General features: G+C 46.3%; 38 protein-coding genes and 1 pseudogene. 19 read left to right on the top strand and 20 right to left on the bottom strand.

Annotated elements, in window-relative coordinates:
* Window positions 1-623: hypothetical protein (locus tag ABHV44_RS15530; RefSeq protein ID WP_459075635.1), on the bottom strand; the 623-nt coding region annotated here is incomplete at its 3' end.
* 315 nt (window positions 624-938) lie between these two features.
* Between ABHV44_RS15530 and pheT the strand changes: the two genes are divergently transcribed.
* From pheT to ABHV44_RS15515, 3 genes are read left to right on the top strand one after another with little or no spacing between them, the layout of a single operon-like run.
* A complete protein-coding gene (gene pheT, locus ABHV44_RS15525) occupies window positions 939-3,392 on the top strand; it encodes a phenylalanine--tRNA ligase subunit beta (RefSeq protein WP_459075634.1) in 2,454 nt (817 codons plus the stop codon).
* A gap of 1 nt (window position 3,393) precedes the next feature.
* Complete coding sequence (locus ABHV44_RS15520; RefSeq protein WP_459075633.1) at window positions 3,394-4,725, top strand: 1-acyl-sn-glycerol-3-phosphate acyltransferase; 1,332 nt, start codon at window positions 3,394-3,396, stop codon at window positions 4,723-4,725.
* Between the two features lie 10 nt (window positions 4,726-4,735).
* Complete coding sequence (locus tag ABHV44_RS15515; RefSeq protein ID WP_459075632.1) at window positions 4,736-5,797, top strand: VOC family protein; 1,062 nt, start codon at window positions 4,736-4,738, stop codon at window positions 5,795-5,797.
* Between the two features lie 803 nt (window positions 5,798-6,600).
* On the opposite strand, the gene ABHV44_RS15510 is transcribed toward ABHV44_RS15515, so the two are convergent.
* Window positions 6,601-7,395: an SDR family oxidoreductase gene (locus ABHV44_RS15510; protein WP_459075631.1), complete on the bottom strand. Its 795-nt coding sequence runs from the start codon at window positions 7,393-7,395 to the stop codon at window positions 6,601-6,603.
* A gap of 165 nt (window positions 7,396-7,560) precedes the next feature.
* Here ABHV44_RS15510 and ABHV44_RS15505 point away from each other — a divergent pair, with 165 nt between their 5' ends.
* Both ABHV44_RS15505 and ABHV44_RS15500 read left to right on the top strand, forming a co-directional pair.
* Window positions 7,561-8,235 (top strand): response regulator transcription factor, encoded by a 675-nt coding sequence (locus ABHV44_RS15505; RefSeq protein WP_459075630.1) that lies wholly within the window; start codon window positions 7,561-7,563, stop codon window positions 8,233-8,235.
* On the top strand, window positions 8,235-9,287 hold the full coding sequence (locus ABHV44_RS15500) for a sensor histidine kinase (RefSeq protein ID WP_459075629.1): 1,053 nt from the start codon (window positions 8,235-8,237) through the stop codon (window positions 9,285-9,287). Before ABHV44_RS15505 ends, ABHV44_RS15500 begins: the two co-directional genes overlap by 1 nt.
* Here ABHV44_RS15500 and ABHV44_RS15495 read toward each other — a convergent pair.
* A complete protein-coding gene (locus ABHV44_RS15495) occupies window positions 9,284-9,925 on the bottom strand; it encodes an MBL fold metallo-hydrolase (protein ID WP_459075628.1) in 642 nt (213 codons plus the stop codon). The genes ABHV44_RS15500 and ABHV44_RS15495 overlap by 4 nt on opposite strands.
* Before the next feature lie 270 nt (window positions 9,926-10,195).
* On the opposite strand from ABHV44_RS15495, the gene ABHV44_RS15490 reads away from it, so the two are divergent.
* The 3 genes from ABHV44_RS15490 to ABHV44_RS15480 are packed head-to-tail and all read left to right on the top strand — an operon-like array spanning window position 10,196 to window position 15,169.
* Entirely contained in the window at window positions 10,196-13,528 is a 3,333-nt protein-coding gene (locus ABHV44_RS15490) for a hypothetical protein (RefSeq protein WP_459075627.1), read from the top strand.
* 47 nt (window positions 13,529-13,575) lie between these two features.
* Entirely contained in the window at window positions 13,576-13,998 is a 423-nt protein-coding gene (locus ABHV44_RS15485) for a sulfite exporter TauE/SafE family protein (RefSeq protein WP_459075626.1), read from the top strand.
* Window positions 13,988-15,169: a M20 metallopeptidase family protein gene (locus ABHV44_RS15480; RefSeq protein WP_459075625.1), complete on the top strand. Its 1,182-nt coding sequence runs from the start codon at window positions 13,988-13,990 to the stop codon at window positions 15,167-15,169. The genes ABHV44_RS15485 and ABHV44_RS15480 overlap by 11 nt, the downstream gene beginning before the upstream one ends.
* Window positions 15,170-15,235: 66 nt before the next feature.
* On the opposite strand, the gene recQ is transcribed toward ABHV44_RS15480, so the two are convergent.
* On the bottom strand, window positions 15,236-17,431 hold the full coding sequence (gene recQ / locus ABHV44_RS15475) for a DNA helicase RecQ (RefSeq protein WP_459075624.1): 2,196 nt from the start codon (window positions 17,429-17,431) through the stop codon (window positions 15,236-15,238).
* Window positions 17,432-17,525: 94 nt separating this feature from the next.
* Between recQ and ABHV44_RS15470 the strand changes: the two genes are divergently transcribed.
* The 4 genes from ABHV44_RS15470 (at window position 17,526) to lptB (ending at window position 22,661) form a co-directional block, all read left to right on the top strand.
* On the top strand, window positions 17,526-18,491 hold the full coding sequence (locus ABHV44_RS15470; RefSeq protein WP_459075623.1) for a KpsF/GutQ family sugar-phosphate isomerase: 966 nt from the start codon (window positions 17,526-17,528) through the stop codon (window positions 18,489-18,491).
* Between the two features lie 26 nt (window positions 18,492-18,517).
* Entirely contained in the window at window positions 18,518-19,339 is an 822-nt protein-coding gene (gene tatC, locus ABHV44_RS15465; RefSeq protein ID WP_459075622.1) for a twin-arginine translocase subunit TatC, read from the top strand.
* A 116-nt stretch (window positions 19,340-19,455) separates the two neighbouring features.
* Window positions 19,456-21,924: a DUF5686 and carboxypeptidase-like regulatory domain-containing protein gene (locus ABHV44_RS15460; protein ID WP_459075621.1), complete on the top strand. Its 2,469-nt coding sequence runs from the start codon at window positions 19,456-19,458 to the stop codon at window positions 21,922-21,924.
* A 5-nt stretch (window positions 21,925-21,929) separates the two neighbouring features.
* On the top strand, window positions 21,930-22,661 hold the full coding sequence (gene lptB / locus ABHV44_RS15455; RefSeq protein WP_459075620.1) for an LPS export ABC transporter ATP-binding protein: 732 nt from the start codon (window positions 21,930-21,932) through the stop codon (window positions 22,659-22,661).
* Here the strand turns inward: lptB and ABHV44_RS15450 are convergent.
* Window positions 22,658-23,269, bottom strand: a complete 612-nt coding sequence (locus tag ABHV44_RS15450; RefSeq protein WP_459075619.1) for a riboflavin synthase — start codon at window positions 23,267-23,269, stop codon at window positions 22,658-22,660. The genes lptB and ABHV44_RS15450 overlap by 4 nt on opposite strands.
* A 5-nt stretch (window positions 23,270-23,274) precedes the next feature.
* Window positions 23,275-25,935, bottom strand: a complete 2,661-nt coding sequence (locus ABHV44_RS15445) for a T9SS type B sorting domain-containing protein (RefSeq protein ID WP_459075618.1) — start codon at window positions 25,933-25,935, stop codon at window positions 23,275-23,277.
* Between the two features lie 412 nt (window positions 25,936-26,347).
* On the opposite strand from ABHV44_RS15445, the gene pdxA reads away from it, so the two are divergent.
* The 6 genes from pdxA (at window position 26,348) to accC (ending at window position 31,424) form a co-directional block, all read left to right on the top strand.
* The gene (gene pdxA, locus ABHV44_RS15440; protein ID WP_459075617.1) at window positions 26,348-27,421 is read left to right on the top strand and encodes a 4-hydroxythreonine-4-phosphate dehydrogenase PdxA; all 1,074 of its coding nucleotides are present in this window, start codon (window positions 26,348-26,350) and stop codon (window positions 27,419-27,421) included.
* 109 nt (window positions 27,422-27,530) lie between these two features.
* Window positions 27,531-28,034 carry a YceD family protein gene (locus ABHV44_RS15435; protein WP_459075616.1) on the top strand — a complete coding sequence of 168 codons (504 nt, stop codon included), beginning with the start codon at window positions 27,531-27,533 and terminating at the stop codon, window positions 28,032-28,034.
* Window positions 28,035-28,045: 11 nt separating this feature from the next.
* Window positions 28,046-28,240 (top strand): 50S ribosomal protein L32, encoded by a 195-nt coding sequence (rpmF, locus tag ABHV44_RS15430; protein ID WP_459075615.1) that lies wholly within the window; start codon window positions 28,046-28,048, stop codon window positions 28,238-28,240.
* Between the two features lie 170 nt (window positions 28,241-28,410).
* A complete protein-coding gene (locus tag ABHV44_RS15425) occupies window positions 28,411-29,412 on the top strand; it encodes a beta-ketoacyl-ACP synthase III (RefSeq protein WP_459075614.1) in 1,002 nt (333 codons plus the stop codon).
* A 62-nt stretch (window positions 29,413-29,474) separates the two neighbouring features.
* Entirely contained in the window at window positions 29,475-30,038 is a 564-nt protein-coding gene (gene accB / locus ABHV44_RS15420; RefSeq protein ID WP_459075613.1) for an acetyl-CoA carboxylase biotin carboxyl carrier protein, read from the top strand.
* Between the two features lie 39 nt (window positions 30,039-30,077).
* On the top strand, window positions 30,078-31,424 hold the full coding sequence (gene accC / locus ABHV44_RS15415; RefSeq protein ID WP_459075612.1) for an acetyl-CoA carboxylase biotin carboxylase subunit: 1,347 nt from the start codon (window positions 30,078-30,080) through the stop codon (window positions 31,422-31,424).
* A 36-nt stretch (window positions 31,425-31,460) separates the two neighbouring features.
* On the opposite strand, the gene rfaE2 is transcribed toward accC, so the two are convergent.
* From rfaE2 to ABHV44_RS15345, 14 genes and pseudogenes are all read right to left on the bottom strand, one after another.
* Window positions 31,461-31,973, bottom strand: a complete 513-nt coding sequence (gene rfaE2, locus ABHV44_RS15410; RefSeq protein ID WP_459075611.1) for a D-glycero-beta-D-manno-heptose 1-phosphate adenylyltransferase — start codon at window positions 31,971-31,973, stop codon at window positions 31,461-31,463.
* Window positions 31,970-33,028: a lysylphosphatidylglycerol synthase transmembrane domain-containing protein gene (locus ABHV44_RS15405; protein WP_459075610.1), complete on the bottom strand. Its 1,059-nt coding sequence runs from the start codon at window positions 33,026-33,028 to the stop codon at window positions 31,970-31,972. The genes rfaE2 and ABHV44_RS15405 overlap by 4 nt, the downstream gene beginning before the upstream one ends.
* A gap of 2 nt (window positions 33,029-33,030) precedes the next feature.
* Window positions 33,031-33,381, bottom strand: a complete 351-nt coding sequence (gene panD, locus ABHV44_RS15400; RefSeq protein WP_459075609.1) for an aspartate 1-decarboxylase — start codon at window positions 33,379-33,381, stop codon at window positions 33,031-33,033.
* A 70-nt stretch (window positions 33,382-33,451) separates the two neighbouring features.
* On the bottom strand, window positions 33,452-35,380 hold the full coding sequence (locus ABHV44_RS15395) for an OmpA family protein (protein ID WP_459075608.1): 1,929 nt from the start codon (window positions 35,378-35,380) through the stop codon (window positions 33,452-33,454).
* Window positions 35,380-36,303 carry a PorP/SprF family type IX secretion system membrane protein gene (locus ABHV44_RS15390; RefSeq protein ID WP_459075607.1) on the bottom strand — a complete coding sequence of 308 codons (924 nt, stop codon included), beginning with the start codon at window positions 36,301-36,303 and terminating at the stop codon, window positions 35,380-35,382. The genes ABHV44_RS15395 and ABHV44_RS15390 overlap by 1 nt, the downstream gene beginning before the upstream one ends.
* Entirely contained in the window at window positions 36,300-37,037 is a 738-nt protein-coding gene (locus tag ABHV44_RS15385) for a T9SS type B sorting domain-containing protein (protein ID WP_459075606.1), read from the bottom strand. Before ABHV44_RS15385 ends, ABHV44_RS15390 begins: the two co-directional genes overlap by 4 nt.
* Entirely contained in the window at window positions 37,034-38,146 is a 1,113-nt protein-coding gene (locus ABHV44_RS15380) for a hypothetical protein (protein ID WP_459075605.1), read from the bottom strand. Before ABHV44_RS15380 ends, ABHV44_RS15385 begins: the two co-directional genes overlap by 4 nt.
* A 718-nt stretch (window positions 38,147-38,864) precedes the next feature.
* A complete protein-coding gene (acs, locus tag ABHV44_RS15375; RefSeq protein ID WP_459075604.1) occupies window positions 38,865-40,778 on the bottom strand; it encodes an acetate--CoA ligase in 1,914 nt (637 codons plus the stop codon).
* A gap of 128 nt (window positions 40,779-40,906) precedes the next feature.
* Window positions 40,907-41,965 carry an AI-2E family transporter gene (locus tag ABHV44_RS15370; protein ID WP_459075603.1) on the bottom strand — a complete coding sequence of 353 codons (1,059 nt, stop codon included), beginning with the start codon at window positions 41,963-41,965 and terminating at the stop codon, window positions 40,907-40,909.
* Window positions 41,966-42,104: 139 nt separating this feature from the next.
* Entirely contained in the window at window positions 42,105-43,457 is a 1,353-nt protein-coding gene (locus ABHV44_RS15365) for an MBL fold metallo-hydrolase (protein WP_459075602.1), read from the bottom strand.
* A gap of 88 nt (window positions 43,458-43,545) precedes the next feature.
* Window positions 43,546-44,910, bottom strand: coding sequence for a hypothetical protein (locus ABHV44_RS15360; protein WP_459075601.1), 1,365 nt, complete (start codon window positions 44,908-44,910; stop codon window positions 43,546-43,548).
* A 98-nt stretch (window positions 44,911-45,008) separates the two neighbouring features.
* Window positions 45,009-46,220 carry an efflux RND transporter periplasmic adaptor subunit gene (locus ABHV44_RS15355; RefSeq protein ID WP_459075600.1) on the bottom strand — a complete coding sequence of 404 codons (1,212 nt, stop codon included), beginning with the start codon at window positions 46,218-46,220 and terminating at the stop codon, window positions 45,009-45,011.
* A 2-nt stretch (window positions 46,221-46,222) separates the two neighbouring features.
* Window positions 46,223-50,591, bottom strand: a pseudogene (locus ABHV44_RS15350) (CusA/CzcA family heavy metal efflux RND transporter).
* Between the two features lie 76 nt (window positions 50,592-50,667).
* Window positions 50,668-51,057 (bottom strand): hypothetical protein, encoded by a 390-nt coding sequence (locus ABHV44_RS15345; protein ID WP_459075599.1) that lies wholly within the window; start codon window positions 51,055-51,057, stop codon window positions 50,668-50,670.
* Between the two features lie 276 nt (window positions 51,058-51,333).
* Here ABHV44_RS15345 and ABHV44_RS15340 point away from each other — a divergent pair, with 276 nt between their 5' ends.
* Window positions 51,334-51,987 carry a hypothetical protein gene (locus tag ABHV44_RS15340; RefSeq protein ID WP_459075598.1) on the top strand — a complete coding sequence of 218 codons (654 nt, stop codon included), beginning with the start codon at window positions 51,334-51,336 and terminating at the stop codon, window positions 51,985-51,987.
* Window positions 51,988-52,188 lie beyond the last annotated feature (201 nt).

Here is a 52,188-nt window from a genome sequence, read left to right as displayed (position 1 = left end):
GACTCATACTCCCAATCAAGTTCACCATCAACATCTAATTTGAAAATATGATGATAGTTGGGTTCTTCACCCGACACGCCAATTTTAGCAATGGCAATCACCCCTCCGTCATCGGTGGGGATGTTTACCCGGCAGTAGTCGGGGTCCTGGTCTGTTACGTACTCGTATTCCCAAATGATTTCACCTGTTTGTGCTATTTTTCTGATAATGAAGTCTCCTTGAGTAATCGCTTGACTAAAATTTGCCAATAGAAACATATTACCACTAGAGGAGGGTGTCACTTTAAGCGTGGAGTAAAAGCTATATTCTGGATCAGGATTAGGTGAATAGTAGCGAAGCAAGTTTAATGTGTCACCCTCAAGATTAAATTTAGCAATATAGGCTTTTGTGGGATAGCCTAGTTCCCCAGATACTCCACTATGGATTAGTACAGTATCATTGTAGAAAAACAAATCTGGGTTTTGAGAAGAAAAGTATTCCGATCCACCGGATCCATGAACCTCTTGAAACAACAGATTTCCTTCGTAATCAAATTTGGCAAAAATCATTGGGCGATTATTGGAGATGGAGTCTCCCAGGAATCCGGTACTGACATAGCCATTCTCCACTTCGATCACGCTCATGAGAAGTGTATTTGGAAAACCACTGTCAAATCGGACGTTGAATCGCTCCTGTTGCTGCGCAGTGACAGAGAGAAAAAGAAAAAGGAAGCCCAGGATGAGAAAGAAATTGTTTTTGATATGGGTTTGATCAAGTAGCAAATCTTCGGTTCAAAATGATTGATGTTTAAGATTAGCTAAAGTTACACTGAAATTTAGTGATCTACAAAAGCGATTAATAGCACCATTCCCCCATTATTTCTACCTTTGCTGACCTAAAATTTTGAGGGTGGAAATGTCATCAGTTTTTAACCCTGAACGTTTGTCAACCAACAGCAAATGAAGATTTCATACAACTGGCTCAAGCAATACATTGATACCGATCTCTCGCCTGAGAAGATCGCTGAAATCCTTACCGCCACCGGACTGGAAGTAGAGGGAGTGGAGAAAATTGAATCCGTGAAGGGCGGTCTGCGCGGCCTCGTGATCGGTGAAGTGCTCGAAAAGTGGAGCCACCCAAATGCCGACCGACTGAACGTCACAAAAGTGAATGTTGGAGGCGGAGATCCACTACAGATTGTCTGTGGAGCGCCCAATGTAGATGCGGGACAAAAAGTAGTTGTAGCCACCATCGGTGCTGAAATCCACCCGACTGAAGGCGATCCGTTCAAAATCAAGAAGGGCAAAATTCGCGGTGAAGAATCGTGGGGAATGATCTGTGCTGAAGACGAAATCGGACTGGGAGAAAGTCACGATGGAATTATGGTGCTCGACCCGGAGGCCAAACCCGGAACTGCTGCCAGTGAATTTTTTCAGGTGGAAGACGATTATCAAATTGAAATAGGCCTCACGCCAAACCGCGCTGACGGATTTAGTCACATTGGTGTGGCGCGCGACCTGAAGGCTGCGCTCAAAAACATGCGCGGCATCGAAGGCAACCCCAACGCAGAAGTGAAATGGCCGGATGTGGACAGTTTCTCTATCGATGGCGATTTGCTGCCCATCAATGTTGAGGTTGAAAACAAAGAAGCTGCTCCTCGCTATGCCGGAGTCACCATCCGCGATGTGAAGGTCGAAGCTTCTCCCGACTGGTTGCAGAACAGATTGCGCTCCATCGGACTTTCACCGATAAACAACGTGGTTGACGTGACCAACTTTGTACTCCACGAGCTCGGTCAGCCGTTGCACGCGTTCGATTACGCTGCTATAAAAGGCGAAAAAGTGATCGTGAAAACGCTGGCTGATAAAACTAAATTCACAACACTGGACGAGGAAGAGAGAGAACTCTCCGACCAGGACCTGATGATTTGCAATGCCGAAGGCGGAATGTGTATTGCCGGAGTTTTTGGCGGAATCAATTCGGGAGTTACCGAAGACACAAAGAATATTTTCCTCGAAAGTGCGCTGTTCGATCCTGTTTACATCAGGAAAACAGCAAAACGCCACGGACTCAGCACCGATGCTTCTTTCCGATTCGAAAGAGGAGTGGATCCTGAAATCACCATTTACGCACTGAAGCGCGCTGCAAACCTGATCTGCGATATTGCCGGTGGTAAGGTCGCTTCCGACATCATCGACATTCAGTCGCAGCCGGCTGCAGCTTTCGAAGTGGTGGTGAACCCCGATCGCATACGCAAACTCATCGGGAAAGAAATTGAGGATGAAACCATGGAGCAGATTCTTGCTGATCTCGACATCGTGATCGAAGATCGTGCTCCCGACCAGTGGAAACTCGCAGTGCCGCCCTACCGCGTGGATGTGAAGCGCGAAGCCGATGTGGTGGAAGAGATTTTGAGAATCTACGGATTCAACAATGTGGAGATTCCGCAGTACATGAGAACCTCGCTGTCGTACGCTCCCAAGCCGGACCCCGAAAAAATCACCGATCGCGTTGCAGACTTTTTGACTTCGCGCGGATTTGTAGAGGCGATGTCGAATTCGCTCACAAAATCGTCTTATGCCGAAGAGCTCAATGCCGGAGGGATCACTCCCGAAAAGGCCGTGAAGATTCTAAATCCACTGAGCCAGGATCTCGGTGTGATGCGCCAGTCGATGGTTTTTCAACTTTTGGAAGCCGTGGAGCTCAACCAGAATTTCCGCAACGCGGATTTGAAGATGTACGAGTTTGGAAGAATTTACCAGAAGAAAGGTGATCGCAAGTATTCCGAATCTCAGCGTTTGGCTCTGGTGATGACGGGAAAAAAATATCCCGAAAGCTGGAACAATCCGGATGAGGACTTGCAGTTTGCCGATCTGAAAGGATCTGTCGACAGACTTTTCGATCGACTTGGTTTTTCCAAAGCACTTCAAACTTCGGGAGCCGATTTGCCATTTCTCGAAGATGGCTTGCAGTACTCGATTCACAAAAAACCACTTGCGCAGCTCGGCTGGGTAAATGGCGAATGGATGAAAAAATTCTCACTGAAAAACCCGGTTTTCTACGCAGAAATCGACTGGGATGTGGTGATCGAAAAATCGGTGATCAACAAAGTGAAAGCAAGTGTGCTGCCGCGCTACCAGGAAGTTCGAAGAGACCTGTCGCTCCTGCTCGACAAAGCGGTGAGCTTCCAAAACATCGTGGACATTGCCGGCAAGCAGGAGAAAAAGCTCCTTCGTGATGTCAACCTTTTCGATGTTTATGAAGGGAAGAATCTCGAAGAAGGAAAGAAATCTTACGCGGTGAGCTTCATTCTGCGAGACGATGAAAAAACGCTCAAAGACAAGCAGATCGACAAGGTGATGCAAAAAATCACCGATGCATTGCAAAAGCAATTGGGGGCCAGCCTGAGATAGGATGAAGAGATTTTCCATCGGATACGCGTTTCTGAAAGTGCTGGTGGGAGCCGGTGCCAGAGTTTTTTATAAAAACTACGTGATCGTTGGGCACAAAAATTTCCCGAAAGGAGAAACGCCCGTTGTGCTCGCTGCCAATCACCAGAATGCGCTGATGGATGCTATCGTTTGCTGTGTCACTGCTCCGAAGCAATTGAGCTTTCTCACCCGAGCCGACATTTTTCAAAATCCTACAGCTTATCGTCTCCTGACTCATTTGAACATGCTCCCAATCTACCGTCAAAAAGACAAGGTCGATCAGGTGGCGCTCAACGAGGTGATTTTTCAGGAATGCTTTAAGCGTTTGCGATCTGGAGGAGCCATTTCACTTTTCCCCGAGGGAAACCACAACAACAAAAAATTTTTGCGTCCGATGCGAAAAGGTCTCGCCCGCGTGGCTTTTGGAGCAGAAGAAAGCGGAAACTTCAACCTCGACCTGCAGGTGATTCCTGTGGGCATAGACTTCAGTGAGTACACCACGTTCAGAGCAGATTTGCTCGTCATTTATGGCAAACCCATTTCCATGAAGCCCTTTGTGGAACTCTACAAAAGTGAGCCAGCCCGCGCCTACACCGAACTGATGAAGGAGGTGAAGGAGAGAATTGGTGAGCAAATGGTGAACATCACCGACAAAGAAAACTACAGTCTGGTGAGAAAACTCGAACCACTGGCAATGTCGGGTGCTATTGGTGATGCCCGGCCCAGGGGATACTTCGAACGATGGAAGTTGCTAAAAAAGTTTACCGATGGTTGGAGTAAAAATGCTTCGGGACGAGGGGAGAAAGTGGCAGTGCTGAAAGAGGTTTTTTCGAAATATGAGTCTGCCCTGGGCAAAATGGGGCTCAGTGTAAAAGATGCCGAAACCAAGACTCCCGGAGCGGCTGCAGAAGCGGGTCTTTATTTGATTTTAGTGTTACTCTTTCCTTTGTTTGCATTAGGTGCACTGCTCAACGCGGTTCCGGCTTTGCTGGTCGACTGGGTAGTGAAAACTAAAATCCGCGATCCGCATTTTAAAAGTTCCATCATGCTCGCCCTCGGAGTGTTTGTTTTCCCCATCTGGTGGATAATACTTTCGGTAGTTTTACTGTTGATTACTTCATGGTGGTGGAGTGCTGGTGCGTTTTTGATATTCGCTGGTTTAAGTGGTATTTTTGCGGTGAACTGGATAGAAAGTTGGCGCTTTCTCCGCATCGCAAACCGCAAACGAAAACTGAGGAAATCAGCATCTGAAAACGAGCGTATTGCAAATTTGCGTACTGAACTAATTGACCAGGCAAAAGAGATAACCCGATAAGCTTCGACTGATGTACAAGAGAATAAATGGCATTCAACATGTTGGTGTGGCCGTGAAGGACATGGACGCTTCGCTAAAGTTTTACCGCAAGTTTTTTGGCCTCGACATTCCCTTTTTCGATGATGAAGCAGAAGCTCCGCTGATGCGTTATTACACCAAAAACGAAACGATTACCAAGCGCGCCTCGATGGTGATGAACCTGCAGGGCGGCTGTGCCATGGAGGTGATTCGAGCGACCTCTTTCGATCCAAGGCCGGCCGTTTTCGACACGCGACTAGGCGACCTCGGGATTTACATCACCCAGGTGAAATGCAGAGACCTCGATGCTACTTACAAATTCTGTAAGGAGGAAGATTGCAACCTGCTCACCGAAATTTCTGAACGCCCCAATGGCGATCGTACTTTTTATCTCACCGACCTCGAAGGCAATGTTTTTCAGTACCTCGAGCACGATGAGTGGTATTCCAAAAATGGCCACCATTCCGGTGGTGTGCTCGGATGCACCATTGGCGTGAGCGACATGGAAAAAGCCTTTTCGCTCTACAAAAACATCCTCGGCTTCGATCGCGTGATCTACGATGAGAGCAAAGTATTTGACGATTTCAAAGGAGGAGTTACCGGTGGTGAAAACAAAATGAGAAGAGTGCTGCTCACCCAGTCGAAGCAACCGGGAGGTGGATTTGCTCGGGTTACTGGTAGTACTTACATCGAATTAGTGCAGGTTCTCGACCGCGAGCCGCGCAAAATTTTTGATGATCGCATTTGGGCCGACCTCGGATTTGTTCACCTCGGATTTGACGTGAAAGGAATGGAGCGTCTGGGTGAAGAGCTCAAAAAAGAAGGCTTTGGTTTCACTTGCGACAGTGACGAAGCACTCGATATGGGAACCACCAAGGTTCACTGTACCTACATTGACGATCCGGATGAAACGTGGATTGAGCTGATTGAAGTCTACAAGGTGCCGATCATCGAAAAGTGGGGAATCTACCTAAACGTGGAAAAGCGCGATCCGCTGAAGCCACTTCCAAATTATATGCTCAAAGCTCTGCGTTTTAGCAGGATTAAAGATTGAGGTCGGGGTTGGTTTTTTGTGTCTGACAAAGTCATTGGCGCAGAACTTCTGTCGTACCTCCGGCACTCTTCTTACAACACCGCAATCGAATCCCCGGGTTGAAACCCGGGGCTATCAAAATGTCGTCCCGCTGGGACTCTTTCAACGATTGACAACTCTTGTTTTACCAAAATGTCGCTACTCCGGAGCTCGTGACCCAATGGGAGTTTCGTGTCTACTGAAATACCGTTCCTCTGGGACTTCTTAGGGAATTTAGAACCGCGAGTGCTGTAGGCACGGATCACACTGTAGCCAATGGTTTCAACCATTGGGCTTAAGATCACCCAATGAAAGAAAATGTCGTAGACATGGCCGACAAGAAATGTTGTTTGGTGCAGATTGTCTGTCGTACCTCCGGCACTTTGCCTTCATCTACGCATTCAATCCACGGGTTGAACCCCGGGGCTATCACAATTTCGTCCCTGCGGGACTTTTTTAAACATTGACAATTCTTGTTCTACCAAAATGTTGCTACTCTGGGGAGCTACGTTTGAGCGATAGCGTGAGCTGGGTGTTTACCGCAGCTCTAGGACGATGCCAGCGGCATCGAATATTTGTAGCTAAGCTAAGTGGATTAGTGCGATTTGTTATCGACCCCAGCGGGGTCGCACCTTTCCTTTTGACAGAGCTTTTTTAGAAGAAAACATTCGAGCCATTCCGGGGTCGGAATTGAACTTCACGATTATACCTCTACGAATATTGGAGCCCGGTGGGTTCTCCTTCATAGGGAATTTATCAATTCAGTTACTCAACATCTTTAGGGTTTATTTAGCACTCTTCTTCTTCAAAATCTTGTGGAACAGGCCGGGAGCGAAACGCTTCATGTAAGCGCCAAATGTTTCGCCTTTGCCAATCAACACTTCTTTTTTGTTTTTGCGGATTGCGCGAACGATCTCTTTAGCGGCTTTGTCAGGGCTCATTCCGCTGTCCTGGTTATCGTCCATCTCACCGGTTTTCTTTCCGCTAGAGTCCAGTGCATTTTTGGAAATATCGGTCCGGATAAACCCCGGGCAAAGGAGCAGCACCGAGATGCCATCGTCTTCCATCTCTAGTCGCAATGAGTCGTAAAAACCGTGAAGGGCGTGTTTTGAAGCAGCATAAGCAGAGCGCAAAAAGAAACCGAATTTTCCCATCAGACTGCTGGTTACCACGATTTTTCCCGATCCCTGTCTTTTCATGGTCGGTAGCACCGCTTTGGTGAGGGCAATGTTTCCGAAGAAATTCACTTCCATTACTTTTCGGTCAATTTCTACCGGTGTTTCTTCGGCTCGCGATCGCTGGCTGATTCCCCCGTTGTTTACCAGAATGTCGATTCTGCCCAGATCTGAAGTGATTTTTTCTACTGCTGTGGTAAAAGTTTCGGGTTTGCTGAGGTCGAGTGGAAGCACGGTGATATTCTGTGGGAAAGTGCATGCGTTTTTCACCTTCTCAAGAACCTCCGCTCTTCTCGCTGAAATCACAATTTTGGCAGAGGATTTTCCCAACTCATAAGTCAGGTGCTCGCCAATGCCACTGCTGGCTCCTGTGATCCAAATCACTTTATTTTGAAAAAAATCCATGGGCTCAGTTGATTGGGGCAAATGTATGGAAAAGGCATCGCCTGAACTTTCTGATTAATTATTACCTTTCTTTCCCGAACCAGAGCCTACTTCGGTTTTAGTTAAGGAATGGTTAACCTTGGGTTAATCTGATGAGGATAGATTTGCGGCAATAAAAATGAAGCCATGAGCAGTAACACAATTTTACTGGTAGATGATGAACCGGACATTCTCGATCTGATTAAATACAATCTCGAGAAAGAAGGATTTGAAGTACACGTAGCCAACAACGGCAAAGAGGCGATAAAAATCGCTGACAAAACTATTCCCGACCTGATTTTGCTTGATGTGATGATGCCCGAAATGGACGGTATGGAAACGTGCATCCAGATCAGGGAAAACAGCAAACTCGACAACTCACTGATTGCATTTTTGACCGCTCGTGGAGAGGACTACTCGCAGATTGCCGGATTTGATGCCGGAGCTGACGACTACATCACCAAGCCGATTAAGCCTCGTGTTTTGGTGAGTCGTGTGAAAGCCCTCCTGCGCAGAAAAGACAGTCTGCCTGCCGAGGAGAAGCAAAAAGTAGAAGGCATATCTATCGACAAAGATCGCTACGTGGTGGTGAGAGATGGCGAAGAGATGTCGTTGCCAAAGAAAGAGTTTGAACTGCTTTCACTGTTGCTTTCTCAGCCCGGCCGAGTGTTTACCAGAGAAAATATCCTCAGCACTGTATGGGGAAATGATGTGATCGTGGGAGACAGAACAATTGATGTTCACATTAGAAAATTGCGCGAGAAATTAGGAGAATCCAACTTCAAAACGGTTAAAGGAGTAGGCTACAAATTTGAAGGTTAATGTCTCTAGACACCCCTAAAAATGTCGCCTTAAGGGCGGCCATCATTACTGCTGCTATAGTTAGTGTTGTTTATCTGATAGCCGAGCTTTTGCTCGATGGGAGCTATCCGTGGCTTGCTGCTTTGGCGATTCTTGTACTCACCTTTGGTGTGGGCTATCTGGTGTTTTATCAGTCTGTAGAGCGCTTTATCTACCAAAAATTGCGAGTGGTTTACAAAACGATTCACAACCTGAAGCGAGGAAAAGGAATTCCCAAGCAGACTTTCGACATGAACGAAGATGTGCTGGAAAAAGTGAATCAGGATGTGCAGCACTGGGCTGACGACAAGATCAACGAAATTCGGGATCTCCGAAAAAAGGACACCTTTAGAAAGGAGTTTATAGGAAACCTGGCCCACGAGCTAAAGACACCTGTTTTCAATATTCAGGGCTACATCCTCACCTTGCTCGAAGGAGCTCTTGAAGATCCTGAAAACAACCGCAAGTTTTTGCTGAAAGCTGCCAAGGGCGTGGATCGAATTTCTGCACTGCTCGAAGATCTCGATTCGATTACCAAAATTGAGTCGGAGAATTTTAACCTGAACAAGCAAAAATTCGACATCGTGGAGCTGACAAAAGAGATGTTCGAATCTTTGGAACACACGGCAAAGAAGCGCGACATCCACATGAAGCTGAAGAATCCAAACGGAAAGCCAATCATGGTGAATGCCGACCGACAGAAAATTGGGCAGGTGCTCGTCAACTTACTGGTTAACTCAATTAACTACGGAAGGCAGGATGGTGAAACGCAAGTGCGCTTTTTCGACATGGACGAAAACATTCTGATCGAAGTTGCAGACAATGGGCTGGGAATTGAAAAAGATCACCTCCCGAGAATATTTGAGCGCTTCTACAGAGTGGATAAAAGCCGCTCACGCCATCAGGGAGGCTCGGGACTTGGGCTCGCCATTGTGAAACACATCGTAGAATCGCACGGTCAGGCGATCAACGTGAGAAGTAAAGAGGACGTTGGATCGACCTTTTCTTTTACCCTCGAAAAAGCAAAACCTTAACCGCGAACAAACGGGTTGTTGGCCTTTTCAAATCCGATAGTGGTTTCGGGGCCGTGGCCTGAGTGAACCGTGAAATCATCGGGCAGGCTGTACATTTTTTCGCTAATCGATTTCAAAAGCTGATCGTGGTTTCCTCCTGGCAAATCTGTTCGGCCAATGCTTCCTCTAAAGAGCACATCTCCGCCAATCACAGTTTTGCTGTCGTGGTGCACAAAAACTACGTGGCCCGGAGCGTGGCCTGGAGCAAAGCGAATTTCAAGTTTCTCGTCTCCAACTTCGAGCGTGTCGCCTTCTTTCAAATCGAAGGTCGGCTCCGGGGAGGGCGTGTAGTCGAGGCCGTACATTTTTGCAGCGATCTCCGCTTGTTGAAGTGTTTCTTTGTCGGCTTCGTGAGCTCTCAATGGAACATCGTATTTGTTGACGCAAAAGTCATTTCCAAACACGTGATCGATGTGGCAATGCGTGTTCACAATCTGCTCCACCTTCAGGTTTTTCGACTCTATGAAATCAACCAGTTGCTTTTGCTCGCGAGAATCGTAAACTCCCGGATCCACGATCGCAGCGGAGTTGTTGTCATCAAAAAGAACATACGTGTTTTCCTGAAATGGACTAAAAGTAAAAGACTGAATGTGCAACATGCTTTGGGTTTTGCCGGCAAAATTAAGGTTTCGGAAGGAGGTGTAGCAAGATGCAATAAATGAAATGGCGAGTTAGGGTATTTCTACGATTCGCTTGTTATCACTTTGTAGCTTCAAATTCCGTTACATTTAAAGAACAAATTTAGCCAGTGCAATATTTTATAGGATAGTTCTGAAGAACCGCGATTTTCCTGTGATTTTGAAGTCTTTCTTGCACAATACGAAACTTGCGAATTAGTTATATTTACCCCTCATTACTGCTGGGCCCAAATGAGAATACGTTTACACACATTTTTACTCCTGTCACTTTTCCTGATTTCCTTTGGTGCAGAAGCCCAATTCTACACAGGTTCTCAGCAGGAATTTGGTAAAAATCGTGTACAGTATCGTGACTTTAACTGGCTACACTACGACCACGATCAGTTTGAAGTCTATCACTACCGAGGAGGCGATGAACTCGCTCAGTACGTACTTCGCTCAGCCATCAAAAATCAGCGGGAGCTCGAGAGCTTCTTCGACTACACGCTCAACGACAAAATTCAAATCATTGTCTACAACAAGCAAAGTGAGTTTAGACAAAGCAACATCGGCCTCGGTCAGGAGAACGAAACCAACATCGGAGGATCAACCAGAATTGTTGGATCCAAAATGTTTGTCTACTATGAAGGCAGTCATGAAAAACTGAACGATCAAATCCGAAAAGGACTGGCGGAAGTGCTCTTCAGCCAAATGATGTACGGTGGCGACTGGAAAGACATGCTGAAAAACAGCACGCTTTTGACAATCCCAAATTGGTTTAAAGAAGGAATTATTTCTTACGCTACCGAAGAGTGGAGCGTAGAAGCCGGAAGTTACATCCGCGATGGAGTGCTCACCGGAAAGTTTGAAAAGTTCAATCGACTTGAAGACAAAGAAGCGCGCTACGCTGGTCACGCCTTGTGGAAATACATTGCCGATGTGTATGGCGAAAACGTGATTCCAAATATTCTCTACATGACGCGCATCAGTAGAAATGCCGAAAGCGGCTATCTCTACGTGCTCGGGCTTTCGCTCAGTTCACTCACCGAAGAGTTTTTGGAATACTACCGAAATCGTTTTAGAGAGGAGCAGCGCCAGCTTTCCATGCCGGAATACGACAGGCTCTACTCCGACAAAACAGAAGAAAAGCTCGAAGAATGGGAATCACTGCCCGAGAAGCGCCAGCAGAGAAAACTCGCCAGACTGGAGAGAAGAATGGACAAGCGGATGGGAGCCCTCCCCGTAAAATTCAAAGACAAGTACACCTACTCTGAATTTGCCATGAGTCCGGATGGTGAAAAGGTGGCATTCACGACCAATCAAATGGGTCAGTACAAAATTTGGATTTACGACATCGAGTCGGGCAAGCTCGACAAAATTTTGAAACGCGAATACAAGCTGCGCAGAATCATTGACGACTCCTACCCAATTATCACCTGGCATCCTCAAGCTCCGGTTCTGACTTACATTTTTGAGGATAAGGGGCGCGTTTTTCTCGGAAACTACAACCTGGAAGAAAAGGAAGAAACCATCAAAGAGCTCTTTCGAATTGACAAGGTCGTTTCGTTTGAGTATTCGCCTAGCGGTCGCCAAATGGTCTTTAGCGGAGTTCACGAAGGACAAACAGATATTTATCTCTATCAGGTGATCGGTAACAACCAGTCGAAACTGACTGACGATGTTTATGATGATCTTCAGCCCAGCTTTTTGCCCGAAGGCGATAAGGTGATTTTTGCCTCGAACCGCCCGGGAGTGCAGCCAGTTGAGGAAGATGTTGACGGTCTATTCCCTCTTGAAAAGGACATTTACGTGATGGAGATTTCATCTCGAGATCTGACTAGAATCACAGACACTCCGGAGGTGAACGAGTCGCAACCCTACGCCTACGATGACGAAAACTACACTTTCCTCAGCGATGCCAATGATTTTCAAAATCGCTACATCGCAAGAATCGACAGTGCGATAAGTAGAGTTGATACCACGATTCACTATCGCTATTTTACAGTAAAAAATCCGCTGAGCAAGTATTCCCGAAATATTTTGGAATACGACTTTCAGAGTGATGACGGTGATTACACAATGGTTTTTTACAAGGACGGAAAGCCCATGTTTGTGAAGAAAAACAAGGAGACCGATCGCATTTATTCCGGTGACTCTCCTGGCTCTGGAGACACGCAATCGCGAATTGAAAGTGAAAATGTCTTGATTTTTAAAGAAGACACCGCTCGCCAGGAATTGGAAATCGACATTCGTAATTACGAATTTCAGGACGACAAGCGCGATTACGAATTTGAGAAGGAGACGATAAGGCTGGAAGAAATCACGGAAGATGCCAAAGCGAAAAGTGACACCACAGATCAGGAGCCAGAACCCGAGCCGTGGGAGTTTGAGATGCCGCAGTCACAAAACTACAGGCTGAATTTTGCTACTGACTACGTGATCAGCCAGGTGGACAATACATTTGCAAACCAGTTTTATCAACCTTACACTTCGCCTACCACGGTCTTTCCAGGTATTAGCGGTTTGATCAAGCTGGGTATAAGCGATCTTTTTGAAGACTATAAAATTATCGGAGGATTCCGTCTTTCAGGAAATCTGGATAACAACGACTATGGGGTTTCTTTTCAGGACCTTTCCGGAAGGATTGACAAGCAATACACCTTCCAAAGACAAGGACAGCGTAGAGTTACGCAAGCATCTGTGCTACAGTATCACACACACATGTTTGAGTACGAATTGAGCTATCCATTCGATGAGCTCACCAGCTTGCGAGGAACAGCCATTTTGAGAAACGACAGAACTACGGCTCTCTCAGTAGACCCAGCGAGCCTGGCTCAACCAAATATGAATACTTACAATGTGGGAGTGCGACTGGCGTTCGTCTTCGACAACACTCTTTCGAAAGGATTGAACCTCTACAACGGTACGAGGTTTAAAGCTTTCGCTGAATACTACAGAGAGCCGACCGATCCCGACACCGACATGAAAGTTCTCGGTTTCGACTTCCGCCATTACGAACCGATCCACCGGGATTTGATTGCCGCTTTCCGCCTCGCGGGGAACACATCTTTCGGTACCAGAAGAATCGTTCACTATCTGGGAGGAGTCGACAACTGGCTTTTCCAGGAAGTGGAAGACGACACCGACATTGACGAAGATCAAAATTATTTTTTCCAAACGCTCGCTTCGCCAATGCGTGGTTTCCTGGTGAATGCCCGAAACGGAAATTCCTTTATGGTCGCCAATGCCGAAATTCGCTGGCCGGTTTTCAAATATTTCCTCAACAAGCCTATTAAATCCGACTTTGTAGAAAATTTCCAGATTGTGGCGTTTGGAGATGCAGGAACTGCCTGGACAGGTCCGGGGCCTTACTCCGATGAAAACACATTCAACAGAAAGGAATACGAAAGCAATCCGATTACTGTGATTGTCGACAACAACAGAGAGCCGGTGGTTTTCGGTTACGGGTTTGGGCTTCGCTCCAGAATCCTCGGCTACTTTGTGCGCGTTGACTGGGCCTGGGGAATTGATGACGGAGTGGTGTTGCCACGCGAGTTTTACCTGTCTCTCAACCTCGACTTCTAAGAGGTGAGCATTTCATCGACCAACTTTATTTACATTTGATCTTCAGAATGAAAGAGAAACCAACCATGGAGATCACAATCGGCACCGTCCTCATCCTTGTAGCGATAGGAATTTTTGCAGGAATGCTCAGCGGATTTATTGGTGTCGGTGGAGGAGTGGTTATCGTTCCGGGTCTGGTTTATTTTCTCGGTCTCACCCAATTTCAGGCGCAAGGCACGAGTCTCGCGCTCATGCTGCCGCCCATCGGAATCCTCGCGTTCTACAACTATTACAAGGCCGGAAATGTGAACTTGATTTACGCAGCCATCATTGCTGTGACCTTTATTATTGGCGGTTACTTCGGTTCAAAAATTTCTCTTCGGCTCAATCCAAACAAGGTCAAACTCGTTTTTGGAATTTTGATGCTTTACGTAGCCATTCGCATGGTTTGGAAATCGATTGCAGAACTCACGTCTTCCCATGGAACTTAAAGAGAAAATCAAAAATCTTTCAAAGTCATTCCTTTCGGAGATTACAGAATTCAGAAGGCATCTCCACGCCAATCCCGAGCTGTCTTTTCAGGAGTTTGAGACTTCAAAATTTGTGAAGGACAAGCTCGATGAGTGGAGCATTTCTTACAAAGATGGATTTGTAAAAACTGGAATTGTCGCAAAAATTGAAGGCAAGAATCCCGGGAAGAAGACGATTGCTCTGCGCGGAGATATGGACGCGCTGCCGATTACTGAGGAGAATGATCTCGACTACAAATCCGCCAAGGAAGGCGTGATGCACGCCTGCGGTCACGATGTGCACACCTCTTGTCTCCTGGGCGCTGCCAAAATTTTGAATGAAATAAGGGAGGAGCTCGAAGGAACTTATCTTTTGGTTTTTCAGCCTGGAGAAGAAAAACTTCCCGGTGGTGCTTCGCTGATGCTAAAGGAAGGCGCACTCGACAATCCAAGGCCGCAGAAGGTTTTTGGCCAGCACGTTTTTCCGGAACTCGAAGTCGGAAAAGTTGGTTTTCGATCTGGCTCTTACATGGCTTCTTGTGATGAGATTTTTCTCACGATAAGAGGAAAAGGTGGCCACGGAGCAATGCCTCACAAAACGGTCGATCCGGTTTTGATTACCGGTCATGTTTTGGTAGCTGTTCAGCAATTGGTCAGCCGAATGTCGAACCCGGAGATGCCCACTGTACTTTCCTTTGGAGATGTTCACGCCCATGGAGCAACGAACGTTATTCCCAACGAAGTGAAACTTCAGGGGACGTTCAGAACTTTTGATGAAAGCTGGCGCGAGGAAGCGCACCAAAAAATTGAAAAGCTCATCACCGGTTTAGTCGAAAGCATGGGCGGCACTTGTGATCTGACCATCGATCGCGGTTATCCATCACTTTTCAACGATGAGGCAACTACCGACAGCGCCAGGATGCACGCTGAAGAGTTTCTCGGAAAAGACAATGTAGTTGAGCTGCCCAGGAGAATGACGGCCGAAGATTTTTCTTACTACTCACAGCAGTTTCCAGCTACTTTCTACAGACTCGGAACAGCAAACACAGAGAAAGGTATCACTTCGCCTGTTCACACAAGCACTTTCAACATTGATGAGAGTGCACTGGAAACCGGGATGGGACTCCTGGCCTGGATTGCGGTGAGCTCTTAGCTCAGTAAATAAAAAACCTCCAGACTTTTCAGTGCTGGAGGCTCTCCTTGATTTTTAGACTTATTTCTAGTTCGCTACCTCGCTGAGGAATTTTATGCGAACCAGTCGAAGTTCCTCTTCCGTGAAGTCACCGTCAAATTCTTCGAAAGCTTCTTCGATGCTGTCATTTTCAGCTTCTTTGAAGTAATCGAAAATTTCTTCAAGTGAATCTTCATCGAGAATTTCATCGATGTAGTAGTCGATGTTGATTTTCGTTCCGCTTGTCACGATCGCTTCAATTTCATCGAGGATGTCGTCCATCTTTTTCCCCTTGGCACTTGCGATATCCTCCAGTGGAAGTTTGCGGTCGATGTTTTGGATGATATGAACCTTGAGACCAGATTTATTTACTACTGACTTCACGACCATGTCTTGCGGTCGTTCGATTTCATTTTCCTCAACGTATTCTTTGATGAGTTCAATGAATGGTTCCCCGAACTTTTTGGCTTTTCCTGCGCCCACACCGCTGATGTTGGTCATCTCCTCGATGTTAATCGGATACTGAGTGGCCATTTCTTCGAGGCTCGGCTCCTGGAAGAGAATCCACGGAGCGAGGTCCTTTTCATCGGCCTCACGCTTTCTCAAATCGATGAGAAGCTTGAAGAGCTCTGGATCAGCTGCGCCACCTCCATGTTTGTTGCTCACCACAGTGTCGGCATCGTCCACATCGGTGTAGTCCATTTCTTTTATGAGCTCAAAAGAGGTTGGCTTAGCCATAAACTCTTTTCCCTTTTCTGTGATTTTAAGTGTGCCGTAGGTTTCAATTTCCTTTCGGATGAGTCCGTTTACCAGGCACTGGCGAACCACAGCCTGCCAAAATTTGTCATCCTTGTCTTTTCCGGCACCAAAAAGATCACTCTGATCTCCTTTGTAAGTTTTTACCTCGCTGGTTTCGTTTCCAACAAGAACGTCACAAATGAATTTTGACTTGTGAGTTTGTTTGAAGGCTTTGATTGTTTTGAGCAGCAATTCGACAAATTCTTTCCCTTCAAATTTTTCTTTCGGGTTTCGTTGATTGTCGTCAAGCTCAGCCCCAGGTCCATTTACCTCGTCAAATTCTTCACCGAAGTAATGGAGCAAAAACTTTCTTCGCGACATCGAAGTCTCTGCGTAGGCCATCACTTCTTGCAAAAGCTGCATTCCCACTTCCTGTTCTGCAATCGGTTTTCCCTGGAGAAATTTCTCTAATTTTTCAATGTCCTTGTAGCTGTAGAAAGCCAGGCAGTGACCTACTCCGCCATCGCGGCCTGCTCTACCCGTTTCCTGGTAGTAGCTCTCAAGGCTCTTTGGCATGTCGTGGTGAATCACAAAACGAACGTCCGGCTTGTCGATTCCCATGCCGAAGGCAATCGTAGCCACGATCACATCGGTGTCTTGCTTGAGGAATTGATCCTGAACTTTAGATCGATGTGAACCGTCCATTCCCGCATGGTAGGCCATTGCTTTGAGGCCGTTTACTCGAAGCACTTCTGCCAACTCCTCAACTTTCTTTCGGCTCAGACAATAGATAATTCCCGATTTGCCTTCGCGCTTTTTAATGAATTCGATGATTTGGCGCACAACATTTTTCTTGGGGCGCACCTCGTAGAAAAGGTTGGGTCGGTTGAACGATGCTTTGAAAACATTGGCATCGGTCATTCCCAGGTTTTTCTGAATGTCTTGCTGCACTTTCGGAGTGGCAGTGGCCGTGAGTGCTATGATCGGAACATCGGCAATTTTTTTGATAATCGGTTTGAGCCTGCGATACTCCGGCCGGAAGTCATGCCCCCATTCTGAAATACAATGGGCTTCATCTATCGCAACAAACGAAATCTTCACGCTGTGTAGAAAGTCGATGTTTTCTTGCTTGGTCAGCGACTCGGGAGCTACATAGAGCAGTTTGGTTTCTCCACTGGTTACATCAGCTTTTACTCGCGTTATTTCGGTTTTGTTCAAAGATGAATTGAGAAAATGAGCAACGGAGTCGCTTTCGCAAAACCCCCGAATGGCATCTACCTGATTTTTCATCAGAGCAATGAGTGGGGAAACAACAATGGCTGTCCCTTCGCTCATAAGAGCCGGAAGTTGATAGCAGAGGGATTTTCCTCCACCGGTGGGCATGATCACAAATGTATCGCTGCCGTTTAATACGCTTTCGATGATTGGTTGCTGATCGCCTTTGAACTGATCAAATCCGAAGAATTTCTTTAGCGCCTCTTTTGGCGACATTTCTAAAGTGGTCATTCTAAATTTTTACTTTTGCACTGTTAAAGATAACCAAATATTCCAAGGGCGAAAGCGCTCGTGTTTCGCATCTTTCATTATCAAAATAGAACGTTTGGAAAATAAAATCAATATTACTGATTCTGCTACGAATACCCTACGTTTAGAAGCGGAAGCAGTTTCGAAATTGATCGAATATATTGACGGTGAATTCGAAAAAATTGTCCGCCTCATTCTAGCTTCAAAGGGCCGTGTTGTTTTTACCGGAATTGGCAAAAGTGCCAACATCGCAAACAAGCTTGTTGCCACCTTCAATTCAACCGGTACTCCGGCTCTTTTTATGCATGCCGCAGATGCTATTCATGGCGATTTGGGAAACGTCCAAAAGGACGATATAGTATTGTGTATTTCCAAAAGTGGAAACTCCCCGGAGATCAAGGTGTTGGTGCCGCTGGTGAAAAATCTGGGTAACAAAATTGTGGGCATGACAGGAAATCTCAATGGTTTTTTGGCTCGCCACTCTGACTTTGTGCTCAACACCACGGTAGAGAAAGAGGCCTGCCCAAATAATCTCGCGCCAACCACAAGCACAACGGCTCAGCTAGCTATGGGCGATGCGGTAGCGATTAGCCTGATGGAGTGCCGTGGTTTTTCGGAAAGAGATTTTGCACGTTATCATCCCGGAGGTGCTCTTGGAAAGAGGCTCTACCTGCAGATGGGAGACCTGCTGCAGGAAGAAAATAAGCCAGAAGTGGAAGAAAGCTCTACCGTGGAAGAGGTGATCGTGGAGATATCAACCAAAAGACTCGGAGCCACGGCAGTTACGGCCGGTGGCGCACTAACAGGTGTGATCACCGATGGTGACATCCGAAGAATGCTCCAAAACAAAACTCCATTAGAATCTACTTCAGCCAAAGACATTATGTCGAAAAACCCGAAATCAGTGGATGTGGAAACACTCGTGGTTGACGGATTTCGAATGATGGAATCGAACAATATCACTCAGTTGATAGTGACACGTGACGGTGCCTACGCAGGAATTGTACATTTGCACGATATTTTGAAAGAGGGCATTTATTAATGCCGATCTTAAATCACCTAGCGTAGATGGCCGAAGAGCACGAAAAGGAAATGACATTTCTCGATCACCTGGAAGAATTCCGGTTCCGACTGGTGCGTATTGTTATTGCCATTGCAGTGGGGGCTACCACTATTTTCATTTTTAGCCGCTGGGTCTTCGAAAACATAATCTTTGGTCCGTCCAAGCCAGGGTTTATTGCCTATGACATGTGGTGTAATCTTTCGCATCTCATAGGCCTTGGTGATAAACTCTGTGCACAAAAATTCGGTTTCATTCTGATCAACACCGAAGTGATGGGCCAGTTTACTGCCGACATCCTGGTGTCTATAGTTGGCGGTATCGTTGTGGCGTTTCCGTTTATTTTTTACCAGATTTGGGCTTTTGTGAAACCGGGACTTCGTAAGAGCGAGTTGAAATCGGTTCGTGGGATTAACTTCTTTGTAGGTCTGCTTTTTTTCGGTGGAGTACTTTTTGGTTACTATATTATCTCTCCTCTTTCTCTGCAGTTTCTTGGCAATTACCAGGTAGGTGTGGGCGAAGTGGACAACACGATTCGACTCAATTCATACATGAAGCTGATCGTAAGTATCGCACTTGCTTCCGGCCTCATCTTTCAATTACCTGTGGTCATTTACTTCCTTTCAAAGGTCGGACTGGTGACACCCGAAGGTTTGATCAAGTATCGCAGACATGCGCTGGTTGGAGTGCTCGTGCTCTCGGCCATCATCACACCTCCAGACTTAACAAGTCAGCTGCTGGTAGCCTTCCCTGTGTTTTTGCTCTACCAGGTCAGCATCGTGATTTCTCGAAGAGTGAACCGCAAGCGCGATGCTAATCTCGAGGATTAATAGAACAGGAATAAAAGACTTTCCAATTTTTTGCGTTGATTTTTAGTCATTAAAAACCGCGGAATATATCCTTATCTTCCGTTTATTCGTACTCTGATTCACACTCCTGGCGAGCAATGGAAAAACGCTACCCTATATACCTTTTGCTTGTGCTTTTCACGAGCCTTTTCTGCCTCGATGTGAGTGCTCAGAAAACGGTGGTCTCTGGTGTGGTCAAAGACAAAGAATCCGGAGCTCCTCTTCCTTTTGTGAATGTTCGTTTTCAGGGTACCAAAACTGGTACTACCACCGACCTGGATGGGAATTACCGAATGGAAACCTACTACGCAAGCGACTCTCTGATAGCGTCTTTTATCGGTTACAAGCCGCAGACTCTGCCTGTTGAAATGGACAAAGAGCAAGTGATCAACTTCGAGCTATCGAGCGGTAGTGTGAGCCTCCAGGAAGCGGTGGTAGATGGATCGGAAAAGGAAAACCCTGCCGACAGAATCGTCAGGCGAATAGTTGATAACCGCGATATTAACAACCGCGAGAAACTCGATGCCTACGAATACGAGCTCTACAATAAAGTGGAGTTTGATTTGAACAACATTACCGAAGAGTTTCAAAACCGCAAGATCTTCAAGCCCTTCGACTTTGTGTTCAACAACATCGACACGACCGAAGAAAAGGCCTACCTGCCTATTTTCATGACTGAGACCATCTCCAATTTCTACTACCGCAGAAGTCCAAAAACTGAAAAGGAGGTGATTCACGGGACTAAGGTTTCGGGAATTGAAAACAACAGCGTTTCGCAGTTTTTGGGCGACATGTACCAGAATGTCAATATTTACGAAAACAATATCATCGTTTTTGGCAAGAGTTTCGTGAGTCCCATTTCCAGCTATGCCTTTACCTTTTATGAATACACTTTGCAGGATTCCGCTTTTATCGATGACAAATGGTGCTATCTGATCGAGTTTGAGCCCAAGCGAATTCAGGAGCCAGTCTTCACCGGAGAGTTTTGGGTGAATGACACGACCTACGCAATAAAAGACGTGGAAGCGCAGATTGCGGAAAATGCCAACATCAACTTTATCAATGGTTTTAAAGTTCGTCAGCAGTACGAAGAAGTGGAAGACGAAGTGTGGATGTTGAAGAAGGATCACCTTCTGGTGGATTTCAACCTCGCTGAAAAGACAATGGGATTTTACGGTCGCAAGACCACAACCTACCGCGATTTCACGATTAACGAGCCCCGCGACCCCGAGTTTTATAAAGGACTCACGGACGTTGTAGTGGCGGATGATGCGAATGAAAAGGACGAAGAATTTTGGGAGGAAAAGCGGCACGAAAAGCTTTCTGAAAGTGAGAAGGAGGTCTACGCTATGGTAGACACCATGAAAACAGTTCCTCAGTTTAAAACTATTGCGGATCTCATCACGCTTTTTGTTACTGGTTACAAGGAAGTCGGGTTGTTCGAAATCGGGCCTTATTATACGTTGTACAGTTTTAACCCAATCGAAGGAAATCGATTTAGATTCGGAGGCCGTACCAGCAACAAGTTCAGTACCCGACTGATGATTAACGCCTACGGAGCTTACGGTCTGAAAGACGAAAGATTCAAGTACGGAGGAGGTTTCCTGTACATGCTTTCCAAAAAGCCTCGCCAGTTAGTTTCTGTTCAGGCACGGAAGGACGTGGAGCAGCTCGGGCAAGGTCAGAATGCTTTTCAGCAGGGCAACGTGTTGAGTTCTGTTTTTCGGAGAAATCCTGCTACAAAACTCACTAACCTTGAAGAGTATGAACTGTTCTACGAAAGAGAATGGTTTTACGGTCTCTCCAATAAAATAATCTTCCAGCACAGAATTATGAGACCGCTGGGAACTCTTCTTTATCGAAGGTACAATGCTGAAGGTGAGATTACCGATGTGCCCCAGTTGACAACTTCCGAAGTGTCGCTCTACACGCGCTTTGCTTACAAAGAGAAATTTGTTTCCGGTGAATTCGAGCGAGTGAGCCTGGGGACTAAATATCCTGTTTTAGAATTTCAGTATTCTTATGGAATGCCTGATGTGCTGGGCAGCGATTATGAATATCACAAGCTGAGAGGAACAGTTTCCGACAAAATTCGATTTGGTCCTTTGGGCTACTTAAAGCTTCAGCTGGAAGCTGGAAAAGTTTGGGGCAAACTGCCATTCCCGCTTTTGGTACTTCACCAGGGGAACGAGACTTTCTTCTACGATGAAAGCGCATTCAACACCATGAACTTCTTTGAGTTCGTGAGCGATCGCTACGCCAGTGCTTTTGCCACTTATCACCTCGAGGGGTTGTTCCTCAATAAAATTCCTCTTGTACGCAGATTAAAGTGGAGAGAGGTTGTTTCGGCCCGAGCTGTTATCGGAGATTTTGACGAAGAAAACCTCGAGGAAATGGTGCTACCGGCAAACACCTACACTCTGTCAAAGCCGTTTGTGGAAGCAGCTGTTGGAGTGGAGAATATTTTGAAAGTACTGCGGATAGACTTTCTTTACAGATTGAGTTATCTCGATCACGATGACATTGTAAGATTCGGAATCCGGGCTAAATTGCAAATTGATTTTTAAGAAACATGGAGCTGAGAGCCGAAAATATCGTTAAGAAATACAAGAAGCGAACAGTAGTTAAAGGCGTTTCGGTAAAGGTGGAGCAGGGTGAAATTGTCGGTTTGCTCGGGCCCAACGGAGCTGGTAAAACGACCTCCTTTTACATGATCGTTGGCCTGGTGAAACCCTACGAAGGTCGCGTTTTTCTGGACGATAAGGATATCACGGATATGGCCATGTACAAAAGGGCTCAGATGGGAATAGGCTACTTACCTCAAGAGGCTTCGGTTTTTAGAAAGCTCAGTGTAGAGGACAACATTAAAGCAGTCCTTGAGATGACCAGTCTTTCCAAAAAGGAACAGAAGGAAAAGCTCGAAACGCTGCTTGACGAATTCAGTCTTCACCACGTCCGCAAAAGCAATGGTAACCTTCTTTCGGGAGGGGAGAGAAGAAGAACAGAAATCGCCAGAGCTCTGGCCACAGACCCAAAGTTTATTTTGTTGGACGAGCCTTTCGCGGGTGTGGATCCCATTGCTGTGGAAGACATTCAGCGGATCGTTGCCCAACTCAAAGACAGAAACATCGGAATTCTGATTACCGACCACAACGTGCAGGAAACACTGTCGATTACCGACCGGGCCTACTTACTTTTCGAAGGAAATATTTTGCGCTCCGGAAGTGCAGAAGAACTGGCCGAAGATCCCGAAGTGAGAAGAGTCTACCTGGGTCAAAATTTTGAGCTTAGAAGGAAACGCTAACTAGCTTGCTCCTGCAAGTTGATTTGGGCCATTCGCGCCACGTACTTTCCAATCACATCAAACTCCAGATTCACAGTGTCACCTACTGATAGCTTGTGAAAATTGGTGTGATTATAAGTGTAGGGAATGATCGCCACACTGAACTCATCCGGTTTTGAATCGACCACTGTGAGGCTTGTCCCATTAATGGTGACCGAGCCTTTTTCTACAGTGACATTGCCAGCGTGTTGAGGTGAATACTTAATTGTAAATCGCCAGCTACCATCTTCCTCTTCGATAGACTTAACCGTTCCCGTTTGGTCAACGTGTCCTTGTACCATGTGCCCGTCAAGTCTGTCGCCAAGCTTCATACAGCGTTCAAGATTTACCAGATCGCCCGTGCTAACTTCCCCCAGATTTGATTTATTGAGCGTTTCGCGAATGGCTGTCACCGTGTAAGTTTGATCCGAATCGATTGAAACCACTGTGAGACAAACCCCGTTGTGAGCCACGCTCTGATCAATTTTTAATTCTTCGGTGAAAGGGCAAGACAACGTGATGTCCAGGTTGCCGCCATCTTTTTTGAGCTTCTCAACTTTCCCCAGAGCTTCTACAATTCCTGTAAACATTCTTTTTACTGATTGACATTTTTGTTGCTGTCGGAAGCGCCTTTGATCGTAACAGTTCCAGTGACATCCACCGTCACAATTCCTTCGAGACGAATTGTGTTCACCTTCACGACATAATAGTAAGTTCCGTCTGTGCACATTTCTCCAGTGTCCTGATTGACGCCATTCCAGTTGATATCGGGATTGGTCGTTTTGAAAACCGGATTTCCCCAACGGTTGTAAATGATGCAGTTCACGCTTTCAACGTAGCGATATGGGAATGGCACAAACAAGTCGTTAGCCCCATCGTTGTTGGGCGTGAAAATATTCGGGAGGAAGTAAGCCGGACAGTTATCAGCACAAACGATGTTGCTGAATTCACTTTCATTTTGCGTAAGCTCTCCATCTGGGCCGGGCATCAGCGAGTCGAGTGCTGTGACCGCAAAGCAACCGGCAATGGTGTTTTCCAGACTGAAGACAAAATCGGTTTGGTTGGCCGAATCGAATGTTTCCAGCAGCTGAAATTCGCTGTCCAAAAATGGCTTGTAGTACAACGCGTACTCCATCACGTCATCGGTTTCAGGACAAATCAAATTTGGATTGGTCCATGAGAGGTAAGTTGCCTCGGCATCGCAATCAGCATCTACCGTGATTTGAGGAGGGCAGGGTGGAGTGAGATCTATTGGAATGGCGCAGCGCTCTTGCGACCAGTTTTCAATCGGGTCAATCACAAAAGGAACACCGTAAGAGCCTATGGTTCTAACCACGTAGCAATACTCCTGATTGTTGTTGAGGTTTGTGTCGGTGTAGAACGGCTCATTGGTTTCAGCGATAAACTCAAACTCATCAGAATCATCGTTGTATCGATAAAACTCGTAAGAGCTGTTGATCCAGGGAGTGAGGTCCGAAACCTCTATCGTCAGTTGGTTGTCGTTGGGCACAAGATTGATAAACACCGAAGAAGCTTCGGAAGAAGATTCAACCAGTTCCCCTTCAGAATAAAGTTCCACTCGATAGACGTGAGCGGTACTCTGCGTATCAATTCCGCCATGCACAAAAGTCGTGTCACCGTTGAAGTAGACATCATTGGGTCCTGATGAGTAGATCAGTTCATCCGCACCTTCAAAGGTGGTTCCCCAGTAAAGTCGGTATTCATAAGGCGCTGCAAACGAAATAGTATCGATCTCTGTAGGAGGTGACCAGGCTACGTAAATCTCACCGTTTTCATTGTCGGTGTTGTTCACGCTCACGTTGGTCATCACCGGAATGTCCTTGATGATCTCAGCACAAAACTCTTCAGAAGCATAGCTCTCTGCCCCATCGGGAAAGCAGGTCACAACCATGTAGCAGTAGTTTCCTCCAAAGAAGACACCATCGTCAATAAAGCTCGTGTTGTCTGCTTCTTCCACAGTTCCGATTAGTTGGTAACCAGTGTATTCTGGAACTCCAAGTTCACAATGATCTGGCTCAAAACCGGAGCCATTCAATTTTCGATAAATTTTATAGGAGATGTCCTCTTGTTCATCAGAAGAGAAAGCATCGATACAAGGATTCGGATCCCACTCTAGAGCAATCGTATTTCCGTCTGCAGTGGCAATCGGATTTTCAACGGCAGGTGCTGCCACACGGATATTCATACTGGCAATTCCCGTAAGCGGAACCTGATTGCCGCTGTCTTCTGCTTTGAAAAGCATTTGATAGGGAGCATTTCTTATTTCCTCACAACCAGGGGTCCACGAAAAGAATCCATTGTTTGGATTGAAAGATCCGGTGTTTACCACTTCGGTTAGCGGAGCACCAATAGCCGAAAGCGTGATTGGGTCGTTGTCGGGGTCGCTCGCTGAAATCGTAAATGAGAGATTATCGCCAACATTAATGCAGGTGTCTGCCGGCACTTCCACAACTGGCGGTTCATTGTTGCAGACCGAAACGTTTAGCTGCATGTCGCGAACCACGGAGCCCATCAAAATGCCATCGCGATATTCTTCAATGAGAACCGCAATATTGTATTCACCGGCAATCTGTGGCGAGTCCCATGTGATATCGCCTGTTTCAGAATCTATGTTGAAAATGTCATTTGCCCCGGAGACCTCTTCAGGGAACTCATAACCCGGAATGGGATCGCCATTGAGACCCCTACATTCAACCAGACTGTACACGAGTTCGTCTCCATCGGGATCGTACGCTCCGTTGTTGTAGTACCAGGGTTGTTGGATGCAAGCTTCAGCCTTTGCAGGATTTAGCAGCTGTACAGAATTGTTAAACCCTGCCTGAGGGTGGATTACCAAAAGTGTTTGAATAAAGAAAGGCACGTTGACCGATCCGGGAATATTCAGCACACCTCCATTTCTATTTTGATCTTCGACTGTGAGCCAGTAATTGCCCGGACCAGGGTAAGTGTGTGTGGTTGTGTAAATATTTATTTGTGAGTCTATCTCTGGCAAGAAAATAATCGTATCTCTTCGAATGCTGTCGAGTTCTGCACCAGATGGCATGTCACCCCAGTTGATTTGAAGCCAGGGTCGATCTGCCAACACTGAACTTTTTGTGCAGGTCGTGATGGTGACTTCAAAAAGATTTCCTCCTATGTGTCTGTAGGTGATCTCACCCGCTCTGTTGTGGGTTGCAAACAAAGCGGAACTCATCATTAGAAAGAGGAAGAGGAGTATGTGGTACTTTTTTAGCATCTAATCTTTTATCGGGTCTTCTAAGTTAGGCAATCAGAAAAGCTTAACATCCTAAAACCAACAAATATTTGTCAAATATATTCTTTCCAGTAGCCTTTTAATCACTCCGTTTAGAGGAGTTGACGTCAAACTAAAACTGCGCGGGCTATCCAATTGTTTTTGCATTTAACTTGACTAAGTTGAACAGTAGCAAGTTGTCCAAAATAATACAAACTCCAATGGTAGAACCCTCGTCAGGTTTGGCAATCTTTACTTCTCTGAGGTTTTCGATCAGCATTAAAGTTTGCAACAATTTGGATCTCTGGTTACAGATTCACTGAGCATTCCTAAATTCGCAGTCAGTCGTGAAGTCTTCAAATTGCAACAGAGCTATTTACAAAAAGACCCTCGATCAGACTAAAAACTGAACGAAATGAGCAAGAAAGATAAATCTAAAATCAGAGTTGGAATCACGGTAGGCGAGATTAACGGAATCGGGCTGGAGGTGATCATGAAAACCTTTCAGGACAATCGGATGATGGAAGATATTGTGCCGATAGTCTACGGAAATTCCGAGGTGGCGAAGGTTCATCGCAAGGCTCTTGGGATTGAAGATTTTAGCTTTCACGGTGTCAAAGAAGCGGACGAGGCGCGATCCAAAAAGGCCAACATGATTAATGTGTGGGAAGAAGAGGTGAAAGTGGATTTGGGTAAACCTTCGAAGGAAACCGGGATCTTTTCATTTAAATCTCTCGATGCGGCAGTCACCGATTTGGCAGCGAACAAAATTGATGTGCTCATAACTGCGCCTATCGACAAAGACAACATTCAGAGCAAAGATTTTGAATTTCCGGGGCACACCGAGTTTTTAGCAAAAATGAGCAACGTGGAAGAGAGTCTCATGTTTTTGGTTGCTGAAGATCTGAGGGTCGGAGTGGCTACCGGACACATCCCGCTCAAAGATGTGGCTTCGGTTTTGGACAAGGACGGCATCGTGAAAAAATTGCGCCTGATGAACGAAAGCCTGATCAAAGACTTTGGCGTGCCTTCACCTAAGATAGCAGTGCTCGGCCTTAATCCACATGCCGGTGACAACGGCTTGCTGGGCACAGAAGAAAAAGAGATTATCACTCCGGCCATTCGCGAAGTCAAAGAAGAAGGAATCTATGCCTTCGGTCCTTATGGAGCTGATGGTTTCTTTGGAACAGCCAGCTACAAAAAATTTGATGGCGTGCTTGCCATGTACCACGATCAGGGATTGATTCCTTTCAAAACAATCGCCTTTGAAGACGGAGTGAATTTCACAGCAGGACTCCCAATTGTGAGGACATCGCCCGATCACGGAACGGCTTACGAAATTGCCGGCAAGAATCTGGCTTCTGAAGGTTCGATGAGACAGGCGATCTTTGTGGCATGCGATATTTACCGCAACAGACAGACGTATAAAGAAATTAGCGCAAACCCACTGGAGCCTCAGGAAAAACCACGGTCGAAATCGCGATCCTAAGCCGTAGTTTTTCAGTGGTGAATAAAAATGGCTCACCTTTTTGTTTTATTGTAAAATCATCTATCTTTGCGCTCCTTTTTAGGAAACTAAAAAATAACAGGAGGGACCTTTGACAGATTACAGGATTCCCTTTGAGGGTCTAAAACAAGGAAAGCACAGCTTTCAATTTAAATTGACCAAAGAGTTCTTTGAATCTTTTCCCTTTTCGCAACTCGAGGATGCGGAAATTGTGGCCGACATCGAACTGGACAAACAAACGTCCATGATGGTTTTTTACTTCGACCTCAGCGGAGAGCTAAACACTGTTTGCGATCGCTGTGGAGACGAAATGAAAATGCCAATCGATTCATCGCACCGACTTATCGTCAAATTTGGCGAAGAAACTGGTGAGTATGATGACGAGATTTTGATCATCGGGCACAAAGAGCACGAAGTCGACCTGTCGCAGTTTTTATATGAATTTGCCCACCTGGGCATTCCATTAAAAATCACTCACGAAAGTGAAGACGACTGCAACCAGGACGTGATGGATAAACTCGATGAGATGGAAGAGGAAGAAGAGGAAAAGACTGACCCCAGATGGGACAAATTAAAAGGAATAGGTAAAAATTAATTGATAATTCAATGGCACATCCCAAGAGAAAACAATCGAAGACGAGAACTAGAAAAAGAAGAACTCATTACAAGACTTCTGAGCCGACTTTGGGTACCTGCAATACTACCGGACAGCCGCACCTATTGCACCGCGCACACTGGTTTGAAGGTAAACTTTACTACAAAGGAAAAGTGGTGATGGAAAAAGAAGGCATGGACCTCTAATTCCGTCTGAATCATAAAGATATTTTAAGCTAGTTGAAGGGAGTGATGTCACAATCATTCCCTTTTTTATTTAGCTGTGGAAATCATTTTTCTCATCGAATAGCTATTCTAAGTATATGCTATATCTTAGCGGGCTGTGTCAACTAATTTAACCTAAGCTTAGAAGCAACATGAGCCAAATAAAAGCTGCAATCACCTCGGTTCAGGGCTACGTGCCCAATGATCTGCTCACCAATTTCGATCTCGAAAAAATGGTGGACACTACCGATGAGTGGATTCGCACTCGCACTGGAGTTGAAGAGCGCCACATTCTCAAAGAAAAGGGACTCGGAACCTCGGACATGGCCAAAGAGGCAGTTTTAAAACTTCTTGATAAAAGAGGAATTGACGCCACAGAAATAGACCTGATCATTTGCGCTACCGTCACTCCAGATCATCCTTTTCCGGCAACGGCCAATATTATTAGCGATAAAGTAGGAGCAACCAATGCATGGAGTTTTGATCTCGGTGCGGCTTGCTCCGGTTTTTTGTACGCGCTTTCTACAGGAGCTCAATTTATTGAGACTGGAAAGTACAAGAAGGTTATTGTTGTAGGGGCTGATAAAATGTCCTCAATAGTTGACTACACAGATCGCACCACGTGCGTAATTTTTGGAGACGGAGCCGGAGCGGTTTTGCTCGAACCCACAGAAGAAAATGTGGGAGTGATGGACTCCATCCTTCGCTCCGATGGTTCGGGAAGAGTTCACCTACACCAAAAGGCAGGTGGTTCGGTGAATCCGGCCTCGGAAGAAACAGTGAAGAATCGGCAGCATTTTGTTTATCAGGAAGGCCAGCCGGTGTTTAAGTCTGCAGTTGTAAAAATGGCCGAAGTGTCAGCGGAGATAATGGAAAAGAACAACCTCACTTCGGATGACGTTGCGTGGTTAGTTCCACATCAGGCCAACTTGCGAATTATCGATGCAACAGCTCGCAGAATGGGTCTCGATTCCAGTCGCGTAATGATCAATATCCAGCGCTACGGAAACACCACTTCTGCAACCATTCCACTTTGTCTCTGGGAATGGGAAGACAAGCTTCACAAAGGAGACAATATTGTTCTTTCTGCATTTGGCGGAGGTTTCACGTGGGGAGCAGTCTACGTGAAATGGGCCTACGACCCGAAGAAATGAACATTTCAGGAAAAAAGTAAATTAGCCAATAATTAGTTATAAACCCATAAAACTCTACGTTCATGAATCTATCAGAAATCCAAGATTTGATCAAGTTTGTTTCAAAATCTGGAGTGAACGAGGTAGAAATCGAACAAAAAGATTTCAAGATCACGATTAAGTCGGATGGTGCGACTACCAAGCGTGGTAAAGCTGCAAAGCAACAGCAAGAAGCTCAAGCTCAAATGATGCAGCAAATCCCAATGCCAATGCCGCAAATGCCACAGCAGCAGATGCCGATGCCACAGCAGCCCCAACAGGCGCCTCAGCAACAGCAACAAGCTCCTGCTCCGCAGCCAGCGGCTAATGAAGAAAAAGAAGACAAAGGCGGAGAGGATACTTCAAAGTACGTTGAAATTAAATCGCCAATGATCGGTACTTTCTACCGCTCTCCAAGTCCCGACAAACCAGAATTCGTTTCTGTAGGCGACACAGTGAAAGAAGGTGATGTTGTTTGCATTGTGGAAGCAATGAAACTATTCAACGAAATTGAATCTGAAGTGAGCGGTAAAATCGTGAAAGTCCTTGTTGACGACCACTCACCAATCGAATACGACCAACCACTTATGCTGGTTGATCCATCATAATTGCAGTATTTTCTGCACTAAAAAATCAAATCTGAACATATGTTTAAGAAGATTTTGATCGCCAATAGGGGAGAGATTGCCCTACGTGTGATTCGCACCTGCAAGGAGATGGGTATTGCTACAGTAGCTGTTTATTCAACTGCTGATGCCGACAGCCTTCACGTGCGTTTTGCCGATGAAGCCGTTTGTATTGGTCCTGCCAAAAGTGCGGATTCTTACCTCAAGATTCCCAACATCATTGCAGCAGCGGAGATCACCAATGCAGATGCCATTCACCCGGGTTACGGATTTCTCTCTGAGAACGCTCAGTTCTCTAAAGTTTGTGACGAAAACGGAATTAAATTCATCGGTGCCTCTCCGGAGATGATCGATGGAATGGGAGATAAGTCTGCCGCAAAAGCCACCATGGAAAAGGCGGGAGTGCCAACCATTCCCGGATCTAAAGGCTTGTTGAAAGACCTCGATGACGCCAAGAAGGTGGCTAAAGAAGTGAAGTATCCAGTGATGCTGAAAGCCACTGCCGGTGGTGGAGGTAAAGGGATGCAAGTTTGCAAAAACGAAGAAGAGCTCGAAGTGGGCTGGGAGAAAACCAGACGTGAAGCCGGTGCTGCCTTTGGAAACGATGGCATGTACATGGAGAAATTCATTGAGGAGCCGCGCCACATCGAAATTCAAATTGCCGGAGATGTAAACGGAAAAGCCTGTCACCTGTCTGAGCGCGATTGCTCAATTCAGAGAAGACACCAGAAGCTGGTAGAGGAAACTCCATCTCCGTTTATGACAGACGAGCTTCGTGAAAAAATGGGCCAGGCGGCCATTCGTGCAGCTGAAGCTGTGAAGTACGAAGGTGTTGGTACTATCGAGTTTTTGGTAGACAAGCACCGCAACTTCTACTTTATGGAGATGAATACCCGAATCCAGGTTGAGCACACGATTACCGAAGAAGTAATCAACTTCGACCTGATTAAGGAGCAGATTAAACTGGCAGCCGGATTGCCGATTTCAGGTAAAAACTACTACCCGAAAATGCATGCTATCCAGTGTCGAATCAATGCGGAAGATCCGTACAAGAACTTTGCTCCAAGTCCGGGAAAAATCATCAACTATCACGAACCGGGAGGTCACGGAATCCGCGTAGACACGCATGCTTACGCTGGTTACATGATTCCACCGTTCTACGATTCTATGATTTCAAAACTCATCACCGTTGCACAAACGCGTGAAGAAGCCATTACAAAAATGCAGCGCGCCTTGGATGAATACATTATCGAAGGTGTGAAAACAACCATTCCATTCCACATCAAGCTGATGAAGGACGAGAAGTTCAGAAGCGGAAACTTCACAACAAAGTTTCTCGATGACTGGACAATGGATGAAGAAAAATAACTGAAGTAGAAGATACTTCGAAAGAGAAAAGGCTGGTCACTGACCGGCCTTTTTTATTTTGTCTACTATGCTGGTTGTGGAGAAGCCTTTCACGAACTCAATGGCTTCAACTGTACCTCCTTTGGATTTGACTTCGGCTGCTCCCACAATGTAGCTTTTACTGTTCTTGTCAGTTTCCTGTGGGTTGTAATCTCCTCCTTTCACGAGCACATCGGGGAGTAATTCCTCGATCAAAGAAAGTGGTGTGTCCTCGTCAAAAATCAGCGTGGCGTCCACAGGTTTCAGAGATCCGATTAGAGCGGCCCTGGCAACTTCAGGTTGGAGTGGTCGCTCAGGACCCTTGCTCAATCGCTTCGTTGAAGCATCGCTGTTTACGGCCACGATTAGTCGATCTCCCAAAGCTTTTGCTTTGGTGAGGTAATCTACGTGGCCGAGGTGAAGAATGTCAAAAACACCGTTGGTGAAAACGACCTTCTCACCAGCCGATTTCCATTTTGCAACAATCGATTTGAGCTCATCGAGGTTTTTTATGACATCGGTAGCGCTCATGCCTCAGTTGTTTTGGCTTTATTCTTATTCCTAAAAGTGAGAATCAGAAAACCGGTAAAACCAGTGAGGACGATCATCAGCGTTTGGGTAGTCCAAAGTAGCGCAGCAAATTTAGCTCCGAGCATCTCAGCGGCTTTAAAGTCTGTGTAGCCAGGTCCGAGCATTCCGCCAAGTCCGAGGGCCACAAACGCAAGCGTGATGGCCGCGTGGTAAGAACCGGTTCCTCCCGGAGCGGGAACCACCATTCCCATTCCACCGGCAACGGTGATGAAAAGGCCGTCAGAGAGTGTCAGGTTGGAAGTTTCAGGAAAGCTGTAAAAAGCTACGTACGCCATCAGGAAGTACATCAACCAAATGAAGCAAGTGTGGAAAATGAACCAGCCTTTTTTCTTCATTTTACCGATAGACTGAAAGCCTTCCTTGATTCCGTTGAAAAATTCAATGAACTTAAGGTAAAGGCCAGAAGCGTAAATGCGCTTTCGCAAAATGATGAAAAGCGTCAGCAGCAGGACGAGCCCGGCAAGGGTGATGTAAACCCAAACAAAGCTTTTCTCTCCGGGAATTTCTGTTCCCGCTTCGTCTCTGGCAATCATGATCTGATCGATGAAACTGAGAAAGACATCCACGTTGAGCAGAAAGGCAAGTAGCGTGAATGACAACAAGAAAACTGAATCGATCACCCTTTCGAGGATCACCGTGCCCACGAGTTTGTCAACAGGAACGCCATCGCTTTGGTTGAGCGCAGTGCAGCGCACGACTTCTCCCGATCTGGGGATTCCCAAATTGGCGAAATAGCCAAAAGCCACTGCGTGCACGCTGTTTCCGGTTCTGGGCTTGTAGCCAAGTGGCTCCATCAAAGTGACCCAGCGAATACCACGGCTCACAATTGCCAGGTAGCCCATCACAAAAGAAACACCCAGATAAAAGAAGTTAGCTTCTTTGATGTCCGACCACATCTGTCCGAGGTCTACACCGCGGTAGGTGAGGTACAGTAGTAAGAAGCCAATGAAGAAAAAGGCCACGTACTTAATGACGTTTTTGACTTGTTTCTTCAAGATCAGGTGAGTCGGTTGGTTTCCGTATCGGGGAAAACGATGGTTGGTTTGAAAGTTTTTGCTTCCTCAAACTCGAGGTGGGCGTAGCTGATAATGATCACGATATCGCCAACTGCACACTTGCGAGCTGCAGGTCCGTTGAGGCAAACGTTTCCAGATCCGCGTTCACCCTTGATGATGTAGGTTTCTATTCGCTCGCCATTGTTGATGTTGACGATCTGAACCTTTTCACCTTCAATAAAATTGGCAGCGTCCATCAAGTCTTCATCGATTGTGATGCTGCCGATGTAATTCAAATCTGCTTCGGTGATGGTCACACGGTGCAGTTTTGATTTCATTACTTCAATTTGCATGGGGCAAAATTAGTATTTTTTCTGTGCTTCACTGTTGAATGAGGTCCGCTCAACGAGTTAACGCACAGACTTATTTTTCGGCTGCAAAGATACGGATTTCCGTCCTTCGGTTGATGGCGTGCTGGTCCTCATCACAATCACTTTCATCGTCACAATCGTTGAGCAATTCGCTTTCACCCATCCCTTTTGCGATAATTCGATTTTCGGGAACTCCTTTTTCAACAAGGTACTTTTTGGCTTCCTGAGCTCGCCTGTCTGAAAGTTTCATGTTGTATTCGTCAACTCCTCGCGAGTCCGTGTGGGAGGTCAGTTCAATTTTCACGTTCGGGTTCTTCTTCAAAATCGTCACCCATCTGTTGAGTTCTCGCATCGAGATAACATTGAGTCGATACTCATCTGTTGCGTAGTAGATATTGTCAACCACAAATTTCTCGTCATTTCTAATGTTGACCTTTTTGTTGGATTCGTCAACGATTTCTATTCCATCATTTTCCGAAGCTCGTTCGTAAACCGCTTCGTTTTTATCGTTCATCGGCACGGTGATTTCCTCATCGCCATCGTAAATCACCAGACTTAAAGAGCGATCGTCTTCGTTCATTTTCAGTTTATAAGTGGCGTTTGGTGAGATTTCCGAGAACTTGAAATTTCCAAAATCGGTGGTGTAGGCTAGCGCCATGAGCTCACCGTTGTCGTCCAAAATGTAGATCGGTTCTCCTTCTTCCACTTCCTCTCCCGATTCGTCAACGACTTTTCCTTCAAGGTCGATTTTCAGAATGCTCTCGTCCTCGTTTTCCTTCATCGCCATAGGCGGAATTTCGTCATTCGGCAGAATTTCAAAGATGAACAGCCCATCTTCATTCTGCACGATTCGCTGTTTTTTTCGACCATTTTCATCAGTGAGAAAAAGCACTGCACAGCGATCGATCTCGGGACTGCCACTGTCCAATTCAATGGAAAACTGTTCTTTTTCGCCAATTCCGGTCATCTTGAATCTACCTAACGAATCAGTTCGCGTTCTCAAAACCACCTCGTTTCGGGTATTTCTCAAAACGATGGCAGCGTTTCTTACCGGAGTGCCCTGGCATTCAAACAAACCGTGGCGAACTACTCCGTTTTGCTCAGCACTTGATTTTTCAAAAAAGTAGAGTGCGTCTTTCCCTGTTCGGTTTGAGGTGAGAAAGCCCTGATCTTCGTACTGATAAATCAGAAGGAAATCGTCCTTTTCAGAATTGAAAGGCTCATCGAGGTGACTAACTGACTTCCACTGATCGCTTCTGCTGGCGGAGTAGAGGTCGAGCTGGCCGATGCCTCCGGGCCGATTGCTGGAAAAGTAGAGTTGATCACCCCACCACGATGGGAAAATCTCATTGTGTTTACTATTCACTCCCGGCCCAAGATTAATGGGCTTAGTCCAGCCCGTGTCTGATTTCAAACTCACGTATATGTCCATTTCGCCTTCGCCTCCGGGCATGTTGGAACTGAAAAATAGTTGGTCGCCTGTTTCGCTCATCACCGGGTGAGCCAGGTGATAGTTGTCACTATTCCAGGGAAAGGAGTAGGGCTGTGACCACTTTCCGTTTTCGAAGTAAGAGTAGAAGATATTGAGTGTTTTGCTGCTTCCGGAAAAGTATCCGTTGGCACTGGAGAAAAAAATCACGGAGTCTTTTGGGGAATACGAGGCTGAGCCATCGTCATAAAATCCATCGAGCTTTCCTGAAAGTTTCTTAGGACTTTCCAGTTGACCAGCTTTTTCACCAAACTCAGCGAGGTGAAGCGAGTATGTTTTTTGAGCCTGACGATCGATCGTGTTGATCAGGTTTTCTTTTTCTGCAATTGAAAGGATTAACTGATTTTGAAAAATGCCTGTGGCCATCAGGTCCTGATCGACTTTGGGTACCTCAATTTTTTTGATACTCGTGCTTTCGGCCTGGCCCAAAGCCAAACTTGCAAGGCAGAGCAGCGAAATGAAAAATGCTATTTGACAAAGTCTTTTCTGCATTAAAAATATCTGATTGACGGTGCTGATTTTCGAAACTGAAAATTATAGCCCAGGAAAATTTCGTGGCTTCCGGTTTGACTGGCTTCGAGCGGATTAGTGAGTAAATCGAACGAGTAGCCTACGCGAAATCTCTTTGTGACATTCCACTCGGTGAAGAAAGACGGACCGAAATTTTGCCGGTAGCCAGCCCCAATCCAAAGAATGTCGTCATAGAGAACTGAGGCAAATCCTTCGGCCTGGGGTTTTACGTTTTCGGCCATTCGCAACATCGCAAAAGGCTTGAGTTTCCATTTTTCTGAAAGGGTAAAAACTCGACCTACAACTGCATTCAGGTGGTAGTAGCTCCGCGCATTGCTGCCATCGACAAAGACGAGATCTGCCGGGAAAATATGAGTTCCCTGCACTCCGATGTAAAATTTTGAGGTGTTGAAAAACAGCGCTGCATCAGTTGTAGGCGTAAGAGAGCTGAGATCCCCTCCGAGCAGGTAAATGTCGCTTTCATCTTTAGCTGTGAGTTCGCTTACTTTCATGGTTTGCTGCAGGGCTCCCGCTTGCAATCCGAACGATAGCATTCCCTTGGCAAACTTGATTTTGTAAGAAAAGCCAAGCTTCGCAGAAAACTGATTGCGTGCTCCGATACTTTCATTTCTCACCTGAAGTCCTACGCCAAACTTGTCGCGCTGAATGGGGCAGTGAAGAGAAATCTGCTGAGTGTTCGGAGCTCCATCGAGCCCGGTCCACTGATCGCGATAACGAATGGCCGTGGCCAGCCCGTTGTAGTTTCCGGCATAAGCCGCATTTACATCGTATAGGTTGAACGAGTGCTGTGTGAAAAGCCACTCCTGTTGCGCACCGGCCGAAGTAGAAATCACAATCCCAAGAGTGATGAAAACAAGTCGATATGTTTTTTTCGCCCAACTCATCTCAGCAGTTCGATGTATCCGTCAAAAGTTAATCCTCCAGCCTCTACCACATAGAAATAAGTTCCATCGGGAAGCTCGCTCCCGTTGTCGCCTACTCCTCGAAATACAGTCGTTTCATTGTCGTAGTTGTCGGCTTCCCAAACTGTTTGCCCCCATCGATTGATAATTTTCACCGTGTTTTGCTCGTATTCCGCCAAAGTGATGTTTTCGATAATCCAGGACTGGTTGTCGGTGGCTCCGTTGGGAAATAGCGTGTTGTAAAAGCTCAACTCGCAATCCTGGGAAATGTCCATCTCGCTGATTTGAATCACCGCTGAAAAGCTGCAGAATCCCGGGCCGGTAACTTCGAGCTTGTAGCTCCCAGGTGAAACACCACTGAGAATCAATTCTCCGGGTTGGCCATTCCAAAAAATCTCGTATTCGTCAGTCGCGCAGCCACTGATTGAGGTGATTTGAATGTTGCCATCAGAGCCGTTAGAGCACTGCGGGAAGGCAACCTGATAATCCACTTGCAGCGGATCAATTTGCTCGGGCTGCTGAAATCCCTGAGTTAGAATTGTGTTTTCCGAATCGCCCGTGGTGTACTCCGGCTGGCCCGCTGTGGAGTTGATTTTCACTCCTTCGCCTCCGGTAAGTGCAAAAGGCGAAATCACCTGCCTCGAGATCGTGACTTGTGCCGAAGCAAAAGAGACGATCAAAAAGAATGCGATGAAAATTCCTGTGTTCAATCTCATAAACCGGTTACTTTTCCTTCGATTACCCACCAGTTGCTGCCATCGCTCAGTAGAGTTGCGTTGTTTCGTTCAAAACCTGTCAGTAAAGGATTGGCAAACCCATCAACCGTTTCGCTTCCATTGGTTTCGATGATTAGGTCGTTAGAAACGGGATCGGTTGGTGGCAGCGCATAGCGTTTCAAAATGTAAATACGACCGGGACAGGAGGAGGCTGGAGGCAGTGAAACAGTGACATCACCACTGGTTACGTTTGCGAGAATCACGTGGTGAGTGTCATCGAGAACTACAGTCTGTGGCCCTGTAGCTGAAATGAAATTCACACCCATGGAGCCATTCAGCTCGAGTGTGCTCTGAGGATTATTGGTGCCAATCCCAATGTTGTCAGTAGTGTTGTGAACACCGGATGTGTTTTGAACCCAGTCGCCATCATCTACCAAAGATTCCAGAGGAACTACAAAACTGACCGACCCCTCGGTTACATTGAGGTTGGTGCCATCGAGTTCAATCACGGAAATGGCTTCGTTGGTTGTGTCGTTGTCGAGATCCTGAAAAGCAGGCAGAATATCTACCGTAAAAGTTTCTCCCGCCTCGGTGATCGTCAGGCTGCTATTGGTGAGCGTAAAATCGGTGATCAGCTCGTTGTTGGGGTTAGCATCCGCATCGTTTACATCGAGGGCCGTTTTTGCCAAATCGCTGTAAAAAGCAAAGGGCACTGTAAGGAACTGGCTGGTGCCGATTTCTTCGTAGCCCAGTCCCTGATCGATTTCCACTTTCAGAAAGAATGCTCCGTCTTGCCAGGAAATTTGAGCAATCGTTGCCACTTGTCCATTACCGGTGTTAGTTCCGTTGCCGATCATCAGGTCGAACAGTCCGAGCTCGGAAGTTGTGACAAGGTGCTCCTCTTCGTAAACGAGCTCCCCGTCAGCTTCTTCTGCAAGTATTCCCAGTCTTACGTTCAGGTTTGTAGTGATCAAGGGAGAGCCGTTGTTGTCGCGGGCAACAGCCTGGTAGCTGATTGCGTCCGGCACCGACTGCGCTATGATTAGATCGCTTTGCAGCAGAAAAAAGAGGCAGAAGATTGTCGCGAGAATTCGAAGCAATTTCGACATGATGGGTCAGTTTTTAGAACAGTATGAAATTAGGCTTTAACCCTGCCTGCACTTCGCACGCTAGTAGAAAATATCAACACCTCAGATTGGATAGACTGCAGGGGTGTATTTCCGCAAGTTTCCACAAAAGGAATTGCTACATCGAACTTGATCAATTCCTTCCCTTTTGTCTCGATTCCGCTCGACAACCGGCCTGCCCACGCACTAGCGGCTGGTGCGGTAGGAGGTTCTCGAGCGGAGTCGAGAGAGAGCGTGGCGATCAGAGTAAAGTGAGTGTCTGTATGTGATTACTTAATTACCATCAACTAAACAAGTATCGGAAAAAGAGCCATTATGTATTACATCATTTTGAGAAAAGCTGAGATGGAATAAAAAAATCCCCCAGCAAAATTTCACCGGGGGATTAGGTTTATGAGGGTTTTCATTGAGTAAAAGCGATTCTCGATTTTGTATGAACCTGAGTTTGACTCATATTTATAGTTTCAGATTTTCATAAAACGCAATAGGCAAGGCGCTTTTGAGAGGATCTAGCGAGCTAAATCGAACAAGAGCAACGTAGCATTATTGCGTTTTATGAAAAAATTCTTCGAATTCCGCTTTTAAACAGCAATTTCCGGCCTACAAGTCTGTTGAAATAGCTCGCTATTCCTTCCAAACTTGTAGTTGAAACTCACTGTTTAGAAGTGGTCTGAAGCCTAAACTATGAATCGAACTCAGGTTATGAATCTTTGCGTCCTTCAATGATTTCATCCACCACTTCAGGATCTTGCAGCGTGGAAGTGTCACCGAGATTTTCAAAGTTGTTTTCGGCAATTTTCCTCAAGATTCTGCGCATGATTTTTCCGGAACGTGTTTTAGGTAAACCGTTGGTGAACTGTATTTTGTCCAGTTTGGCGATCGGCCCAATGTGCTCCGTGATCACCTGATTGATTTCCTTCTTGAGATTTTCATGCTGACGACTTTCGCCCGTTTCTTTCAGAATGATAAATCCGTAAAGGGCATTTCCTTTCACATCGTGCGGGTAACCTACAATGGCCGACTCGGCAACAGCAGGGTGTTCGTTGATTGCATCTTCGATAGGAGCCGTGCCGAGGTTGTGACCGGAAACAATCACCACATCATCCACGCGACCGGTGATGCGGTAGTAGCCCACGGCATCTCTGAGTGCTCCATCTCCGGAAAAATATTTGTTGTCGAAAGCCGAGAAGTAAGTGTCTTTGTAGCGCTCGTGATTTCCCCAGATCGTGCGCGCCATTCCCGGCCAGGGGAACTTGATACAAAGCCTGCCGTCAACCATGTTTCCTTCAATTTCTTTTCCTTCTTCGTCCATCAGCGCTGGTTGCACACCGGGGAGCGGGAGAGTGGCGTAAGTAGGAATCGTTGGAGTAACATAGGGAATCGGAGCTATCATAATCCCACCGGTTTCTGTCTGCCACCAGGTGTCGGCAATCGGGCTACTCTTTTTACCCACATTGTCGTTGTACCAGTGCCAGGCTTCCTCGTTGATCGGCTCTCCAACGCTGGCCAGCACTTTTAGTGAAGACAGGTCGTGCTTTTCGATGTAGTCGAGGCTTTGTTTTGCCAGCGCTCTGATGGCTGTTGGAGCAGTGTAAAACTGATTCACTTTGTGTTTCTCCACCACTTGCCAAAAGCGGCTGTAATCCGGATAATTCGGTACACCTTCGAACATTACTGTGGTGGCTCCATTCGCCAAAGGTCCATAAACGATGTAGCTATGACCGGTGATCCATCCGATGTCGGCCGTGCACCAATACACATCATCATTCCTGTACTGAAATACATTTTTGAAAGTGTAGGCTGTATAAACCATGTAGCCAGCGCTGGTGTGCACCATTCCTTTTGGGGTTCCTGTGGAGCCCGAAGTGTAGAGCACAAACAGCGGATCCTCAGCATCCATAATCTCTGGTTCGCATTCGTCCGAAGCTTTGTCGAGCAGTGGTTGTAACCACTTATCGCGGCCGTCTTCCATGTGAATGTCGGAGTTGATTCTTTTGGCAACGAGTACATTCTTTACTCCCGGGCATTCTTTTAGAGCTTCATCAACGATTCCCTTCAGGTCAATCGTTTTGGCACCGCGATAAGAACCGTCTGAGGTAATCACCATTTTGCAATCGCTGTCCTTAATTCTTGTGGCGAGAGCCGTGGCCGAGAACCCGGCAAAAACCACGGAGTGCACCGCGCCAATTCGGGCACAGGCCAAAAGTGAAACAGCGAGTTCCGGAATCATTGGCAGGTAGATGCAAACACGATCGCCTTTTTCGATGCCATTTTCTTTCAGCACGTTGGCGAACTTGTTCACTCGCTCGTGAAGCTGATTGTAGGTGATATGCTGAGCTTTTTCTTCAGGGTCATTGGGTTCGAAAAGGATGGCTGTTTTGTCACCTTTTGTTCTCAGGTGACGATCGATACAGTTTTCCGAAACATTGAGTTTTGCACCTTCAAACCACTTTATTTCCGGTTTGCGAAAATCCCAGCTCAATACGTTGTCCCAGTGTTTTCTCCAGAGGAAATGTTCTTCGGCAATTTCGCTCCAAAAAACTTCCGGCTCGCGCACCGATTTTCGGTAAACTTTAAAATATTCTTCTAAATGCTTGACGTGGTAATTACTCATAGGTTATTATGAAAAGGTTTTTAAATAATTCTTTGGAAGAAGGATGAGAAAAGTAAGGTAGAGCGAAATTTACAGAATTATTTCTACAATTTCAGAAGGCCGCTTTTGGCTGACGGAGATTGGGGATTTTAATTCTCTGCAGGGTCGTCTCCGAGTAAAAAACCATAAGGTCGGGAAGAGGGGTTGTTGTCTAAAATCACCTTGAGACCACCGAGCAGCGGAATGAAGAGAATCATTCCCGATACACCCCAAATAATTCCTCCCAGAACGATAGCAACCAGAACAGCAAGAGGATTCAGTTGAACATGGCGCCCCACGATAAGTGGTGTGATGATGTTGTTTTCCAGGATCTGAATTCCCCAGAGACATGCCAGTGTGATGATGGGGTAAAATAGGCCGTCCTTGGTAATCATGACGTAGAGAATCGAAACAAGCGATGCGATGAAAACACCCACAAAAGGAATGAGGTTGAAAACAGCCAGGAAAATCGCAAAGAAGATGGCGTGCTTCACTCCAAGGATAGTGAACAAGAGATACACCAAAACAGCAACTACAGATGTGACTACAACCATTCCGGTAAGGTATTGCTGAACCACATTGGTGGATTTCCAGACCGTGTGCAAAACGGCATCGCGGTGTTCGTTTTGGTAGAGCAATTGGAAAAACTGCTTGATCCGATTTCTGTAGAGCAAGATGAAGAACGTATAAACCGGAAGCATCCCGAGGAATACGATGGTCTTTACAGTGTTCGAAAGGGCAATGCCAATAGAAGAAACACTGTCTTGCAAGAAACCACTGATGCGATTGAAAAACTCTGAAGGCTGTTCCTTGTAGGGGATTCCTAGATGACTGTCGATGAATTGTCTGAGATCTTCGAGGTGGTTGTTGAGCTTGCGCATGAGAACCGGCATATCGTTCAGCAGGTTCCCGATTTGGGAAGAAAGTAAAAAGATCACTCCACCGATAATGATCGTGAGAATGATCACGCTGCCGAAAGTTGCCAGAACTCTGTATCGGAGCCACCTCTCAAGTTTCTTCTGAATCGGCAGAATCAAAAGCGAGAAAAGCACGGCCCAGCTCAGTGGGAGTAGCAAGGTTCGCGCATAAGTCATCGCGACTATCACCAGAGTAACACCGATGGCGATGAAGGCAAATTTGGCGTAAGTCGGAAAATTTTGAGTTGACACTTTTGGTTGAGAAAATGATTAACTGAAGCTAAAATAGCTCAACTGAAACCTTTATCCAATGACTGAGATCATGCAAGGGCAAAATAAAAAGAGCGGCTCCCTGGCCGCTCTTTCCAATGATTGATTTTAGTTCGCGCTTTTACGCGGAAACCTTCTGGTTGAATTCTTTGATAGCTACGCTCAAATCGTAAACATCGGTGTTGAGTTTATCTTCCAGAATGCTCGCTCCGGCAGCAGACCTAAATCCACCTGCACAATGAACCACAACGGGCTTGTCTCCTGGCAACTCATTGGCTCTCTCGCGCAACTCGTGTAGCGGAATGGCGATGGCATTTTCAAAAATTTTGCCTTCCTTCACTTCCGAAGCGTTGCGGATGTCGACAATGGTGAAGTCGGATTGGTTGGACTTAAACTTGTCGAGATCGAGAATTGGCGTTTTCTCTTTCAGGTTTCCTGTGGCCACTGCTGCGCCTCTGATTTGCTTCTCGTAGCCGATTTTTGCAGATCGCTTAATGGCTCCTTCGAGTTGCTTTTTATCCGAAGCTACAAGATAAAATTCCTCTCCGGGGTTCACTGTAGATCCGAGCCAGGTTTCAAACTTGTCCCCTTCGGTAAGCATGATGTTGATCGATCCTTCAAGATGGCCTTTTTTGAATTCCTCTTGCTGGCGCACATCGATAATGAGCGAGCCACCGGGAATTTCGTCAGTCCCACTGAGTCGTTTTACATCGGCAGTACTTTTCTCAAAAGATTCTGCACCTTCTTTATTGATGTCAACATCGTAACCAAAATACTTTGGAACAAACGGCTGGTCTTCGAGCAGAGACTTCACAAAACTCTCTTTGCTCATTTCCTGAAGCGCCCAGTTGGTCTCTTTCTCCTTGCTCATAACACTCGAGTTTTCACTGCTCATGTTTTTTCCGCAAAGCGATCCCGCACCGTGAGCCGGGTAAACCAAAGTTTCGTCTGAAAGCTTAAGCAGCTTGTTGTGGATGGTGTCGTACATGTCTTCCGCCAACTGCTCTCTTTTGGCTTTTATTTTGCCGGCACTTTCGCGCAAATCGGGTCGACCAACGTCTCCTACAAAAAGGGTGTCTCCGGTGAAAGCCGCCTGTTCTCCGCTATCCCGATCGGTAGCAACAATCGTGATGCTGTCTGGCGAGTGCCCCGGAGTGTCGATGGCTTTGAAAGTAATTTTGCCAATTGACAGTTCTTTGCCTCCGTCAAAAGCCTCGTGCGGGTAGTCGGCACCTACTTTTCCGCTAACGTAAATGATAGCGTTTTTCTCTTTGTGGATTTGCAGGTGACTGCTCACGAAATCTGCGTGAGGGTGTGTTTCAAAAACGGCAACGATTTCAGCGTTTTGCTCTTTGGCGAAATCGTAATAAGGCTTTGGATCGCGCGCTGGATCAACAACTGCCATCTTTCCTTCGCTCACCACTGCATAAGATGCGTGAGCGAGTGCGTCATCATAAAATTGCTTGATATTCATTTCTTGTCTTTCTTTTTTCAGTTATTAATTTAACAATTTGACTTTCAAATTGTGCTCAGTTTTTATCTGAGACTTTTGCTCCGATCGGTCAGAAGTTGACGTTTGCGATCAGATTGAAATGGTGAAAGTTCGTTCTGTAAGCCATGTCCTCATCGGTCATCTCGTCTGGGTCTTCGCTAAGCCTTCCAACGTAGAGAAAGCTCACCTCGAGTCCCTTCAGCAGGTGGCCAAATTGATGAGTGATCGTTGAGGTCACTTGATTGTAAACCGGCAAATTGTATTTATTGAACGCTACGTTGTTCCTTCCGGTGGACTCAACACGGTTTAGGAATATGGATAAATCCAGAAGTTTCTGCTTCGCCTTTCTCAATTCGTAAACCGCTCCCAGCTGAAAGATGTCCAGATTTCCCAGGCCGTCTACCCAGCTTCGTGGCTGCGAAACGTAAAAGTTTTCTCTTCCCATTTCTCTCGGGTAAAGAAACCGACCGTTGTCAAAGGCGTGGAGGTAAGCTCCGCTGAATCTGAAACATCCTTTTTTGAATCCCGCCTGACCGGAAATTACATCCGCTCGCTCATCTGGCTGCACATACCGCTCTGCGTAGTCCAGCTCCGATTGCTTTGGTAAAGGGTGCTGATGAACGTACTGCACTCCGGCAAAGAATTCATCGTTTTCCCAGTCGGACTGAAACCAGTAGGTGCTTGAAATTCTATCGAAAACGTAAGCCCAAATCTGATTGGTCCAGGATTCTGAAGAGTGATACTTGTAACCAACAACCGCCAATCCGCGAGAAGAGGCAGTTTCGTGATATTCAGCAGGGGTTCCATTTGGTTCAAAACCATTTCCAGACTGACCAATGGCTTCGTTGAGGTCGTACCACTCGGTCATACCACGGGGCGAAACTCCATTGATGAATCCAATTCGAGCTGCGTGATTTTTTGTTTCAATCCCACTCCAAAAGCCGCGGTAAACAAATGGTTTCATTCGTCCATCACGCATCAAGAGGAGTGGCCCTTCGTTGATGTTTTGCTTTCCGTAGGTGATCCAAAATTGTTTCGACCGATAGCGCAAATAGAGCTCCTCGAGTCTGTCCAGGTCATTGCCGACTTGCGGTCGGTGAACATCATAGAGCTCAATCTCCCACTTTGCCGAAGCACCAGGGTCTTCCTCATTGTACAAATTTGAAGAAGCTGTGCGATAGGTAAAAATTCCTTTTACGCCAGCTTCGAACCCTTTCCAGTTGGCTGTGCTGTAGTGAAGAGCACCTCCTGTAGCGTTGGTCCAAAAGTCGCGGTCATCGCCTCGGTTGTTGGTGGCCATGAAATAGTTTCGGAAGTGGCCATGGAAGTGACCTTCCGAAAATACTTCTCTTATGTTGTGTACAGCCAGCGAATCTTGATGTTGCTGGCCCCAGCAAACAGAGAGGCCAGCTGCTGACACAACTGAGAAGGCCATTGCGATTATTTTTTTCTTCAAATTCACGGGTGCAAAATTCTTTGATTGCTCGTGAAACTGAAGTAACCAATGTTACGCGATTGTGCTAAAGCCCTGCATCAGTGGCTGTGCTCTGCTCCTTCTTTGTCCTTTTCGGCCTGCAGGTAGTAAGCATTGTTTAGTGCGAAATTGGCCTCCTCCGGGATCTTCTCACTAAATTCTACAGCCGTCCATCCTTTGTACGACTTTTTTGGAGTGAGCTCCACAGCTGTAAATTCCCATTCTTCAGGGTCCTCGGGCGTTCCCTGCTGCGCCATAAAAGCCATGAAATGACTGCCCTCGCTCACGATGGCTTGCTCGGGAAGGGCTGCGAAATTCTGGCTGTCAACATGAATTTCACCCTGGATGTACATTCCCGGAATCAGGTTTCCGGTTTTGTTGTTGATCTCTGCATGAATGTGAATGGCTTTTGGATCTTGCTCGAATTTTTTACCCACGGCATAAATTACTGCAGAAAGCTCCTGGCCGGGAAGAGACTCTACTGTGAACGTGATTTCCTGTCCCTTCTCTACCTTGGCTACGTCTTTTTCAAACACCATGAGGTCGGCATGAATATGCTCCACATTTACGATCTCAAAGAGTGGTGTATCTGGTGACACGTACTGACCTGTTTTGACTTCAACCATCGTGATGCTTCCGTTGATGGGACTTTTTATTGGTAGCTTTTGATAGAATTCCCCCTCCCTGATCCGATCGGGGTTGAGGCCAAGTTGGCGCAGTTGTGCTTCGTGACTTTTCACAGTAGACTGAGCGGTGAGATATTCTGATTCCGCCTGTTGAAATTCTTTTCCCGAGCCGACTTCGCTTTCGTAGAGCTTTTTCTTTCTCTCAAAGTCTTTCTTCAAAAACTGAAGGTTGTTATACGCTTTCAGGTAAGTGCTTTGCAACTCAGTGAGACTCGGGTGCGATAGGTATGCCAGCGTTTGACCTTTTGAAACATCGTCTCCTTCGATTACTTGAATGTCGTAAACATTTCCGCCCAAAATGGCGGTGACTGTCGCTTCGTTTTGAGGGGGGACTTCCAGACGGCCGTTGGCCATAACCGAGCTTTTCAAATCGCGCATTTCCATTTTGCCAACTTTCATTCCGAGGTCCTGAAACTGGGCGGCAGTGAGGTGCACTACATTTTCGCTGTGATGTTCTTGAGCTGCATTGTCAGCTTCATGGTTGTGATCGTCATGGTTGTGCTGATTGTCGCTGCAGGCGGAAAATAGTACCGCGGCAGTAAAAAGTGAAAAAAGAGTTGATCTATTTATGATTGATGTTCTCATGATTATTCGTTGTTAGAGCTTAAAAAATATTCGAGTTGAAAACGAGCGTTGAGAAAATTCTGAAGCGCTTCTTGAGCCTGCACTTCCACCTGCACGGCTTCGCGCATATTTTGAATAAAAACGGTGTAGTCGATAGCGCCCTCGTCAAAGGCCAGAACCGTTCCCTTCCGTTGTTCTTCGGCAAGAGGTAGCGCTTCCTCGCGATAGAAGTTCAGGGAACTTTGCCATTTCAGAAACTCCTGTACTGCGGATTGATAGCGCGCTTCCAGTTCCATTTCTTTTTGGAGCAGCTGTTCGCTGGCAATTTCTGTTTGGATTTTAGCTGCCTGCGATTGCCCCCGGGTTTGCATAAAAAACAGCGGAATGGAAATGCCCAGCTGGTACTGATAAAAACCGGTCTCACCGAGGATTTCCTGAGGTCCATACTGCGCATTGAACTTCGGGAAGTACTGCGCATTCACTGCTTTTTTATTGGCCTCGGCAAGGTTTTTCTTCTCACTTGCCAATTTCAGTTCCGGGTGAGTTGTAATTTTTGACTCAGGCATCAAGGGTGTCGACCATTCTTCTGGCATTTCTGCACTAGGAGCAAAAGAAGAATCTGTAACCAGCCACAAGTTCAGCTTACTTAGGGCCGCAGCGTAGTCGTAGTCGGCCTGCTCCTTTTGCAGCTTCATCTTTTTGGCCTGGTTGGCAGCCGACAGGTATGCTAGTTTCGAGGTTTCTTCCACTTCAAACCTCAGCTGAGCGCCTTTTTCAAACTCGGTGTAAATCGAATCGATTCGCTCGAAAAGCAAGAGCTTTTGACGAGCTACCAGCGCATCACCGTAGGCTGATTTTACCTCTCTCTTCAACTGCTCAATGCTGAGGTTGAGTGCAGCTTCAGACAATACAACCTGTTGCTTTTGAGCTTTCATTTTTGGAGCAACGCCCAGCAAGTCGATGTTTTGTTGTTGAACACCGATGAAAGTGTATACCCCTTCGCCATTTTTTACTTCTTCGCCAGCGGTAAAAACCTGCGTTTGACCGAGGTCCCAGGCGGTTTTCTTCAGTGCTTCGCTGCTTTCAATTTGCAGTCGCGCGGCTTTGAGCTGTGGATAGTTTTCCAGTGCTCTCTCGAGAAATTCTTCTATCGAAAGCTCCGGAAGATCATCTTGCGATTGGGCCGGGCAGAAGCTGACGCTCAGAAGCGAAAACAACACGATGAAAAGTGAAACGGGCTTTCCGTTCTTTTTGAATTTATTGTTGTGCAACATCTGTCTGCGTTTTTTCAGTTGATTTTTCTGTCCACCTGTAGAGCACAGGCAGGATAAAAAGCGTAAGGAGAGTAGCAGTAAAGAGTCCGCCAATCACTACGGTAGCCAATGGACGCTGAACTTCTGCTCCCGATGAGGTGGAAAGTGCCATGGGCAAAAAGCCCAAAATGTCGGTCAGTGCTGTGAGCAAAATAGGGCGGATTCTTCTTCTCGCTCCCATCCTAATTCTTTCACCCAGATCGGTGACACCTTCTTCTTTGAGCTCGTTCCATCCGCTGATGAGCACCAGACCATTGAGCACCGCCACTCCAAAGAGCACGATGAATCCAATTCCTGCGGAAATACTAAATGGCATGTCGCGCAGCCAAAGAGAAAACACTCCACCAATTGCTGCGAGGGGAATGGCCACGTAAATCATTCCCGTCTGCTTCACCGATTTTAGTGCAAAGAAGATCAGAATGAAAATTAGCAGCAAAGCCACGGGTACCACGAACTTCAGTCTCTTTGTGGCTCTTTCCAGGTTTTCGAATGCACCACCGTAGCGGATGTAGTAGCCTGGCGGAAGGTCGAGCTCGGCATCCAGCTTTTGCTGAATTTCTTCAACCAGAGATTGAATGTCTCGACCGCGTACGTTCACCCCCACATAGGTTCTGCGGTTGGTGTTGTCGCGACTGATCTGCATCGGCCCCGGCTCGTAGCTCACCTCAGCCAGTTCTTTGAGTGGAATCTGACTGCCATTAACCGTGGTAACGAAAAGTGATTGAAGGTCACTGATGTCGTTTCGGGAGGCTGAGTCCAGTCTCACCACCAGGTCAAACCGTCTTTCTCCTTCGAAAATGGTTCCGGCTTTGCCACCTGCAAAAGCCGTTTCGATCAGCTTGTTAACTTCGCTCACGTTAACCCCGTACTGCGCCAACTTTGCGCGGTTGTAGTCCACCGTCATCTGGGGTAACCCCGAAGTCGCTTCCACTTTCATGTCACCAACGCCCTTTACTGTACTGATGATGTCGCCCATTTCTTGTGCTTTTTCAGCCAAAACATCGAGGTCTTCACCGTAAAGTTTTACGGCAATGTCTTCGCGGACTCCGGTGAGCAGCTCGTTAAATCGCATCTCAATGGGCTGGGTGAATTCGTAGTTCACTCCGGGAATCACACTGATACGTTCCTTGATCTTTTCAATCAGCTCTTCTTTTGTTTCTGCCGAAGTCCATTCGTCTTTGGGTTTCAACGTGACGATGCAATCACCAACGTCCATCGGCATGGGATCGGTAGGAACTTCAGCAACACCAAAACGAGTCATGGCGTGATTCACTTCCGGGAAATTGTCGAGAAGGATTTTTTCGATCCTGGTGGATGTTTCGATACTCTCGCTGAGTGAACTTCCGGGCTTGAGGATGATGTGAAAAGCCAAATCGCCCTCATCGAGTTGTGGTATGAATTCGCCTCCCATTCTGGTGAAAGTGAAAATCGCCAGCGCCAGCAGCACCACAGCAGAACCGATCACCAGGAATGCTTTGCGAAGTACGCGAGCCAGTGTTTTCTCGTAGATTTCTTCTAGCTTTTCTACGATTCGGTCGCCCCACGACTTTCGCTCTTTGCCAGAAACGCGAATGAAGAGCGCAGAAATCATCGGAACGTAGGTGAGGCACAAAATCATGGCGCCCATCATGGCAAACATGAAAGTGAGTGCCATTGGCTTAAACATTTTTCCTTCTACTCCTTCGAGAAAAAGGATGGGCAAGAAGACAATCAGGATAATGAGTTGGCCGAAGAACGCAGAGTTCATCATTTTCGAAGAAGCCGAGTAGGTGGCATCATCGCGCTCCTGCTGGTTCATTGTTTTTCCTTTTCGCACTTTCTGATAAATGAAAAATACTGTGCCTTCCACGATGATGACGGCTCCGTCCACAATGATTCCGAAGTCGATGGCACCCAGACTCATGAGGTTGGCCCACACGCCAAACACGTTCATGAGGATGAAAGCAAAAAGCAGCGCCAGTGGAATTGTGGAAGCCACAATGAGACCGCCACGCCAGTTTCCGAGAAGGAAAACAAGAACGAAAATCACGATGAGCGCACCTTCGAGCAGGTTGTTGCCAACGGTTGACGTGGTTTCTCCGATCAGCTCGCTTCGGTCCATAAACGGAACGATTTCCACGCCTTCGGGCAGCGACTTTTGGATTTGCGACATGCGCTCTTTCACCGATTCGATGACATTGTTGGAGTTGGCACCTTTCAGCATCAGAATCATTCCGCCAACGCCTTCTTCACCGTCTTTGGTGAAAGCACCGTAGCGAATTGCACTGCCCATTTTTACATCGGCCACATCGCCAATGGTAACTGGAATTCTGCCGCCAGGCTTCACCACGATATGTTCGATATCGGCCACATCGCGCGCCAGTCCTTCACCGCGAATGAAGTTGGCAAGGTGGTTTTTTTCGATGTAGGCACCACCTGTGTTTTGATTGTTCTTTTCAAGTGCCGCAAAAACATCGTTGATGCTGAGGTCGATGGCTCGAAGCTCATCAGGGTCAACAGCCACTTCGTACTGCTTTAGTTTTCCGCCAAAGGCATTAACTTCTACCACGCCCGGAACCATGGCCATTTGACGCCTCACGATCCAATCCTGAATCGACCGCAGCTCGGTGATGGAATACTCATCTTTATGAGCCGGGTCTACTTCCAGCGTGTACTGAAAAATTTCGCCAAGACCAGTAGAGATGGGCCCCATAAACGGGTCGCCAAAGCCCTGAGGGATTTCGTCTCGCACCCGGTTGAGCTTCTCGCTCACGAGCTGGCGTGGGAGATAAGTGCCCATGTCGTCTTCAAAAACGACTGTCACCACCGACAGTCCAAATCGCGAAACAGATCGGATTTCGACTACTCCGGGGAGGTTCGACATCGAGACTTCCACCGGATAGGTGACAAACTGCTCAATGTCTTCGGTACCCAGGTTTGGTGCCTGCGTGATCACCTGAATTTGATTGTTGGTGATATCTGGAACCGCGTCAATCGGAACGCGTGTCATGCTCCAGATTCCTGTGCCGATGAGGGCCAGGGTAAATAATCCTATCAGGAGTTTGTTCCTGATGGAAAAGGCAATGATGTTATTGATCATTGGAAAAATGACTTTAATTCAACTTCGTGAAAATTGGAAGCGGTGCACAAACCGCCATAAATCAGAAAGAGTTGAATTAAGCCTGGGGTGGTTGAAAAGGAGCCTCTGAAAAATCGATGCTTGGCGAGGCCTTGTAGAACGAGCTCAGTGATGCATTGAGTTCACTATCCACTGGAAGATCGAATTGCACTTGTGCTATCTGGAAAGTGGTAGCGTGGCAGTTGTGCCCATCGCCCTGAAACGGCAGGTCATCGTGCTTGTCGTTGTGGTTTTCTTCGTGCGAACTCATGTCGAAGTAGTGTTCAGCGAGAAAACCCCAAAATGAATTATCGCACTCCACCTTGTGCTCTTCGAAATGCTCGAAAAGAGAAGGGAGTTTTTGGATCTCGCAGCCCATATCCGCAAAAGGGAAGAGCCCTTTGGCGAGGAAAAGAAAGATGAACGCTATGGCTGCTAGTGATCTCATTGACTTTTGCGAAGGTAATAATTTAGTTTTTGACTGTAAATCTGAGTTCTCGCATTTACAAAGCCACTTTTTAAAAAGTTGGGAAAACTGTACATTGGTCAGTGAAAGACCTGGGCAAGTAGAGTGCATTGAAGATTTGCAAAAGTCAGTTGGCGAAAATGATGGCGTATAGGGTTTAACTTCTTGATAAACAGTTAAATAAAATAATCAGCACATAGTTGGATAAAGAGACATGTCACTTTAGCAACAGTTGTGCGCAATTTAAAATCGACAAAATTGAAATCACTAATCATCTCATTTTTCATTCTTCTAAGTCAAAATTTAACAGCTTTTGTAATCACCGTACGTGACTACATTGTCTTTGAAGGAGATACAATGATCATGTTGAATAGTCCTTTAGAACCTTATTTCGACTTGTTTCCTGATAAATATCCTGAAACTGACGAATATTTATATGGCGCGACAAAACAATATTTTGCTACGTTCGAATTCAAAGACTCTGTTTTATACTTGACATCTGTAATCACGAGAAGGTATGATCAAGACAGCTCTTTAATACAAATGAATGTGATTTCTGAAATTTTTGATGGTCGACAAAAAGTGGAAATGAACTGGCTCTCATCTTACCTCGTATTTGGGACCGACATATTAGGACATGAAAGGGTTGTTGGAAACCAGAAAAATGAAGACTTTTTCATAGTTCATATTGAAAATGGAAAGTTGATATCAAGGAAAAAAACCTCCCCAAAACAGATAAAAAGATTTAGACGCAAATTATTCAAAGAATTTGTCGACACTAGAGAATATGAGTATTTATCAGAAAAATACTTTAATATGAAACAAAAGAGAATCGAATCTATATTAGGATATAGAATATTCGATCTTACATCGAGAATTGAAAAAGAAAAAACTGCGCACAACACAAAATAAACGCAATGCGGCTTTATCCGTTCTTCGTTTCATGTTCACGGTCGACAAAAACGTGTTCCGTAATTTTAACTAACGTTGGACGAAGCCGCACTGACGTTTATTAAATACGTTGTGGTTAATTGCCCGCTGGCCGAAAAAAGAAAAAAAGAAAGGCGCACGCTCAAGGCTGGCGCCCAAGGCTAACCCAACACACCACACAGG

The organism is Halocola ammonii (assembly GCF_049334165.1).
GTDB lineage: Bacteria > Bacteroidota > Bacteroidia > Flavobacteriales_D > Sanyastnellaceae > JBEGHD01.
Note: the sequence above shows the minus strand (reverse complement) of the source record. Positions and strands in the feature narration are given on the sequence as shown.

Bases quoted from the DNA above. Each gene is read 5' to 3' on its own strand.
- pheT (WP_459075634.1), top strand. From the start codon at position 939: ATGAAGATTTCATACAACTGGCTCAAGCAATACATTGATACCGATCTC.
- ABHV44_RS15520 (WP_459075633.1), top strand. From the start codon at position 3,394: ATGAAGAGATTTTCCATCGGATACGCGTTTCTGAAAGTGCTGGTGGGA.
- ABHV44_RS15515 (WP_459075632.1), top strand. From the start codon at position 4,736: ATGTACAAGAGAATAAATGGCATTCAACATGTTGGTGTGGCCGTGAAG.
- ABHV44_RS15510 (WP_459075631.1), bottom strand. From the start codon at position 7,395: ATGGATTTTTTTCAAAATAAAGTGATTTGGATCACAGGAGCCAGCAGT.
- ABHV44_RS15505 (WP_459075630.1), top strand. From the start codon at position 7,561: ATGAGCAGTAACACAATTTTACTGGTAGATGATGAACCGGACATTCTC.
- ABHV44_RS15500 (WP_459075629.1), top strand. From the start codon at position 8,235: ATGTCTCTAGACACCCCTAAAAATGTCGCCTTAAGGGCGGCCATCATT.
- ABHV44_RS15495 (WP_459075628.1), bottom strand. From the start codon at position 9,925: ATGTTGCACATTCAGTCTTTTACTTTTAGTCCATTTCAGGAAAACACG.
- ABHV44_RS15490 (WP_459075627.1), top strand. From the start codon at position 10,196: ATGAGAATACGTTTACACACATTTTTACTCCTGTCACTTTTCCTGATT.
- ABHV44_RS15485 (WP_459075626.1), top strand. From the start codon at position 13,576: ATGAAAGAGAAACCAACCATGGAGATCACAATCGGCACCGTCCTCATC.
- ABHV44_RS15480 (WP_459075625.1), top strand. From the start codon at position 13,988: ATGGAACTTAAAGAGAAAATCAAAAATCTTTCAAAGTCATTCCTTTCG.
- recQ (WP_459075624.1), bottom strand. From the start codon at position 17,431: ATGACCACTTTAGAAATGTCGCCAAAAGAGGCGCTAAAGAAATTCTTC.
- tatC (WP_459075622.1), top strand. From the start codon at position 18,518: ATGGCCGAAGAGCACGAAAAGGAAATGACATTTCTCGATCACCTGGAA.
- ABHV44_RS15460 (WP_459075621.1), top strand. From the start codon at position 19,456: ATGGAAAAACGCTACCCTATATACCTTTTGCTTGTGCTTTTCACGAGC.
- lptB (WP_459075620.1), top strand. From the start codon at position 21,930: ATGGAGCTGAGAGCCGAAAATATCGTTAAGAAATACAAGAAGCGAACA.
- ABHV44_RS15450 (WP_459075619.1), bottom strand. From the start codon at position 23,269: ATGTTTACAGGAATTGTAGAAGCTCTGGGGAAAGTTGAGAAGCTCAAA.
- ABHV44_RS15445 (WP_459075618.1), bottom strand. From the start codon at position 25,935: ATGCTAAAAAAGTACCACATACTCCTCTTCCTCTTTCTAATGATGAGT.
- pdxA (WP_459075617.1), top strand. From the start codon at position 26,348: ATGAGCAAGAAAGATAAATCTAAAATCAGAGTTGGAATCACGGTAGGC.
- rpmF (WP_459075615.1), top strand. From the start codon at position 28,046: ATGGCACATCCCAAGAGAAAACAATCGAAGACGAGAACTAGAAAAAGA.
- ABHV44_RS15425 (WP_459075614.1), top strand. From the start codon at position 28,411: ATGAGCCAAATAAAAGCTGCAATCACCTCGGTTCAGGGCTACGTGCCC.
- accB (WP_459075613.1), top strand. From the start codon at position 29,475: ATGAATCTATCAGAAATCCAAGATTTGATCAAGTTTGTTTCAAAATCT.
- accC (WP_459075612.1), top strand. From the start codon at position 30,078: ATGTTTAAGAAGATTTTGATCGCCAATAGGGGAGAGATTGCCCTACGT.
- rfaE2 (WP_459075611.1), bottom strand. From the start codon at position 31,973: ATGAGCGCTACCGATGTCATAAAAAACCTCGATGAGCTCAAATCGATT.
- panD (WP_459075609.1), bottom strand. From the start codon at position 33,381: ATGCAAATTGAAGTAATGAAATCAAAACTGCACCGTGTGACCATCACC.
- ABHV44_RS15395 (WP_459075608.1), bottom strand. From the start codon at position 35,380: ATGCAGAAAAGACTTTGTCAAATAGCATTTTTCATTTCGCTGCTCTGC.
- ABHV44_RS15390 (WP_459075607.1), bottom strand. From the start codon at position 36,303: ATGAGTTGGGCGAAAAAAACATATCGACTTGTTTTCATCACTCTTGGG.
- ABHV44_RS15385 (WP_459075606.1), bottom strand. From the start codon at position 37,037: ATGAGATTGAACACAGGAATTTTCATCGCATTCTTTTTGATCGTCTCT.
- ABHV44_RS15380 (WP_459075605.1), bottom strand. From the start codon at position 38,146: ATGTCGAAATTGCTTCGAATTCTCGCGACAATCTTCTGCCTCTTTTTT.
- acs (WP_459075604.1), bottom strand. From the start codon at position 40,778: ATGAGTAATTACCACGTCAAGCATTTAGAAGAATATTTTAAAGTTTAC.
- ABHV44_RS15365 (WP_459075602.1), bottom strand. From the start codon at position 43,457: ATGAATATCAAGCAATTTTATGATGACGCACTCGCTCACGCATCTTAT.
- ABHV44_RS15360 (WP_459075601.1), bottom strand. From the start codon at position 44,910: ATGGCCTTCTCAGTTGTGTCAGCAGCTGGCCTCTCTGTTTGCTGGGGC.
- ABHV44_RS15355 (WP_459075600.1), bottom strand. From the start codon at position 46,220: ATGAGAACATCAATCATAAATAGATCAACTCTTTTTTCACTTTTTACT.
- ABHV44_RS15345 (WP_459075599.1), bottom strand. From the start codon at position 51,057: ATGAGATCACTAGCAGCCATAGCGTTCATCTTTCTTTTCCTCGCCAAA.